Raw genomic sequence first — 54763 nt, forward strand, 5'->3', positions numbered from 1 at the left:
CCGAAGCCTCGATCTCGGCCAGCTTGCTCGGCATCGGCGCGAGCCCGTGCGGAAAGGCCGTCGAGACCGCCGCCACCGGGATCCCCGTCCCCTCGAGCGCCCGCACCGCCGTGCCCACGAAGCTGTGATAGACGCAGACCGCCCCCGGATGGAGCACGAGATCCTCCACCCCCAGCCCCGCCAGCACCTCGCGCCGCACCGGCTGGCGCGCCTTGGCGCAGAGCCGCTCCACCCGCCCCGGCGTATCGTCGGCATTGAGCGTCGTCAGGTCGATCAGACTGATCGCCTTCAAAAGCCACGCCAGCTGATGATCCTTCTTCACCCCCCGCCGCGAACCAATCGTCAAAGCCCGACGCTCAACCGCCGAACGGTTCACCAAAACCCCGCCAACCCAATCAAGATNGGCTGGCGCGCCTTGGCGCAGAGCCGCTCCACCCGCCCCGGCGTATCGTCGGCATTGAGCGTCGTCAGGTCGATCAGACTGATCGCCTTCAAAAGCCACGCCAGCTGATGATCCTTCTTCACCCCCCGCCGCGAACCAATCGTCAAAGCCCGACGCTCAACCGCCGAACGGTTCACCAAAACCCCGCCAACCCAATCAAGATCAAGCCCAAAACCAGGATTGCGGGGGGTACTCGGCGCTCTGTCGAGGGTTTCGTGCTTCATCATTGCCTCCCTGGCGTCTTGTGCGCCATGACGTGTCGCGCCGGGCCGGCGGCGCGTGATTGTCCCGGTGGGGACGGCGTTTCAGGCGACCCGGACCTAGCGTCCGAGAAACTCCGGGCCGAAAGAGTGCGGCAGGAGTTCGGCGAGGGTCGACCGGAGCGGCTCACCATCCACGCCGTGCGAGACGACCGGGGTTTCGGGATCGGCGAACTCGCGTATCCGCTGCCGACAGCCGCCACAGGGCGTGACCGGGGCGGTCCCCGGACCGGTGACGTAGATGCGCAGGATGCGCCGGCCGCCGCCCGCGATCATCGCCGAAATCGCCGAGGCCTCGGCGCAATTGCCCTGCGGGTAGGCGGCGTTCTCGACATTGCAGCCGGCATAGACCTGCCCGTCATCGGCGAGAATGGCGGCCCCGACCCCGAATCCCGAATAGGGCGCGTAAGCGCGGGCGCGCATGGCCTCGGCCGCGGCGAGGAGTTCGGCGTCGGTGACCGTCATCTCAGCGCTCCTTCACATAAGGCGTGCCCGCCGCCTTGGGCGCGACGGCCCGACCGATGAAGCCGGCCAGCAGGATGATGGTGAGCACGTAAGGCAGGGCCTGGATGGCCTGGGTCGGCACCTGTCCGATCCCCGGCAGCGCGACGCCCTGGAGGCGGAATTGCAACGCATCGAGGAAGCCGAAGAGCAGGCAGGTGGCCAGCGCGGGCCACGGACGCCATTTTGCGAAGATGAGCGCGGCGAGCGCGATATAGCCGCGGCCGGCCGACATGTTGTTGGTGAAGCCCGCCGACTGGGCGATCGAGAGATAGGCGCCGCCAATGCCGACGAGGATTCCGGTGATGGCCAGCGCCTGGTAGCGCAGCAGCGTCACCGAAATGCCGGCGGTATCGAGCGCCTTGGGATTCTCGCCCACTGCGCGCAGGCGCAGGCCGAACCGGGTGCGAAAGAGGACGAAAGCAGTGATCGGGACGATCAGGAACGCGATGTAAGAGAGGATCGAGTGCCCGGAGATCAGCTCATAATAGAAATAGCCGATATAGGGCACGTCCTGCACTTCATTGGCAAAGGGCAGGGTGATCGTTGGGATGCGGGCGCCCGAGGGCAGTTGCGGGGTATTGCCGCCGCGGCCGAACCAGCTCTGCCCGAGGAAGGTTGCGAGGCCGGCCGCCAGAAAATTGAGCGCGACGCCGGAGATGATCTGATTGCCGCGCAAATTGATCGAGGCGAAGCCGTGAATGGCCGACATGCAGAGCGATACGCCGACCCCGGCAAAGAGCCCCGCCCAGGCCGATCCGGTGATCGCGGCGACGACCGCCGCGCCGAACGCGGCGCCCAGGAGCTTGCCTTCGAGCCCGATGTCCACGATGCCCGCGCGCTCCGAATAGAGCCCGGCGAGGCAGGCGAAGATCAGCGGGGTTGCGAGCCGCACCGTTGAATCGAGGACGAGGATGAGATCGACATAGGTCATTCGGCGGGCCTCGCGACGGCGGGGGCGCGGCGCGCGAAGATGCGCTCGAGCGGCGGACGCAGCATTTCGCCCATGGCGCCGGTGAAGAGGATGACGAGGGCCTGGATGGTGACGATCATGTCGCGCGTGATGGCGGGCATGGAGAAGGCCAGTTCCTGCCCGCCCTGGTAGAGGGCGCCAAAGAGCAGCGCCGCCAGCGCCACGCCGATGGGGTGGGCGCGGCCCATGAAGGCGACGGCGATGCCCACGAACCCGGCCCCGGCCATGAAGTTGAGGATCAGCCGGCCCTGGACGCCTGCGACCTCATTGAGGGCGACGAGGCCGGCAAGTCCGCCCGAGAGCGCCATGGTGATCATGATCAGCCGCGCATTGGAGATGCCAGCGTAATGGGCGGCGGTGGGGTTGAAGCCCAGGGCCCGCACCGCGTAGCCGAACTTGGTGCGCCAGATGAGGAACCAGACCCCGAACAGCGCGGCAATGGCGAGGGGGAAGGTGAGATTGACCGGCGAATAGCCGAAGAAGGGAATGAACTCGCGCAATTGCGGGACGCGTGTCACCGCCTCGATGCGGGCGCTCTCGTCGGCGCTGACGCCGGCGGGTTTCAGCACCCGGCTGATCAGATAGCTCATCAGCGAGGTGGCGATGAAATTGAAGAGGATGGTCGTGATGACGACGTGGCTGCCGCGCTTGGCCTGCAGATAACCGGGGATGAAGGCCCAGAAGGCCCCGAACAGCGCGCCGGCGACCAGCATCAGCGGCATCATCAGCGCCCAATGGGTGCCGTTGAGCCAGAGCGCAACGAGGATGACACCGAGCCCGGCTATGTAGCCCTGCCCCTCCGCGCCGATATTGAAGAGCCCCGCGTGATAGGCGAGCGAAACCGCGAGGCCCGCGAAGATGAAATTGGTGGTGTAGTAGAGCGTGTAGCCGAACCCGTCGCCATAGCCGAAGGCGCCGTAGAGCATGATCTGGACGGCCTCGAGCGGGTTCTGCCCGACGAGCAGGACGACGATGCCGCCGATGAGGAAGGCAAGCGACACGTTGAGGACCGGCAGGAGGATCCTGTCGACCCAGGCCGGCAGGGGCACGCGCGCGCTCATTGGGCCGCTTCCTTGTTGTGGACGCCGGCCATCAGCAGGCCCAGTTCGCCCTCGTCCGCACTGGCCGGATCGGCCTCGCCGACGATCTCGCCATCGAAGATGACGAGGATGCGATCCGAGAGCGAGCGGATCTCGTCGAGCTCTACCGAGACGAGCAGGATGGCCTTGCCCGCATCGCGCATCTTGACGATCTGGTTGTGGATGAATTCGATGGCGCCGATGTCGACGCCGCGGGTCGGCTGGCCGACGATGAGGATGTCCGGGTCACGCTCCATTTCGCGTGCGAGGACGATCTTCTGCTGGTTGCCGCCCGAGAAATTGGCCGTCTTCAGACGCGGGTTGGCGGGACGGATGTCGTATTGGGCGATGCGGCCTTCGAACTCGCGGCGCGAGGCGCCGATGTCGAGCGCGAGCCCGCCGCCATAGCGCGGCTCGTCCTGATAGCCGAGAATGGAATTCTCCCAGGCCTCGAAATTCGTGACGAGGCCCATGCGCAGGCGGTCCTCGGGCACATGGGCGAGACCCTTCTGGCGCAGTTCGGCAGCGCCGGCCTCGCCATGGGTGGTGACCTCATGTCCATTGACGATGACGCGGCCTGCGACTGGCCGACGCATGCCGGCTATCGCCTCAAGAAGCTCGGACTGGCCATTGCCCGCAACGCCAGCAATACCGACGATCTCGCCCGCTCGCACCGAGAACGACACGCCCTTGACGCGAATGACGCCGGCGTCGTCGGCGACGGTCAGATTTTCGACCGCGAGCTTCACGTCGCCGGGGCGAGCCTCGTCCTTGTCGACGCGCAGCAGAACGCGCCGTCCGACCATCAACTCCGCGAGCGCTTCGGGCGAGGTTTCCGACGTCGGGACCGTCGCGACCATCCGCCCCTGCCGCATGACCGAGACCGCGTCGGTGATCGCCATGATCTCGCGCAGCTTGTGGGTGATGAGGATGATCGTCTTGCCCTCGTTGCGCAGGGTCGCGAGGACGCGGAAGAGGTGGTCGGCCTCGGCCGGTGTCAGAACACCGGTCGGCTCGTCGAGGATGAGGATGTCGGCGCCCCGGTAGAGCGCCTTGAGGATTTCGACGCGCTGCTGCTGGCCGACCGAAAGGTCCTCGATGAGCGTGTCGGGTGACACTTCGAGCCCGTAGTCCCGGGCGAGCCGCTGCAACTCCGAACGCGCCTTGGAGAGGCTGCGGCCCAGAAGGGCGCTGCCTTCGGCACCAAGCACGACATTCTCGAGCACGGTGAAATTGTCCACCAGCATGAAGTGCTGGTGGACCATGCCGATGCCGAGCGAGAGGGCATCGGAGGAGTTTGAAATCGAAACGGTCTTGCCGTTGACGAGAATGTCGCCGCTATCGGCAGTGTAGAAGCCGTAGAGGATCGACATGAGCGTCGACTTGCCGGCACCGTTCTCCCCGACAATGCCGTGAACCGTGCCCTTTTGGACGCTGAGGTCAATATCACGATTGGCGTGGACCGGGCCGAAGCTCTTGTTGATCGCCCGCAATTCGATGGCCGGAGCGGAAGCAGCGGCCCCTTGGGGCCGCTGCGCATCTGGATGGTTCACACGCTCCATCTGGACCGGAAACGGTCAGACGGGGCAGGAATTGTCGGTACGGAAATCGTGCACGACGATTTCGCCCGACGTGATCTTGGCGGTTGCTTCGTCCACGGCCGCACGCATCTCGTCGGTGATCAGCGCCTCGTTGTGCTCGTCGAACGCGGGACCGACGCCCTCTTCGGCGACGCCGAGGGTGATGATCTCATTGGTCCAGTTGCCGTCCTCGAAATCCTTGAAGGCGTTGTAGGTGGCAACGTCGACACGCTTCAGCATCGAGGTCAGCACATTGCCCGGATGGAGGTGGTTCTGGTTGGAATCGACACCGATCCCGAGCTTGTCGGCATCGGCCACCGCCTGCAGCACGCCCTGGCCCGCGCCACCGGCGACCTGGAAGATCACGTCCGCGCCACGATCCAGCTGGGACTGGGCGACTTCGGCGCCACCGCCGGGATTGTTGAAGGCATCAAAGCCCGAGCCGATATAGGTGTCGAGGATCTCGATGTCGGGATTGACGGACTTTGCGCCCTGCTTGTAGCCGCAGGCAAAAGCATTGAGGAGCGCGAAGTCGAAGGCGGGCACGACACCGATTGTGCCGGTCTCGCTGGCCATGGCCGCAAGGATACCGACGAGGTAGGAGCCTTCATGCTCCTTGAACACGATCGAGCGCACATTGGGCAGATCGACGACCGCATCGATGATCGCGAAATTGGTGTCGGGGAACTCAGCGGCGACGGTGCGGATCGTGGTTTCCCAGTTGAAGCCGGGCACCAGGATCGGATTGGCGCCGCGCTGGGCGAACTGACGCATGGCCTGCTCGCGCTGCGCGTCCGTCGTGATTTCGAACTCGCCGAAGCCGATGCCGGTCTCCTCGCTGAAACGCTGGGCGCCGTTGAAGGTGCTCTCGTTGAACGAGGCGTCGAACTTGCCGCCACCGTCATAGAGAACGGCGGGATCGGCGAGTGCGGTCCCGGCCATCAGCGCCGCCATGCCGGCCCCGGCGGCCAGCGCAATGGCAGAGCGTGTGAAGGTCTTAGTCATCGGAAGTCTCCCTGGTTCGCGCGGGCGGCGCAACACGCGCCTCACTGGCCCAAGCGTTGGCTCGAATACAATCGTGCAAAAGGGCTTACGGCAAGAGGGCATCACCAACTTTTTTCCGTTTGGTCAAAAATCCGGCGCGCTGCCCAATTGGTGCACCGGACCGCCGGCGGCCTCGGCATCGGCCCGGTCGTGGGTGACGAGAAGGACGGGAAGCCGCCGCGCCTTCGCATGGTGGAATACTGCTTCGCGCACGGATCTGCGAAGGGGTGCGTCGAGCCGCGAGAAGGGTTCATCGAGGAGCAGCGCCCGCGGCTCGGCCAGAAGCGTGCGCATCAGGGCGACGCGGGCGCGCTCGCCTCCCGAGAGAATGGTGGGATCGGCCCTCTCCCGCCCGGCAAGGCCTACACTTTCCAGCGCCTCGTCTATCCGCGCCCGACGTTCGGCGCGCGAGAGGCCGGCGGGCAGTGCGAGCCCGAGATTCTGCCCGACCGAAAAATGGGGAAAAAGTAGCGCGTCCTGAAAAAGGACGCCGATGCGCCGCATCTGGGGCGGATGCCCCGTCAGGTCCCTGCCCTCGAGAACGACCCGGCCGCCGACCTTCATCGCCTCGGGCGTTAGACCGGCGATGGCCGCGATGAGGCTCGACTTGCCCGCACCCGACGGCCCCATGACAGTAAGGATCTGGCCGGGGGCAATCACTGCATCCATGCGCAGCAATTGGCGCCCTTCGAGCACAAGCGACAGATCTTCGAGAACGAGACTCACCGCGCCACACCCTCCACAAGGCCACGGCGACGGGTTCGCGCAAGGGCCAGCAGCAGGAGCGGCGGCAGGAAGGCGAGGAAGGCAAGCAAGGTCTGGGCGAAGCCATAGGCGCCGATCAGCCGCCTGTCCCCGCCACTCGCCAGGCTGACGGCATCGGTCGTAATGGTCGTGATCCGGCCGGCCCCGATCATCTGGGTGGGCAGGTATTGGGCGACCGATACGGCAAAGCCGAGGCCGAAGGCGGTGAGGATCGGGAGCACGAGCATGGGCAATTTGACGAGGGTGAAGGCAGCCGCGGGCGAGCGCCCGAGAGTGAGCGCGAGATCGGTGTTGCGCCGGTCAAAGCGCGGCCAGTATCCCGCCAGCGTCAGATAGACATAAGGGAAGACGAAGACGAAGTGGATGGCGACGACGGAGGCGAGGGTGCCATCGAGCCCGGGCCCGATCAGGAGGAGTGAGAGCCCGGCGAGGAGCGTCACCTGCGGCACGAGGATCGGGAGGGTGAAAAGCCAGAGGAAGCCCGAGAATGGTTGTCGCCCGGCGCGGTCGCCGGCCTCGAGCACGGCAATGGCGAGCGCGCTCGAGGCCGTCGTGGCGAGGAGACCGATCATCGTCGCCGTTCCGAGCCCGGCGGCGATGGCGGGCCACTGGGCCTGCCAGACGCCGAGGCTGAGGGCCTGGGGAAATGCATCGGGGAAGCGCCATCCGGAGGCGATGGACCAGAGTAGCAAGACGACGATCCCGGCAAGCGAAAGAGCCGCGAGAAGGCCTACGCCGGCCAGTGCCGACCAGCGCAGCGCGATCTCGCCGAGGCCGCGCCGGCCGGAGCCGGCCGACGAAGCGAAGATACGCGCGCAAAGACCCTCCCCCAGCCGCCACAGGAGGAGGCTGCAGAGCGTGATGCCCAGTTGGAGGAGCGAGGCCGCCGCCGCAACGGGGCGCATGGCGAGATCGGGATCGTTGACGAGCGTCAGTATGCGCACGGCCAGCGTGGGGGGCGTGTTGGGCCCGAGGATCAGCGCCAGATCGACGACGGCACCCGAAAAGGCGATCACCGCATAGACCGGCAGCCGGATCGCGCCATAGAGCGCCGGGAAGACGGACAGGAAAAAGCCGCGCACACGCCCATAACCGAGGCTCGCCATCACGGCCATGCGCGCGGGCGCATCGGCCTGGGGCAGTGCAGCAAGCGCGACGAGAAAGAGGAACGGCACCTCCTTGAGGACGAGCCCGAACAGGAGCGACAGCCCCGCCGGATCGTTGAGGATCAGCCAGTCCGGCGGCCGCGACAGGCCGGTGAGTTCGGGTGAGACGAGGCGTAGCAGCAGGCCCGAGGGTGCGATCAGGAAAGCAAGGCCAAAGCCAGCCGCAGCATGGGGGATGGCGAGGATCGGCGCCATCAGCGCGGAGAGCCCCCGAAAAAAGCGCGTGCCGAGCCAACCGGCAAAAAAGAGAGCAACGAGGCCGAGCGAGAGGAAGGCAGCCGCCGGGCCGATCCACAGCGAGAGCATGGTCGAGTGCTGAAGGCCGGGCAGGGCCAGTGCGGCCTCGAACGCCTCGGTCGACACCAGGCCATCGCCGAGCTGGAGGCCAAAGGCGGAAGCCAGAATGCCGAGGAAGCCCAGGCCGATCGGAACGATCAGGAGCGCAAGGGCAAGAGGCGGGGCAAACCGCAGCATGGCCATGGATTGGGGGTCAGCCCCCGGCGCCGTAGCGGGCAAGCCAGCCGCGCTCGATGGCCTCGGTCCAGGCCGGATGGGGTTCGGGCAGAAGCGCGCCACGCGCTTCAGGGGCGAGGGTCGCTGGCCCAGTCTCGAGTGCGTCAAAGAGGGCCCGGCCGTCGGCGTCGAGACGGCCGATGTCGAGGACTGTGGGGTCGCCCCAGACCGTTTCATCGGCCTTGCGCGCCTGTGCCTCCGGAGACAGCAGAAAGTCGGCCACAACCATCGCTGCCTCGGGTGCGCTCGCATTGACGGGAATGGCGAGGAAATGCGCATTGCCGATGCTGCCATAATCGAGCACGAAACTGCGCACGGAGGCAGGCAGCAGGCCTTCGGCAATGGCCGAAGACGCCTCGCCGGGGTTAAAGGTCATGGCAATGTCGATCTCATCGTCTGCAAGGAGCGTCTTGATCTGGGTGACGCCCGACGCAAACACGCGGCCGGACCGCCAGAGATCGGGGTGCACACCATCGAGCCACGCCCACAGGGGAGCCAGAACGGCGTCGGCGTCGTCCGGCGGCGGCGCTGCGAAATCGGTTTCTGCGGGCAGGAGCCCGAGCGCGAGTTGCTTCAGAAACGTCGTGCCGATGAAATCGGGCGGCGCGGCATAGGTGAAACGCCCGGGGTTGTCGCCGATCCACGCCGCCAGATCCTCGAGGGTGCGCGGGGGTTCCGGCAGGATCGCCTCGTCGTGATAGAAGGTCAGTTGAGCTAGGCCCCAAGGGCTTTCCCTGCCCTCGACGGAGACGGTGAAATCCTCGGTCAGGACCCGATTGTCCGGATCGAGAAAGCGGGCATTGGGGAGCGACAGCGCCCAAGGTTCGCCGCGCAGCAGGCCCTCGCTGACCATGGCGGCAAAATTTTCGCCATTGATCCATATGAGATCGACCGCTCCGCCCGTCTCGCGACCCGCCGTCTTCTCGGCAAGCACGCGGCCGACGCTTTCGGCGATGTCCCCGACCCCGACGCGGACGAGGGTGATGTCGTGATCGCGGGCAAGACGTTCGGCGGCCCAGTCGATATAGGCGTTGATGCTCGGGGAACCGCCCCAGCCGTGGAAGTAGACCGTATCGCCCCGGGCCGCCGACGCGATCTCAGACCAGTCCGTGGGCTGGGCCTGCGCTGCGGCACCCCCCATGACGAGCAGGAACGTGGCGAAGGCGGCTCTGAGCATTGACGGTCTCCCCGATTGGCGCGGAAGAGAGACCGCCCGGCCTTGTCAGGTCAACACAATTTGGCGTCAGCGGCGCAGACCCGGTCGAGGAGGCTCTGGAAGATGCTCATAAGCCCGAGATCGGAACTCGTGACGATCATGGCGGCGAGCACGCCGGTGAGAACGAGAAGCACGGTGCTGATGCGCTGCGGTGGGGGCGTGTCGCCGGTATCTGTGGTCATGTCGATAAAATTGCGCTGGTTGGGTCAGCCCTTTGCTAACCCAGATCGGCGGGCGCGATTGTGACCCTTTGGCGGCACGCGGAGGCGTGGTTAGCGGGCAGTAAATGCCGTCAGGTCTCGGCTTCGTCGAGCGGCTGGGCCGTGGTGCCCATGGCGCGGGCGAAGCGGTCGAAGAACCCGTCGATCACCTTTTGAGCGCTGTTGCCGATCAGGGCCTTGCCCATCTTCATGATCTGGCCTGAGGCGCCGCCGGTAGCCGAAAAGGAGAGCTCCGTCCCCCCGGCAATGTCACGAAGGACGATGTCCGCCGATCCTTCGGCCAACCCCAGAAGTCCGCCCCTCCCCTTGCCCGAAAGCGTATAGCGCTCGGCGGGAGTAATGGCGGAAAGAAAGAGGTCTCCGGCAAAGACCGGCTTCATTACCCCCAGATTGACTGCGATCTCGAGTTCGAGCTGGTCCTCGGCGACCCACTCGATCTTCTTGCAGCCGGGGATGGCGGCCTTGAGGACGGCAGCATCGTTGAGCGCTGCCCATACGGCGAGGCGCTCGGCTCTCAGAAAATAACGTCCACCGAAATCCATGGTCCATCCCGTCGACTTTGGAGCAAAGCGTAGTCAAGCTTGCCACCCGGCGCAACGCCGCCGGGCAGCGGCATTTTCCGCAAGCCTCAGAGGAAATTGCGGCTTTTGCGCACCATTGGCTCGAAAATCCGCCCGGTGCGACCCCCTATCGATTGTCACGGCTCTGGCGGAGGGGAATCATGCTCCCCAGATAAAGCGCCGATCACCAAGGGAGCGACGCATGGCCAACGAAGTCATGGACAAGCCACTGCAATATCTCGACCGCGCGGTGGGCGCGATCCGCGAGATGGGACTTTGGCCCGAGACACAGGAAGATCAACCGATCACCGGGCTTCTCGAGCAGATCACCGCGCTCGACGAAACGCGCGTCGTGCTGATCGGCCGTACGCTGACCCAGGCGAGCGCCTTCAACGAAGTGGTGCGCAGCCAGGTGGCGGCCATGAATATCGGCCAGCGCTACGAATCGATCACCAATGACTTCAACTCGATCCGGGACGACGCCAAGGGCATGGTGGACCAGCTCGATGACGGGCGGCTCGACATCCTCGAACGCGCCTCGAACGTCTGGATGAAGGTCAGCCGAGGCGACATCGCGACGCGCTTCAACCGCATTCGCGACACCTATCTCGATGTCTCGCGCGACACCAAGGACCAGATCGATCGCGAACACCGCATTCTCGAAGCCTATCGGGACTTCCGGGGGGCGCTGAAGCAGTCCGAGGTGATGGCGCTCGAACTCCTCGAGCTGGCCCAGCAGCACCTCGATGATCGCAAGGCCGACCTTGAAGCCGCGTCGGCGGCCCTTTCGAGCTACAGCGAAGGCACGGCGGCCGACCGCGCGCGGCTCGAAATGGCGCGCGACGAGCGGCTACGTGACCTGCAGAACGAAGAGCGGCGCTACCAGATCGTCAAGGATCTCTCGGACAATCTGACCATCTCCTATTCGACATCCGAAGTGGTGATGGGACGGCTGATGCAGACGACCAATGCCAAGGAGCGCGTCTATCAGCAGTCGATCTCGTTCTTTTCGACCAACGAAACTGTGCTGACGGCGCTTTCGGCTTCGTTCACCGGCATGTTCGGGCTGCATGAATCCACCGAAACGCTGAACGCGATGAAGGAGGGGATGAGCAAGAGCCTCGAAACGCTTTCACAGATCGGCGACAGGGTCGGCGAGGAAGCGATCAAGGCCGGGTATGGCCCGACCATCCGCGCAGACGCGGTCAAAACGCTGGTCGACAGCGTCATCAACTTCCAGGAGCGCTCGCGCACCATCATCAACGAGATGCGTGACCTCTCGACCAAGAACTCGGCCGAAATCCGCGATGCGGTGGAAGATGGCAAGCGTCGCCTCGCCGCGCTGGCCGCCGAAGGGAATGCGCTCGCTCTGGAGCGCAAGCAGTAGGACGGATGGCACCAGCCGGCATGACAGGCGAGATGGCGTCCGCCCCCGCAGCCGGGGCCGGGAGTAACTCTGGAAGATGACCAGCGCCGCGCTTCCCCCCAAGGCGCCGCTCGATGACGTCATGCTGGCCATGGACGTGGTCGATACGCTGCGGCACCGGCAGGACCTCGTCACGCGCGAACTCGAAGGGGTCAATCGCGAAAGCCAGCTGATCGAGCGGCTGCGCGATCTCTATCACCAGCAGGGGATAGAGGTGCCCGACCACATCCTGAAGGAAGGCGTGGCGGCGCTCGCGGAAAGCCGGTTCACTTACGAACCGCCACGGCCGAGCCTGCAGCTGCGGCTGGCCCGGCTTTACGTCACCCGCGCCCGGTGGGGGCGGCCGGTGGCGGCGGGGCTCATCGCGCTCCTGCTCGGGGTCGGCGGCTATTTCCTCGCCTACAAGCCTTTCGTGGCCGCTCAGAGCGAGGCGGCGCGCGTCGAGCTTGCCGAAGGCCTGCCGCAGCGCATGGATGAGGTCTACGACGCCATCTACAACGAAACCAAGGTGCAGCAGGCGGTCACGCAGGCGGCCCAGCTGCGCGAGCGCGGCAAGACCGCCGCGGCCGCCGGCGAGCGGGCCTCTGCCGAACGGGCGCTGGCGGGAATGACCGACATCCTCGACACGCTGCGGCGCGAGTATTCGCTCAGGATCGTCAATCGCGAAGGCGTGCAGTCCGGGTTCTGGACCTTCCCCGAGATCAATACGGACGCGACGAACTATTACGTGGTGGTGGAGGCCATCGGCCCAGAAGGCGAGCCCCTCGCTCTGCCCATCCTCAACGAAGAGACGGGCGAGACCCAGACCGTGACCCTCTGGGGGGTGCGGGTGCCGGAGGCGGTCTATGCGTCGGTCGAAGCGGACAAGCGCGACGATGGCATCATCCAGCGCAACGTCGTGGGTCTCAAGCAGTACGGATTTCTCGAGGTGGATTATCTGATGCCGGTTTCGGGCGGCGCGGTGACCCAGTGGTAAGGCGCGCCAGGGCATGACGATCAGCGGACCCGAAGCCCTTCGCTCTCTCGAGGAGGCTCTTCGCGACATCAGGCGCGAAGAAGACGAGATTTCGCGTCGGCTCGCGCGCAGCACCGAGCTCGTGAGCAGGATCCGCGAGACCGAAGGCGACCTTTTCCGGCAATTGGCTTCCGTGCGGCTCGATCCGCAGGTGCGCGAGGAGCTGAGTGCAGCGCTTGGACGCGCCGAGCAGCGGGCGCGCGAGATGCTGAAAGGCCACGCGGCCGAACTCGCCGATGCCGAGGCGAGGGTGCAGGCCGCCGAGAGTGCGATCACGACGCTCAATGCCGAGCGTGGGCGCGCGACGGCGAGGCTTGCCGCCGAGACGGCGCGGCTCGATGCGCTGGGTACGGCCATCTCCGCGGACCTCGCGAGCGATCCCGACTATCGCGCGCGCCGGACGGACGCCGAAGAGCTCGCGCGCATCGCCGCGGAAAGCTTCCGCAAGACCGAGACGGCCGAGGCCGACCGGGAGGAAAAGGGGCGGCCCTACCGCGAGGATCCGCTCTTCATCTATCTCTGGGAGCGCGGCTACGGGACGAGCGCGTACAAGGCGGGCAATCTGACGCGCCTGCTCGATGGCTGGGTCGCCAGGCTCGTGCGGTTCGAGCGAGCGCGCCCCAATTACGCAATGCTCAACGAGATCCCGCTGCGCCTGCGTGAGCATGCCGAACGGCAGCAGCAGCGGGCCGAAGAGGCCCGGGAGGCCTGCGCAGCGCTCGAAGCTGCCGCCATCGACCGCGCGGGCGGGGCGCCGATCCGCAAGGCGATGGCCGAAGCGGGGGCGGAGATCACCCGCATCGACGCGGCCCTTATCGAACGGGAGGACGAGCGGGACGCTGCCGCCGAAACCCATGCCGAACTCGCCAAGGGCGAGGACGATGCCTTCACGCAGGCAGTGGAAGCGCTGTCCGAAGGATTGCGGCGCGAGGATTTGCGCACGTTGCTGGCCGAGGCGCGGCGCACCCAGACCCCGCAGGACGACACGATTGTCGCCCAGATCGACGACGTGCGTCTGAGGGCTGCCGATGAAGAACTCGAAATGCGCGAGCACAAGGAGCGGCTGAAAACGCTGACCCGGCGCCGCCGCGAACTCGAGGACATCCAGTTCGAGTTCAAGAAGAGCCGCTACGACGACCCCCGATCGAGCTTTGGCGAAGACAAGCTCGTGGGCGACATGCTCAACGAGTTCCTGCGCGGCGGCATGACGGCGGCCCGCTATTGGGATGCGTGGCGGAAAAGCCAGAACTGGAAGTCGGGAGGAGCCGGCGGCACGCCCTGGCCCAAGCAGGGCGGCGGCTTCCAATGGCCCGACAGCGCAATCGGTGGGGGCAGCGGCCGGTCGCGCGGCGGCTTCGGGGGCGCATGGGGCGCTCCGGGCGGCACGAGCCAGGGTGGCGGTGGTTTTTCCCGCCCCCGTACGGGCAGCAAAGGCAGCCGCAAGGGCGGCGGCTTCAAGACCGGCGGCGGCTTCTGACCGGGCCCGGGGCCCGGCCTTTCGGCTTCTGCCTCCGGCCCTAGCCGAAGACGCTCGCCCCGCTGCCTGCGGGGCTGACGAGATTGCGGAAGCCCGCAAAAAGCTCGCGCCCCATGCCGTAATGCTCGGCACTCAGATCTTCTGTCGCCGGGCTGCGCGAGAGGAATTCGCTCTCGTCGCCGACAAATTGAAGGATTCCCGCCTCGGCATCGAGACGGATGATGTCGCCGTCGCGAATCTTCGAGATCGCGCCGCCATCGGCGCCCTCGGGCGTCATGTGGATTGCCGCGGGCACCTTGCCCGAAGCACCCGACATCCGCCCGTCCGTCAGTAGCGCCACCTTGTGCCCGCGATCCTGCAGGACGCCGAGTGCGGGGGTGAGCTTGTGGAGCTCGGGCATGCCGACCGCGCGCGGCCCCTGGAAGCGGACGACGACCACGACGTCGCCGTCGAGTTCGCCCGCCTTGAACGCATCCTGAAGACCCTGCTGGGAATGGAAGACCCGCGCGGGCGCCTCGACCAGGCGGTGCTCGGGCTTGACCGCCGAGATCTTGATGACGGAGCTGCCCAGATTGCCGCGCAAGAGCTTGAGGCCACCGGACGCCTGAAACGGCTCGGTGACGGACGCAAGCACCTTGGGATTGCCCGAGACCGCCGGCGAGGGCTCGAACTCCAGCGCCTCCTCGATCAGCCTTGCTTCGACCGTGTAGCCGGAAAGCCCCGTTCCCCAGACGGTCTTGACGTCCTCGTGGAGATATCCGCCCTCGAGCAGCTGGGCGATGAGGAAGCCCATGCCGCCTGCGGCGTGGAAATGGTTCACGTCGGCCATGCCATTGGGATAGACGCGGGCGAGCAGCGGCACCGCATCGGAGAGGTCGGACATGTCCTCCCAGGTGATCGCAAGCCCGGCTGCCGCGGCAATCGCGACCAGATGCAGGGTATGATTGGTCGAACCGCCGGTGGCGTGCAGGCCCACCATGGCGTTGACGATCGCCTTCTCGTCAACGATGTGGCCGATCGGGGTATAGGCATTGCCGCCCGCGGTAAGCGACAAGGCACGCCGTGTCGCCTCGCGGGTGAGCGCGTCACGGAGCGGGGTGCCGGGGTTGACGAAGCTGGCGCCGGGCAGGTGCAGCCCCATGATCTCCATCAGCATCTGATTGGAGTTGGCGGTGCCGTAGAAGGTGCAGGTGCCCGGCGAGTGATAGGATTTCGCCTCGGCCTCGAGCAGTTCTGCGCGGCCAACCTTGCCTTCCATGTAGAGCTGGCGCACGCGCGCCTTCTCGTCATTGGGCAGGCCCGAGGGCATCGGACCTGCCGGCACGAAGACCCCGGGCAGATGCCCGAAGGTCAAGGCACCGATCAGGAGGCCCGGAACGATCTTGTCGCAGATGCCGAGATACACCGCCGCGTCGAACATGTTGTGGCTGAGCGCGATGGCTGTGGCCATGGCGATGACGTCGCGCGAAAAGAGCGAGAGGTCCATCCCCGGCTGGCCCTGGGTCACCCCGTCGCACATTGCGGGCACGCCTCCGGCCACCTGCGCAGTCGCGCCGATTTCGCGCGCCGCCGCCTTGATGAGGTCGGGATAGGTCGCATAGGGCTGGTGAGCCGAAAGCATGTCGTTGTACGAAGTGACGATGCCCAGATTGGGTGCCGTGGTGCCGGCGAGCTTGGCCTTGTCGGATGGTGCGCATGCGGCAAATCCATGGGCGAGGTTGCCGCAGGAGAGCGTTGCGCGACGCACACCGGAATCGCGGGCATTGTCGATGCGCTCGAGATAGGCGCGGCGGCTCTGTTCGCTGCGCGCCGCGATACGGTCGGTCACGTCCTGAATGGCCTTGCGGACTGACATTTCGGCTCCTTGAGGTCGGCGATACGCCCCGGTCAGGGGGCCCAGAAGAGAGAGAGCGGCAGGCGATCCTGCCGAAGGACTGCGCGGACCGGCATGTCCTCGAGGGCACCTTCGGCAAGGGCGCGCTCCAGGGTTTCAGCCTTCGCCTCCCCTTCGATATGGAGATAGAGGGCGCGGCTATCCAGTAGCCGTGGCAGGGTCAGGGTGACGCGCGGCTCCCCGGCGCCGGGAGCGCGGATCGCGATGGCCGGCCCCGGCTCGGTAAGCGCGGCAGCCAGCGTGTCGCCGCCCGGGAAGAACGAGGCGGTATGCCCGTCCTCTCCCATCCCGAGAACCACCGCATCGAAGGTTTCCTCCACCTCCTGCAGCGCCTTGTTGGTGCGCGCGATCGCTGCGGCATCGGGCGCCTCGCCGCCCGAATAGAGCGGCAGGAAGTGAGCGACCGCCGCCGGCCCCTGCAGCATCTTTTCGTTGACGAGGCCGGCATTGGAGCGCGGTTCGGTCTCGGCCACCCAGCGCTCGTCGACCAGGGTCACCGTGACCTTCGACCAGTCGACGGTCTTGGTCTTGCCGAGACGCGCAAAGAACTTGGCCGGTGTTGAGCCGCCCGAAACCGCAAGCACGGCACGGCCACGCGCCTCGATTCCGTCGCGCAGGTTTTCGGCAACCGCCTCTGCAAGGGCCTTGGCAAGCGCGTCGCGCGTGTCGAAGTCGATCCGATTGAGGGTCAATGTCCGTCCTCGTGCCAGGTGCGGCCGTCGCGTTCGATGAGCGCGATTGCGCCCGTGGGGCCCCAGGTGCCGACCGAATAGGGCTGCGGCGCGTCCGAAGCGCGGGTCCAGGCCTCGCGGATGGGGTCGACCCAGGACCACGCGGCCTCCAGTTCGTCGCGGCGCATGAAGAGCGTCTGGTTGCCGCGGATGACGTCGAGCAACAGCCGCTCATAGGCTTCAGGCGTGCGCTCCTCGAAAGTCTGGGCGAAAGAGAGGTTGAGCGGCACCTCGCGCAGGCGCATGCCGCCGGGGCCGGGATCCTTGATCATCATCAGAAGCTTAACGCCCTCGTCTGGCTGGAGCCGGATGATCAACCGATTAGGCCGGGGCGCCCCCTCGGCATGGTCGAAGATCGAATGGGGGATCGAGCGGAACTGGATTACGATCTCGGAGACGCGCGTCGCCATGCGCTTGCCGGTGCGCAGATAGAATGGAACGCCGGCCCAGCGCCAGTTCTCGATTTCCGCCTTGAGCGCGACAAAGGTTTCGGTGCGAGAACCGCGCTTGTCCTCGGGCAATTCGTCCTGATAGCCCTTGACCGACGTGGTCTCGGACGCGACGCCGCGGTACTGCCCGCGCACGGTGCAGCGGCCGACCGCCTCACCGATGATGGACTTGAGCGAGCGCAGCACCTTGAGCTTCTCGTCGCGAAGCGCATCGGCGTCGTCGCTGGCCGGCGGCTCCATGGCCACGAGGCAGAGCAGTTGCAGCATGTGGTTCTGGATCATGTCGCGCAGGGCGCCCGACTCATCGTAGTAGCCGCGCGTTCCGGCGCCCACCGACTCGGCGACCGTCAGCTGGATATGATCGATATGGGTCGTGTTCCAGACTGGCTCGAAGAGGATGTTGGCGAACCGCAGCGCGAGCAGGTTCTGGACCGTTTCCTTTCCGAGGTAATGGTCGATGCGGTAGACCTGATCTTCCTTGAAGATGCGGGCGACGGTGTCGTTGATCTCCTGGCTCGAGCGCAGATCGTGCCCAAGCGGCTTCTCGATCACGACGCGCGCATCGCGGCGGTAGAATTTCTTCTTGGAAAGATAATCGCAGATCGGGCCGATGAGATCGGGCCCTACGGCGAGGTAGAAGGCCCGCACGATCTTGGGATCGTCGCGAAGCGCCTTGCGCAGATCGCCCCAATTGGCTTCGTCGGCCACGTCATTGGCGACATAGGAGAAGATCGACGCAAAGCGGTCGATCACCGCCTTGTCCTGATAGGCCGGCTCGACGAATTCGGCGACGCTGTCGCGCGCGAGGGTCTGGAACTCGGCGTCAGAAAGCTTCGAGCGCGAAACACCGATGATGCGCGAGCTCTCATCGAACTGGCCGTCCTTGAACCGGTGGTAGAGCGCCGGGATCAACTTGCGCTTGGTCAGGTCGCCGGTGGCGCCGAACACCACATAGTCGAAGGGCTGGACCGGAATGATGCGGCTGGACAAATAAGCCTCCTGGCTGGAATACGAGGGTCAGGCGCGCCCGAAGATCTGCCTGGCCATGATCAGCGCGCCGTGCAGCGGCTCGTGAGCCGGCGGGACGATGAACTCCCCGTAGCGCGCGATGAGTTGCGGGTATAGGCGCGTGCCGAGCCCCCCGACCGCGGCGAGGCGGGTGGCCCCGCGCGCCTGAAACCACTTCACATAAAGATCGATGTAGGACATCTCGAGCGCCATCAGTTCGGACGCAATCGGATCGTCCAGCTCGAAATGGTCGAACAGCAAAGGCATCAGCGCGCCGTAATCGGCGGGTCGGCGATCCTGGAAGGACCAGTCCATCACCGCATCGAGGCTACCGCCGAGCCGGTCGATCACGGCGCGGGTGAGCCCCGAGCCCGGGACGAGGCCATCCTCGGCTTCGACGGCACGCCGCACGAGTTCGCGCCCGAGTATGGCGCCCGACATCTGATCCCCGATATGGAAGCCCCAGCCCCCGACTTGATGGCGCACCCCATCGATGATCGCCATGCCGGCCGACCCGGTGCCCACGATGATCACCGCGCCGTCCTCTCCGCCATGCGCGCCAGCGCGAGCGATGTCGATGTCGTCGAACACCTCGAGCGCAGCGAAAGGCCAGTCACGCTCCGCAAACGCCTCCCGTGCAGAAGGCAGGCGACCACCGGCCATTCCGAAGACGCAGGCCGTCTCCGCCATGGCGCTAGCGGGCAGCCCTGCCTGCGCGAAGGCTGCCTCCGCCCCCTCGAGGATCGAGCGGTAAGCCGGCTCGCCGGCCTCGATCTGCAGATTGGAGCGACCGCCCGTCGCCTCGCCGAGCGTCACCAGCGCCTCGTCAGCGAGCCGAACGCGACAATTGGTGCCGCCGCCATCCACACCGAGATAATATCTGGGCACGCGGGCCTCTCCGTCAAACCGATACGCCGCGAGGGCAATCGCGGCGGACCATAATGGGAAAGCAGGCTAGACGAAAGTCCAATAAGCCCCATCGGACGACCTCGTCTGAGGTGGAGCAAGAGCCAATTCGGCATGGCACGCATGCGCGGCAGGGCGATCACCTTGGCGCAAGAGCACTCCACAGAACGCCTGCCTATCGATAAGGGGGCGGAAGGGGCAGCACGCCTCGGGATTCGGCACGTATGAAGACGACGATCACCATCTGCAGCACCTGCCGCTTCGGGCCGGATCTCCCGACCAATGGCGAGGGGAAGACGGGAGGCGAGATTCTGGCGGGACTGGTCGGCGCCGGGCTCGATGGAACCGAACCAATTGCTGTCCGCGCGCATGAATGCTTGTGGGCCTGCCGGCAAAGATGCACGGTGCTCTTCAGCAGTGTGGGCGGGCCCTCCTATCTCGCCGGGCGCTTCGAGCCCGAGGGAAGCGCGGCAGAGGCCATCATCGCCTGGGCCCGTGCGTATGCGGCGTCGGGCACCGGGGTCGTGGCGTTCCGCGACTGGCCCGAAGGCATCAAGGGCCATTTCATCGCCCGGCTGCCCGTGCTGGAGGAGAACGAGGATGAGCGATAGCGGTCACATATTGGTGCTGGGCGGAGCGCGCTCCGGCAAGACCGGCTTTGCCGAGGCGCTGGCGCTCAGGGCCCGGCGCCCCGCCTATCTTGCAACGGCAGAGGCACTCGACGCCGAAATGCGCGAGCGGGTCGACACGCACCGGCGCGCGCGGGCGGGACGGTTCGCCACGATCGAGGAGCCGCTGGCACTGTCCGATGCGCTGATTGCGGCGGCACGCGAGCATGACGTCATTCTCGTCGACTGCCTGACGCTCTGGATCACCAATCTGCTTGTCGCCGAAGAAAACGTCGCCGCGGCGGTCGAAGAGCTTGGCAACACGCTGCGCCAGATTGACGGGGCGCGCGTCATCCTCGTGTCCAACGAGGTCGGGCTCGGCATCGTGCCCGACAATCCCATGGCACGCAGCTTCCGCGATCTGGCAGGCAGCGCGCACCAGCGGCTCGCCGAGATCTGCACGGATGTCTATTTCGTCGTTGCGGGCCTGCCCATCGCGATGAAGGGCACCCTGCCCTCCGCCTCATAGCCTGATGAGCGCGAGCAGGACGGTTGCGGCGAGGATGACGTTGAGCAGCATCTTGTAGAGCGTCAGCGCGCGCTCAATGTCATCGGGTCCAAGCGCATCGCGCCCGTCCCCGAAGCGGGGCAGATCGATGATCTCTCCGGCATAGGCGCGGGGGCCTCCGAGGGCGAAGCCGAGCGCTCCGGCCATCGCGGCTTCGGGCCAGCCGGCATTGGGGGACGCATGGCGTCGCGCGTCACGCAATGCGGTTTTCCAGGCAGCCTCAGGATCGGCGCCCGACACGAGCATCGCGGCGGCGGCGATGGCGATTGCGGTGAGGCGCGCCGGGACGAGGTTGACGAGATCGTCAAGCCTCGCCGCCGCCCGGCCGAAATCGATGTAACGTTCGTTGCGATGGCCGATCATGGAATCGGCGGTGTTGATCGCCTTGTAGAGCGCGATGCCGGGCAGGCCCAGCAGGACGAGCCAGAAGAGCGGCGCAACGACGCCGTCCGACGCGCTTTCGGCGAGGCTTTCGATGGCGGCGCGCGAGACGCCCGCCTCGTCGAGCGGCTCGGGATCGCGCCCAACGATATGGGAGACCGCTTCGCGCCCCTCGGCGAGCGAACGACGCAGTCCCGTCGCCACCGCCGCGACGGCCCGCCCGAGCTCCTTTTGCGCCAAAATGCTCGTGGCAATGATTGCTTCAAGGATCCAACCCCCGGGCAGGCGGCGGCAGAGATCGGAAACGAGGAGCGTCACGACGAGGGTCGCACCGAGGAGCAGGACGAGAGCGAGAAGACCGGCGCGGCGCCGCCGGGCCGGTGTCGCGTCGGCCGCGTTGAGGCGCAGCTCGAGCGAGGAGAGGAACCGGCCCATCCAGATGACCGGATGCCCGATCGCCGAAACGAGGCGTTGCGGATACCCCAGGAGCCGTTCGAGAACGAGCGCGAGGGGGGCAAGAAGCGCCTCCATCAGCGGGCGAGTCCCAGCAGCAGGTCGAGGTCGAGATGGGCCTCGAGATGATCGGCGAGGGCATCGAGCGCCTCTTCGACACCTGCCTCGTAGCGGGTCAGCGCACGGATCTCCGCGCCGAGCCGCCCGAGAAAGCCACGCCGAAAACCGTCCTCTGCAAAGAGCCCGTGCAGATAGGTGCCGAAGACGCGCCCATCCGCGCTCACGGCACCCTCGGGCTCGCCAGCCACAAGGGCGAAGGGGCGGTGCCGATCCGCGCCATCGGTGCGCCCCAGATGCATGTGGTAGCCCGAAAGCGCCTCGCCCTCGGCCGAGACGGCTCGCTCGAGCCGCAACTGCTTGGCCGGCTCCATCACCGTCTCGACGCCGAGGAAGCCGAGGCCGACGCTCGTACCGGGATCCCCTTCGAGCCCCTCGGGGTCGGCGAGACTTTGCCCCAGCATCTGATAGCCGCCACAAATGCCCAGGATAGCGCCGCCGCGCCGATGATGGGCACGCAGATCAATGTCCCAGCCCTCCGCGCGGAGGGCCGCAAGATCGGCGCGGGTTGCCTTGGAGCCCGGCAGAATGACGAGATCGGCCGGGGGCAGGGCCGTCCCGGGCGGGACGAGCACGAGATCGACGTCGGGCTCGGCGGCCAGAGGATCGAGATCGTCGAAATTTGCGATGCGCGGCAGGCGCGGCACGGCGATGACGAACCCGCCATCCCGCCTCTCGCGCGGCCCTTCCAGCGCGAGCACGTCCTCGGCGGGCAGGCGCGCGGCGTCCCTGAACCAGGGGATCGGACCGAGGCATGGCCGGCCGGTGCGCTCTGCGATGAAGGATCGGCCCGCCGAAAAGAGGGCCGGATCGCCCTGGAACTTGTTGACCATGCTCGAAACGATGTGTGCGGCATCCTCCGGGTCGACGACGCCGAAGGTTCCGACGATTGCGGCGATCACGCCGCCGCGCTGGATGTCTCCCACCAACACTACCGGCAGGTCTGCGGCGCGCGCAAAGCCGAAATTGGCGATGTCGCCGGCGCGCAGATTGACCTCCGAAGCGCTGCCCGCGCCCTCGACGAGGACGAGATCGGCGTCGGCGGCGAGTTCGGCAAAGGCGCCAAGCACTTCGGGGAGCAGTTCTCCACGCCGCGCCCAGTACTGGCGGGTGGGATAGGACCCGCGTCGCTTGCCACGCACGACGAGCTGCGCGCCTGATTCATGCTCGGGCTTGAGGAGCACCGGGTTCATCGCGGTAATTGGCGGCCGGCCGGCGGCGCGCGCCTGCAGGGCCTGAGCCCGTCCGATCTCCCCGCCATCGGTGGTGACTGCGGCATTGTTGGACATGTTTTGCGGCTTGAAGGGCGCAACGCGCAATCCGCGCCGCGCATAGGCCCGGCAGAGCCCCGCGACCAGCAGCGATTTGCCGACATCCGAGCCGGTGCCCATGAACATCAATGCCTTTGCGGCCATGCGCGTCCCTCTGCCCCTTATGCCCGCTTGTCACATGTCGGAGGGGTCGGGGGAAGCGGCATCGATCACATGGGCGTAGGACCCCATCACCCGCCCTTCCCTCGCCCCCATCGGGGGCTGCTCCTCGCCCAGGGCATCCGTTGCCGCAAAGAGCGGCGTTGCGGCACGGCTCCGGCGTGCAGAGGAATAGTGAAATTCGTGCCCCATGAGCCGCGCAGGCCAAGGCAGCGGGCTCATGTGGGCGAGGCGGCGATAGCCGAGCAGGCGTCGGGGACGGTCGATGCGGGTCTCGATGGGGAGAAGGCCGGTCATCGGATGGCTCCGTCCGGTCGCATCGACGAGCCGTTCGCCCAGCACCATGAAGCCCCCGCATTCGCCATAAACGAGCGCACCCCGGTCGCGGGCGGCGCGTAGACCAGCTGCAAACCGTGTGGCCGACGCGAGCGCGGGACCATGGAGTTCAGGATAGCCGCCGGGCAGGAAGACCGCATCGGCGTCCGCGGCGGGGCCTTCGTCCGCGAGGGGGGAAAAGAAACTGAGGCTCGCACCGGCCCGCTGCCAATCGTCCAGAAAATGGGGGTAGAGAAAGCCGAAGGCCGCATCCCGCGCAATCGCGATCCGCTGACCAAGGGGCGGGAGGCCTGGATGCTCCTTATCGTCCGAAAGGGGACGGGTGAGCGACAGCAGGGATGGCAGATCGACATAGTCGGCAATCGCGCCTGCCGCCGCACGCAGCGTTTCCTCGATGCCGTCGAGTTCGCCCGGGAGGACCAGCCCCAATTGCCGGGAGGGTATCGACAATTTGTCGCGACGCGGCAGCACGCCGAGGACGGGTATCTGCGTCGCCTCCAGCGCCCGGCGCACCATGGCCTCGTGCCGGGTGCTGGCAGAGCGATTGACGATGATCCCGGCGACCCGAACCCCGGTGCGCCACTGGGCGAACCCCGCGACCAGCGGGGCGATCGACTGGCTCTGCCGATCCGCATCGACAACCAGAATCACGGGCAGATCGAGCGCTTGGGCGAGATCGCCGGTCGAGCCAGTGCCGTCGGCTGCACCGTCGAAGAGCCCCATCACTCCTTCGAGCAGCAGGATGTCCGCGCCCTCGGCGTGGCGGCGCGCGAGGCTGCGCAGACGCATGGGCGACATCGCCCAGGGGTCGAGATTGACGGCCTCTCGACCCGCCGCCCGGGCGAGGAACTGGCCGTCGATATAGTCGGGGCCGGTCTTGGCTGGCGCAACCACCAGGCCAGCCATCCGCAGGGCGCCCGCGAGCCCGAGCGTGACGAGCGTCTTGCCAGACCCCGAGCGTGGCGCGGCGATGATGACGCCCCGAGGATCAGCCAATGGGATTTCCCCGCTCGCTTGGTCCGTACCAGTCCAGCACCTCCCGATAGGCGCTGACCGGGCCGAGGACGATGATCGCCGGGGTGGGGAGATTTTCGAGCCCGGAGGCCTCGTCGAGCCGGCATTCGGTCACCGACTGATCGGGCCGTGCGGCATTCGAGACGATGGCGATACGGTCCGCGGGATCCCGTCCCGCCACGAGCAGCTTGTCGGCGATGTTGCCCAGATGCTTGACGGCCATGAACATGACGATGACGGGCGCAGCGTTCGCGACCGCGCTCCAGTCGACCGATTGCGGAACGGTGCCGCTTTCGTCATGCCCGGTGAGGAAGAGGACCGCGTGATTGGTGTCGCGATGGGTGACGGGGATGCCGGCATAGGCGAGACCGCCGATCCCGGAGGATATGCCCGGCACGATCCTGAAGCCGATGCGGGCCCGCGCAAGGGCTCCTGCCTCTTCGCCGCCCCGCCCGAACATGAAGGGATCGCCGCCCTTGAGGCGGAGCACCCGTTTGCCCGCGCGCGCCAGGGCGATCAGGCGGAGGCTGATATCGGCCTGCGCGGGCGAAGGACGGCCGCCACGCTTGCCGGCGTGGATCTTTTCGGTTTCCGCGGGCGCCAGTGCGAGGAGTTCGGGGGAAACCAGGGCATCATAGACGATGACGTCGGCCAGCCCCAGCGCATGATAGCCCAAGAGGGTGAGCAGTCCCGGCCCTCCCGGGCCCGCACCCACGAGCCAGACCGTGCCCGGCGCGAAATCGGGAAAGCGTTCGGCATCAAGCCGTGCGAAAGGCCCGGGCCGCGCCCGCCATCGTCTCAGCCACCCCAGCATAGCCGGCCCCTGTTCGCGTGACCCGGGGCGCGATATAGCTCGCGGCGATGGAAAGCGCGCCACATGACGAGCCCCCTGCCCGGCCTCTTCGCAGAGGCTGGACGACAGGCGCCTGCGCGACCGCCGCCACGAAGGCCGCACTCGGGGCGCTTCTGGGGGACGGGTTTGCGGACCCCGTCACCATCACCCTTCCGGGCGGACAGCAGCCGGCCTTCGCCCTGGCCATGCAGGCGCTCGGGGACGGGTGTGCAGAGGCCGGCATCATCAAGGATGCGGGCGATGATCCCGACGTCACCCATGGCGCGCTGGTCATTGCGCGCGTCGCGCCGGCGTACGAGGGCGCAGGCGTGGTCTTTCGTGCCGGGGACGGCGTCGGCACCGTGACGCGCCCCGGCCTGCCGATCGGGGTCGGCGAGCCGGCGATCAATCCCGTCCCCCGGCAGATGATGCGTGCTGAGATCGAAGCGCTCGCGCGTGCCCATGACGTGGCGCCGGATTTCGTCGTCACCATTTCGGTCGAAAACGGTGCGCGGCTTGCCGAAAAGACCTGGAACCCGCGCCTCGGCATCATGGGCGGGCTCTCGATCCTCGGGACGACGGGCATCGTCATCCCCTATTCCTGCTCGGCATGGATCCATTCGATCCATCGCGGCATCGACGTGGCGCGCGCGATCGGGCTCGATCATGTCGTGGGATCGACGGGCGACCTCTCCGAAAAGGCCGCTATGGCGCGCCTCGGCCTGGCTGAAGAGGCCTATATCGACATGGGCGACTTCGTCGGCGGCATGCTCAAATATCTGCGGACGCATCCCGTGCGGCGGGTGACAGTTTCGGGAGGCTTTGCCAAGATCAGCAAGCTCGCCCAGGGCGCCATGGACCTGCATTCGGGCCGCGGCAGCGTCGACCGGGATGCCCTGGCCGATATGATGGCGAGCCTCGGGGCGCCATCGGAACCGGTTGAGCAGGCCCGCGTTGCCGATTCCGCCAGCCAGATCCTCGCCCTCGCCAACGGGCTGGGGCTGAAGCTGGCCGACGCGGTGGCCCGCCGCGCCGCCCTGGAGGCGAAGCGCATGGCAGGGCCCGAAATCGAGGTGGACGTGCTGATCGTGGACCGGGCCGGCGTGATCGTCGGGGAAAGCGGCTAGGCGATGAAAATCCTCATCCTGGGCGGGACAGGCGACGCGCGCGAGCTCGCCGACCGGCTGGTCGAGATGGGCCACGACGTCACCACGTCGCTGGCGGGCCGGACCGAGAACCCCGTCCTGCCCAAGGGGGCGATCCGCATCGGGGGCTTTGGGGGCGCCGATTTCCTCGCCGCCTTCCTTCGCGCCGAGGGCTTCGAGCGACTGGTGGACGCCACCCACCCCTATGCCGCGCGCATTTCGCGCAACGCCGTGACCGCGGCCGATGCCGCGGGCATCCCTCTCGTGCGGGTCGTGCGGCCGGGATGGGCGGAGCCCAAATACGCCTTCTGGCATCATCAGCCCGATTTCGAGACCGCCGCCGCCCGCCTGCCACGAGGGGCGCGCGCGCTCCTGACCATCGGGCATGCAGGCCTCGACCCGTTTCTTGCGCGGACCGACTGCACGTTTCTCGTTCGCTCGATCGAAGCGCCGGCGGAGTTGCTGCCGGCCAACGCCTGGTCGATCCTGTCGCGGCCGCCGCACTTCCTGCCCGAGGAAATCGCGCTGATGAAGGCCGAGAAGATCAGCCATCTCGTCACCAAGAATTCCGGGGGCGCGGCGACCGAGGCCAAGCTCAAGGCGGCGGAACATCTGCGCGTCGCGGTCTTCATGATCGCCCGGCCTGCGCTGCCCGAGGCGATCGAGGTTCAGAGCCTCGGCCGGGCGATCGCAGCGCTTCACCTGACCTCTCCCTGAGCCTTGGCTTTCTTGCCCCTGTTGCGCAGCACATGCGCGAACTCCGAATCGTAGAGCCGCGATTCCCGGAACGCGGTTTCCCCGAAGACATGCCCCACGAAGATGAGCGCCGTTCGCGTCAGCTTTTCGGCACGGACGCGGGCGCGCATTCCGGCGAGATCGGTGATGATCACCTGCTCGTCCGGCCACGTCGCCCGGTAGACGATGACGACCGGGCAGTCCGCCCCGTAATGGGGGGTCAGCGCCTCCTCGACATAGGCAAGGTTGCGGATCGAGAGATGGATGGCGAGGGTCGCCTTGCTCGCGCCCAGGACTTCGAGCCGCTCGCTCTCGGGCATGGAGGAGGCCTTGCCAGCGGTGCGGGTCAGGATCACCGTCTGGGCGATCTCGGGCAGAGTGAGCTCGGTTGCGAGCCGTGCCGCGGCGCCCGCGAAGGCTGGAACCCCCGGCACCACTTCATATCGGATCCCGAGCGCGTCAAGCCGGCGCATCTGTTCGGCAATCGCGCCATAAAGCGAGGGGTCGCCCGAATGCACCCGCGCAACGTCCTCGCCCCGTCCCTCGGCCGCTTCCATTTCGGCGACGATCTCGTCGAGATGCATGGGCGCCGTATCCCGGACGAGAGCCCCCTCGGGCGCCGATGCGACGATTTCGGCCGGAACGAGCGATCCGGCATAGAGGCAGACCGGGCACCGCTCGATCAGGCGTTGACCACGCAGGGTGATGAGATCGGGCGCGCCCGGCCCGGCGCCGATGAAGTAAACGGTCATGAGAGGAGTCCGGCCTTACGCGCATAGCCGCGCGGCGTGAACGCCACGGTGCGGCCATCGCCACGGGTGAAGGCCCGGGAGCTCGAAGCGCCGATGAGAACGATGGTCAGCATGTCTATGCTTTCAGGATCGAACCGGGAGAGCGTCGTCACCGTCACCATTTCGTCCGGCCGACCGAGACTGGAGGCGACGATCACCGGGGTTTCGGGCGGGCGATGGGCCATAAAGATAGACTTCGCCGCAATGATGAGATCGGTGCGTCTCTGCGACCGCGGGTTGTAGAAGGCGGTGACGAAATCGCTTGCTGCCGCGCCCTCGAGCCGTTTGAGGATGTCTTCCCGGGGGGTCAGCAGGTCCGATAGCGAGATCGCGCAGAAATCATGGCCAAGCAGCGCTCCAGCGGCTGCCGAAGCGGCCTGCAATGCGGAAATTCCCGGATGGCTTTCCACCGCCACGCGCCGCGCATCTTCGCTCAGCGCTCTTTCCCCTTGGGCCGAGAGCAACTCGAAGACGAGCGCCGCCATGGCATAGATCTGCGCGTCGCCCGAGCAGACGAGCGCGACGGTACGGCCCGTGGCGGCCAGTTCGATCGCATGACGCACGCGGACTTCCTCGTCGCCGAGCGGAAACCGATGTTCCTGCTGACCGGTCGCAAGGTCGGCGATGAGATCGAGATAGAGCCCATAGCCCACCCAGTCGCCCGACGCCTCGAGGGCCGCGACAGCCGCGGCGGTTCGGGTCTCGGGGGCGCCCGGACCGATGCCGACGATGTGCAGATACCCCGGCGCACGGCCGAGCGAGGCGGGATCGAGCGGTGCTTCGCTCAGCCCGATGGCACAGGTGGCGCGCGCTGATTTCCGCTTGGGCATGATGAGGCGACCAGCCTTCAGCGCCGCGGCCTCGGCGACGCCCGGCGTGCCGGTCTCCGCTTCGACGATTGCCGAGGGGTTCTCCAGCCGCTCGCGCTCGGCGGCGAGTTCGGCAGACGTGAAGAGCCTGAGCGGCACGCCGAAATGGCGCGCGGCAGCATGAAGCGCCGGTTCGTCGGCTTTCAAGGCAATGGTGCCGATCGCTGCAAGGCTCTTTGGGGACAGGCCGGCCTCGGCGAGCGTTGCTTCAAGAAGCGCGATCACTTCGTCTGCCCCGGCCCCGCGTTCGCAGCCCATGCCCGCAAGGAGCGTCGCGGGATGATAGACGAGCCCCTCGGCGTCCAGCCGTTCGGTGACGCTGACGGCCACCGCCCCATCGGGCGCGATCGGATAGCCGGCCTGGGCAAGCCAGGGCGCGTCGCCGGTGAGCGCGATCGTCTCGCCACCCAGAAGCGCGGCCATGGCCGGCTTGGCCGCAACGGGGTCGGCAATCCTGTATCCGGCCGGCGGTTCGTCGAGCCCGCGGGAAAACCGGCTGTCTGAGGCCGTGGTGAGGGCCGCACTGCCGCCGATCGTAGCCGCAATCTCCCGCGCCAGCCGGTTCGCGCCATGATGCCCGCCCAGGAGCGGCACGACATGGCCGCCGTCCTGGCTCACCGCAAGCACGGGCGGCTCGACCGTCTTGTCGGACAGGAGCGGCGCCAGGATGCGGATAAGGATGCCCGCGGCACAGACGCCGACGATCGGGCGCCCCGCCCCGAAAAGCCGGCGGATCTGGCCCGCCTCGCCCGCCAATACCTCGCCGCCAATCAGTTCGGCGATCCGCGCAGCGGTGTCGCGCCCGCTGCCTGCAAAGGTCAGGACGGCCGGCTTCATCGTCCCCATGCCTCGGCCCCGCGATAGGTCAGGATGGTCGAAAAATACGGGCGATCGGTGTGGGCGAAGGCGGCAAGCGGGGTGATCCGTTCCTTCCCCGTCGTCGCGTGCTCGACGATCATCGCGCCGCCCAGATGCCCGGTTTCCTCGAGAAGGGCGCGGATGCGGTCGAAATGCCGCCCGATCTTGATGAGCGCCGCCGCGTCGGTGGAGAGGAGTTCGGACCGGAGCACGGCATCGGGCAACGGCGCCGGCAGAACCTTCAGCATCTCGTTCCGTGCGGCAAGCGGCCGCCCGATCGCGGCGGCGCTCGCGGTCAGCGAGGTGACCCCCGGCACGATGCAGATTTCGGCCTCCCGGCCCACGCGATCGATCAGATACATCGCCGAGCCATAAAAGAGCGGATCACCTTCGCAGAGATAGGCGACATCGCGCCCGGCCCGCAAATGGAGAAGGATCGCCTGCGCGCCCTCGTTATAGGCGGTGCGGCCGATGGCGCGGTCTATGCTCATCGGCAGGGGGATCGGCACCCGCGCAGCGTCGGGGTTGAGATGGGGCGATGCGATTTCGAGAGCCAGCGCGGAATCCTCGCGCGGAGCGGGAAAGGCGATGACTTCGACGGCGCCGAGAATGCGTGCGGCCTTCAGCGTCAGAAGCTCGGGGTCGCCGGGGCCGACGCCCACGAGGTACAGGGTCCCGTTCATGGCTTTCTCGTTGAAAACTGGGTGACGGCCATGCGCGGACGCATGACGCGATGGGGACCGACCCGATCGAGAACCGAGACGTCGATGCGCACGAGGTCGCCGCCCAGTTCGGCCTGCCGCCGGCTGAGCTCGAGCTCCCCCTCGAGCGTCACGGCATTGGCAACGAGGCGCCCGCCTGGTCTCAAGGCATCCCACGCGCGTTCGAAGAGCGTCGGGTTGCCGACACCGCCCCCCACGAACACCGCATCGGGGCGATCTTGCCCCGCGAGCGTCTCGGGCAGATCGCCCGGGACGATCGTGAGGGCGGGCACGCCGAGAGCTGCAGCGTTACGGGCGATCATCGAAAGCCTTTCGGTCTCACGCTCGAAGGCAATGGCGCGGGTACCGGGCGCCGCCCGCATCCACTCGATGCCGATCGATCCGCATCCGGCGCCAAGATCCCAGAGGAGCGCGCCGGGATAGGGCGCAAGCCGGGCGAGCGTCGCCGCACGGACCTCGCGCTTGGTGAGTTGCCCATCCGAAATGAATGCACCGTCCGGCAGGCCGGGGATGGGCGGGAGAAGCGGCGCATCAGCGTCGGCGACGCAGTCGATGGCAAGGACGTAGAAATCGCCAATCTCGGCCTTGTCCCATTCCGTCGCACGCATGGCCTCGCGGCGCTCTCCCGGCCCACCGATTGCCTCGAGCGCAATCATCAGGCTTTGTCCATAGCCGCGGGCCAGGAGGAGGCAGGCGACAGCGCCCGCCGTAGCCGCATCGGCGGTGAGCGCCAGAATGCGATTGCCGGGAAGCACGTGCGGATGGAGCGCTTCCACCGGCCGGCCATGCAGCGAAAGCGTCGTCACGTTCTGCAGCGGCCAAACGAGCCGGGAGGCTGCCAATTGGTAGGCCGAGGGCGCAGGGAGGGTTTCGAACTCCTCGCTGCCATAGCGCGCGGAAAGGCTTGCTCCGATGCCGAACCAGAAAGGGTCGCCGGTAGCGAGCAGCACGGTGGGCATCCCGCGCCGGGCGTCGAGCACGCCGAGCATTTGCCCATAGGGACCGCTCCACGCGATCCGCTCCTGCCCCTCCGGCTGTGGAAGAGCGGACAGGAACCGCCGGCTTCCGATCAGGACCGGCGCCGCATCGATCCGGCGACGCGTTGCCTCGGGCAGGGTGTCGGATCCCCCCTCGCCCATGCCGATGATGGTGAGCCAGGCCGTCATCGCGCCATGCCCTTGGCAATGGCGTTGAGCGCCGCCGCCGCGATCGCCGAACCACCGCGCCTGCCCCGCACGGTAAGAAAAGGGATGGCCAATGCGTTCCGGGCAAGCAGCACCTTGCTTTCGGCGGCTCCGACGAAGCCGACCGGCGCCGCGATGATGGCAGCCGGATGCGGAGCCCCGGCTTCAAGCATTTCGAAAAGGTGGAAGAGCGCCGTCGGCGCATTGCCGATGAGGATGACGGCGCCCGCGAGCCGGTCGCGCCAGAGTTCGACCGCCGCGGCCGAACGGGTGGTGCCGAGTGCACGGGCAAGCTCGGGCACGCCATGGGCGTTGAGGGTCACGATCAGTTCGGCATCGCGCGGGAAGAGGCTGCGGATCAGCGCCGCACGCACCATCTCGCAATCGCAAAGCACCGGCGCGCCGGCCGCGAGCGCTGCCTGGGCGGCCCCGACGACGTCGGCCGTACCGAGGATGTCGGCGGCAAGATCGACCATGCCGCAGGCGTGGATCATGCGCACCGCAACAGGACGCAGCGCCTCGGGGAGATGGTCGAGCTCGGCCTCCTCCTCGATGGTCGCAAAGCTGCGCGCGTAGATTTCGGCGGCGTCCCGCAGATAGTCGATCATCGCTTGCGTTCGGCCCGGGCCAGCCGCCCGGGCACCTTCGGCAGGGTCACCGGCCCGAGCGGATGATCGGCGTGAGGATAGGGGTGGTGGTGATGATCGTGGACCACGCCCGGCGCGGCCTTACGATAAAGGAGCGCGTGATCGTCGTGATGGTGGTGATGGCCGTGGTGGTGATGGCCATGCGCATGGTCGTGCCCGTGATCGTGCGTATGGTGATGGCCATGCGGCTCATGGGCGTGGAGCGGGGACCAGGGCAGGCCATGGGCGATGCAGAAGGCCTCGTCGCGGCACGAGGCGTCGCAATCGCCCTTGCAGGGGCAGTTCTCGAGCCCGCCGCCCACGCCCTCGACGTGGTGGTGGTGGCTTTCCTGGGCGAGGCCGATCTCGGCCTCGAACCCCAGGACCTGTTCGCGATATTTGCACATCGCGCAGTTCATCAGGTTCTGCCCCTCGAGGATCTCGCGGGCCCGATCGATGAAGGTTTCGACAACGAGGGGGTGGTCGTTGAGATAGGGCGCCTTGAGGATCTCGATGTCCGGATAGCGCAGCTGTGCCTCGTCTGCAGCGTCGTAGATGCGGTTGACGAGAACCCCGGTGAACATGAAATAGGGGAAGACGACGATGCGCCGATACCCAAGCCGCACCGCATGATCGAGCGCGGGGGCGACGAGCGGAAAGGTGACACCCGAATAGGCGACCTCACCCCAGCCAAAGCCCATGCCCTCCCAGAGCATGCGCATGACCTTGGCGACGTTGGAGTTGGCGTCCGGATCCGACGCGCCGCGCCCCACCACCATCAGCAAGGTCTCGTGGCGCGGGACGTCCCCGGAAGCCCCGGCAATCGCTTCCTCGATGCGCTCGCCGGCCGCCCGGATCATCTTGAGGTCTACCCCGAGCTCGCGCCCATAGGTGATCTCGAAACCCGGATGGGTGGCCGCATAGGTGTTGAGGACCGAAGGGATGTCGTTCTTGGCGTGCCCTGCGGCAAAGAGCATGCCCGGCAGCGCCAGCACATGCCTCACCCCTGCCGCACGCAGCCGATCGAGGCCCTGATGGATGACGGGATTGGCAAATTCGAGATAGCCATATTCCACCGGCACACCGGGGAAGCGCGCGCGCAGCTGGTCGGCCAGCACGGCGAATTCACCGACGGCCCGCTGGTTGCGGCTGCCATGGCCGCACAGCATGATGCCGGTGCCCTCAGGCAGCGCCAAAGCGGGTTTCAGATCTGGGGTCATGGGGTCTCGCCTCTTTCTTTCGTAGAGGCAGAGTTCGCATCAAAGCCTGTCTGCAGCCCCGGATCTGGTCCCCGATTTGGGTCGACCGCACCGGATCCTGTTTCAGTCCCTTTTGTGGAACGCTGCGCTTGCTCAAGCTTCTAGGGGGTCGCGCAGGGAGGGTCAATGCGTTGACGCGCCGACCCTCGCCCAGATGCCAATGCTTTTGAAAATGAGTTGCAAATACAGCGACTTGCTTCGACGGGCGTTCCACGCTATGGCCTTCGGATGCGAACGGGCGGCGCAGTGCCGGCCCGAACCGAGCCCCTCCGATGAAAGCCGAGATCCCCCTAACCACCCGCATCGCGGTGGGCAGCCTATTGATCGGCGTGCTCGTGCTGGCGCTCAAGGGGCTTGCCGCCTGGTGGACCGGCTCGATCGCGCTCTACTCGGATGCGCTCGAAAGCGTCGTCAACATCGCCACCGCGCTCGCCGCCCTCGTCGCCGTCAGGCTCGCCGCGCGGCCGGCTGACGCCACCCTGCCCTATGGCTACCACAAGGCCGAGTATTTCTCGGCCGTCATCATCGGGGTCTTCATCGGCGTTGCGGCGCTCCTCATCTTCCGCGAGGCCTATCTTGGCTACTTCCATCCGCGGCCGATCGAACTTACGCCCGCCGCCATTGCGGTCAGCATCTTCGCCACGGTGATCAACGCGGTCTGGGCCGGCTATCTCGTGCGCGCGGGCCGCAAGGCCCGGTCCCCCGCCCTCGTCGCGGACGGGCGGCACCTCTTTACCGACGTCTTCTCGACCGGCGCAGTTCTTCTGGGCGTGCTTCTGGTGGCGGTTACGGGTTGGGCGCGGCTCGATGCGGTGCTGGCCGCGCTCGTGGGCTGCACCATCCTCTGGTCGGGCTGGCTGCTCGTCAGGCAGAGTGTCATCGGGCTCATGGATGTCGCCGTCGATCCGGGGCAGCTGGCCCGGATCCGCGAGCTCATCGCCGCCAATGCCGAGGGCGCGATCGAAGCCCACGACATCCGCACACGCCAGGCGGGCAAGGCGACCTTCATCGATTTTCACCTCGTCGTGCCCGGCACGATGAGCGTCGCTGAAGCCCATGTCATCTGCGACGGCATCGAGCACAAGCTCCGTGAAGCAGTGCCCGACAGCCAGATCACCATTCACGTTGAGCCCGAGAACAAGGCCAAGCATTCGGGCATCGTCGTGCTCTAGCCTGCCCGGCCTAGTGCTCGGCCCGGCACTCCTCATGGTCCGACAGCACCTGGAGGATGCGGCAGTCAGCGACCGTGCCATGCGCGCAGCTTTCGAGCATGGACGCCAGTTCGGTCCGCAAGGCGATCAGCTTGGCAAGGCGCTCGTCAACTTCCTTGAGACGCGCTTCGACCAGCGCATCGAGATCCTCGCAGGGCGCATCGCGATGATTGGCGATACGCAGCATCGATTTCAACGATTCCATCGAAAATCCCATCGCCCGCGCGTGGGCGATGAAGCGCAGCCGGTCGAGCGCATCGCTGTCGTAGCGCCGCTGGTTGCCGGCGGTGCGCCCAGTCGGCGCGATCAGTTCGATCTCCTCGTAATAGCGGATCGTGGGCACCTTTACCCCCGATCGTGTGGCGAGGTCGCCGATCGAATAATTGGTCATTTTGCCCCTTGAACCTCTAGTGGCTAGAGGAATTATCTGTGGTGCCCGGGACGGAATCGCAAGGGCAAGACGATGAGCGCAGGGTGCGGACACGAGCACAGCTTCGATGGCATGGACGATGCGTACAAGCGCCGGCTGGTCATCGTCACAATCCTCAACCTCCTGGGCTTTGCCATCGAGATGAGCGCCGGCGCTCTGTCGGGCAGTCAGGCGCTGAAGGCCGATGCGCTCGATTTCCTCGCCGATGGCGCGACCTATGCGCTCTCGCTCTGGGCCATCGGCAGGCCGCTGCAGGTGCGGGCCGGCGCCGCCTTCGCCAAGGGCCTCAGCCTCGTTGCCATCGGGCTCTGGATCGCGGGTTCGACGCTCTATCAGGTGTTCTACATGGGCATGCCGGAACCTCATGTGATGAGCATTGTGGGGCTGATCGCGCTCGGCATCAATTTCGTCTCGGTCTGGCTGCTGATGGCCTACAAGGATGGCGACGCCAATGTGCGCTCGGTCTGGCTCTGCTCGCGCAACGACATGATCGGCAATATCGCTGTGGTCGGGGCGGCGGGCGCCGTGGCGGTGCTCGGAAATGGCGCGCCCGACCTCATCGTCGCCTTCATCATGTCGGCGCTGTTCCTCAGTTCCGCGGGCCAGATCCTCCGGCAGTCGGCGACGGAATGGCAACGGGCGCGTTCGGGCGAGGCCGTGACCCACGATCACGAGCACGACCACGGGCATTCGCACTGAGCCTCTTGCGGGCCGCCCTCGATCGGCTCAGACTCCAACTATGCCGATGCTGCTCATCCTGATTGCCAGTCTCCTCACCGCCCTGCCCGCCCTGGCGCAGGAACGCTATGACAATGCCCGCTTCGGCTATGGGGTCAGCGTGCCCTCCGGCTTTGCCATGGTCTCGGAAGGCCAGAACGGCGACGGGCGCGTCTATCGCTCGCAGGATGGCCGGATCGAACTCATCGTCTGGGGCAATCGGCTGCTCGCGGATTTCGAAACCGAGCTCGCCGAGCGCATCGGGGCCGACAGTGCGGAAGGCGTCGTCTTCGACAGCCGCATCGAAACCCCGGGCTGGGCCATGTGGTCGGGCACGCGGGCCGGCCATGTCATCGTCCAGCGCACCATTCTCGCCTGCGGCGGCGAGGCCGCGGCCCATCTGCGCCTACAATATGGCGTCGCCGACCGAGCGCGTTTGGACAGTCTTGCCGAGACGACGGCCCGGTCGCTCGTCGCCCCGGGCCCATGCCTCTAAGGCTGAACTTCTAAAACTCGATGCCCTTCTGCGCCTTCACGCCGGCGCGGAAGGGGTGCTTGATCTCGGTCATTTCGGTGACGAGATCGGCCAATTCGATCAATTCGTCCTTGGCGTTGCGGCCGGTGACGATCACATGGGTGTCGCGCGGCTTGTTGCGCAGCATCTCCAGCACTTCCTCGAGCGGAAGGTAATCATAGCGCAGGCAGATGTTGAGCTCGTCCAGCAGCACCATGCCGAAGCTCTCGTCGGCGATCATCGCCTTGGCCTGGTCCCAGGCGGCTCGCGCGGCGGCGAGGTCGCGCTGCCGGTCCTGGGTGTCCCAGGTGAACCCCTCGCCCATGGCGCGGATGGTCACCTGGTCGCCGAATTTTTCGAGCACGTCGCGCTCGCCCGTGCCCCAGGCGCCCTTGACGAACTGCACGACCCCCACCTTCATCCCATGCCCGATGGCGCGGAACACCATGCCGAAGGCCGCGGTCGACTTGCCCTTGCCCTTGCCGGTATGGACGATCACGAGCCCTCGCTCCTCGGTCTTGGTGGCGAGGATGCGGTTGCGGGCTTCCTTCTTCTTGCGCATCTTTTCGGCGTGGTAGGCGTCGCGCTCGGCCTCGGTCATCAGATCGGTCTTTTTGGGCGCGCGTTCGGTCATTGCGGGGTCTCCTCCAAGAGAGCGTAGGCGGAATTGGCGCGCGGGGTCCAGAAGCCGCGCACGATCGCCTCGCGGAATTTGGCCAGCATCTCGTCATGACCGAACCGGTTGTGGTCGGCGATGAAGGCGCGCGTCTCGGCATCTAGGACGAACGCCTCGAAAGCCAGATCGAAATGATGGGTTTTCACTGCGCCGGTCGTCGCGGCAAAGGCGAACATGTAGTCGAGCGTCGCGATGATCTCGAAGGCGCCCTTATAGCCATGGCGTTTGACGCCGGCGATCCATTTGGGATTGACCACCCGCGAGCGCATGACGCGCGAGATCTCCTCCTCGAGCGTGCGCGTCAGCGGCCGTTCGGGGCGGGAATGATCGTTGTGATAGGCAGAGGGGCGGGTGCCCGACAGCGTCTCGGCGGTTGCCACGAGCCCGCCCTCGAACTGGTAGTAATCGTCTGAATCGAGCAGGTCGTGCTCGCGATTGTCCTGGTTGTGGACCACGGCCTCGATGGCCCCGAGCCGCGCGGCGAACCGTTCGCGCGCTGGAACGCCCGTGGCCTGCGCGCCATAGGCGTATTGCCCCCAGTTGAGGAAGGCTTCTGCGAGGTCGGATTTCTCCGCCCATTTGCCGGTGTCGATCAATCCCTGCAGCCCCGCGCCATAAGCGCCGGGCTTGGAGCCGAAGATGCGGTGGCCGGCCGACAACGCGGCTTCGGCCTCGCTCGCGCCGGCCTTCATCAGCCCCAGCGCGTCGATGCGCATACGGGCGGCGATGGGGTTCTGGTCCTCGGGCTCGTCCAGTGCGCCGATGGCGCGAATCGCCCGGTCGAAGAGCGCGATCTGGGCCGGGAAGGCATCGCGGAAAAAGCCCGATATCCTGAGCGTCACGTCGACCCGCGGCCGGCCGAGCCGGGCGAGCGGGATGATCTCGTAGCCCGATACCCGCAGCGAGGCCCCGTCCCAGACCGGCCTTGCACCGATCAGCGCGAGCGCCTGGGCGATGTCGTCCCCGCCCGTCCGCATATTGGCTGTGCCCCAGACCGAGAGCGCCAGCGCCGAAAGCGAGGTCCCGTGCTCCTGGAAATGGCGGACAAGGAGGTTCTCGGCCGATTTCCGCCCCAGCTCCCAGGCCGTCGGGGTTGGCACGGCGCGATTATCGATTGAATAGAAATTGCGGCCCGTCGGCAGCACGTCGAGCCGCCCACGGCTCGGCGCGCCCGAAGGTCCGGGGCGCACAAATTTGCCGTCGAGCCCGTCGAGCAGCGCCGCGATTTCCGCGGGGCCGGAAGCGGCAAGGCGCGGGCGGATGGTTTTCTCGACCGTTTCCATCACCGCCGAAGTTGCGGTCCAGGCCGGATCGAGGGGGGCGCCCTCGACCAGCTTTGCAGCGAGCGCTTCGAGCGCTTCGACCACGTCGCCCACCGTGCGCCACGGAGTCTCGCCCGCCTGCGGCCCGGTCCAGGGATCGCCGAGACGGGCGGCCAGCGGGTCGAAACCGAGCTTCATATCGTCCGCGAGCGCCCTTATCAGCGAGGCATCGCCCGGCTGGTCCGAACCGCGCGGCACCCGGGCGAGTGCGACGACGAGGTCGCGTTCGAGCGCGCCGGCCGGCGACTGCCCGAAAACGTGAAGACCATCGCGGATCTGGGCTTCCTTCAACTCGCAGAGGAAATTGTCGAGGGCGACCAGCGCCGCGTCCCCGTCGGCACCCAATGCGACGTCACGATCGAGCTGCGCATCGCGCGCGAAATCGAGGATCCGCCGGCGCAGATCCTCGAGCCGGCGCCGGTCCATGCCCGAAGCCGCATAATATTCGTCGAGCAGGGCTTCGAGGTCCTTGAGTGGCCCATAGGTTTCTGCCCGGGTCAGCGGGGGCACGAGGTGATCGATGATCACCGCGCCGGTCCGCCGCTTGGCCTGGCTGCCCTCACCAGGATCGTTGACGATGAAGGGATAGAGATGGGGCAAATGCCCCCAGAGCGCATCGGGGAAATCGCCCTCCGCCAGCGCCGTCGCCTTCCCCGGCAGCCATTCGAGATTGCCGTGCTTGCCGTTATGAATGAGCGCATGGGCGCCGAATTCGTGGCGCAGCCAGAGATAGGCCGCGCAATAGGCGTGCGGCGGCACGAGATCGGGATCGTGGTAATTGGCCGCATCGTCGCGCTCATAACCCCGCGCGGGCTGGAGGAGGATGGCGATATTGCCCAGCAGCAGCACCGGCAGGTGAAAGACGCCATCGCGCATGAAGGGATCGGCTTCGGGGCTCCCCCAGTGCGCGGTGATCCGCTCCCGGGCGCTCGCCGGCAGGGTCGCAAAAAGCGCCTGATATCGAGACAGGGACAGCCGCGCGGGGCTCTCGCCGCGATCGGGCCTTGCGTTGGTCGGGCCGGCCTGTAGCGCTTCCACCAGCGCATTGCCCGAGGCCGGGCACCCTTCGACCGCGTAGCCGGCCGCCTCCAACGCTCTAAGAATCTCGATGGTCGATTGCGGCGCGTCATAGCCGACGCCATTGGCGATGCGCCCGTCACGGATGGGATAGTTGGCGAGCACCACCCCGATTCGACGCTCGTCCCGCGGCGTCTCGCGCAGCCCCATCCAGTTGGCGGCGAGCGTGGCGGCCCGCTCGATGCCGGAGGGATCGGGGGCATAGGTGCTGAGCGGGCATTGGGTGCGCGCGTGCCATACGCTCTCGGCCTTGTGCCCGACGATCACCATGCCGATCCGCCCGTCCATCTCGGGCAGCACCAGCTGCATGGCGAGGTCCTTGGGCGAGAGGCCCTGGGGGTCGGCGGACCACGCTTTTTCGGGGCGGCCGGACTGGAGGAGCTGGATGACGGGGGCGTCGATGCCGGCGAAGGGGTTGCGGGCGTCGGGGAGGCCATCGAGCCCGAGCGCGAAGCCGGTGAGGTTGAGGATGACGGAGGGCGGTTCGGCCGTGAAATGGGCTTTGAGGAAGCCGACGCAGTCGGGCTCCTTGAGGGACGAGACCATAATCGGCAATGGTTTCAAACCCTTGGCGGAGAGAGCGGCGACCAGCGCCTCGATGGTTGCGGTGCCGGCGCCTTCGAGCGCGGCGCGGTAAAAGAGGATCGGGACGGCCGGGCCGGGGGCGCTTCGGGGCGCTCCGAGCCCGGTTTCGGGGTGCCAGTGACCGACGCGGGGGAAGGGTCTCGGCGCAAAATCCACCCCCGAAAGTGACGTATCCGAGCCTGCAAATTTGCTCAGAATTAGAAGAATTGCATCGAAATTATCAGGCCCGCCGGCAACGAAGAGGGCGTGGAGCCGATCCCAATCCTCGGCGGGGATGGTGGAGCGGTCGCGCAGCACCGGATCGGGGGTCGCATCGCCGGGCAGGAGGACAAGATCGATGGTGCCTGAAAGCGCGAGCGCGGTCAGCTCGTCGACCCCGTACTGGAAGTAGGACGGGCCACCCAGAAGCCGGAGGACGACGAGGCGCGCGTGCCGGACGGTCTTTTCGATCCAGAGATCGACCGAGAGATTGTGCGCGAGCCGCAGGGTGCTTGCGAGCCGCAGTTCGGTTTCGCCGGCGCGGTCGGCGGCGGCGGCGAGCATGGAGAGTTCGCTGTCGGCGGCCGAGGCAAAGAGGATCCTGCCGGGGGTCTGATCGAGATCGACCGCCTCGCCCTCCTGCTGGATCGCGCCGGCCTGGGCCGAGAGCAGGTGCATCAGCGCCTCGCCGCGAAGCGTTCGCCGAGCGCCGCGCAGATGAGGGCGGCGAGCGCGCTGACCGAGAGGATCACCGCCTGCAGCCCGCGCAGGTTGGCGACCCCGATGCTGGTGAGGTCGATCCCCGCGATCAGGACCGAAACCAGAAGCGCGGCGCCGGCGCCGAAGGCCGGGGCCAGCACGAGCCGGAGGGGCACGCTTGCGACCAGCCGGCGGGCGAAAAGGCTGAGCCCGCCCGCGATCGCGGCCGGCAACAGGCCGAGCAGATAGCAAAAGAAGAGGAAGATCGGCCCCACGGCGATCGCGGCCACAACCATCTCCTCGATGGGAATGAAATTGCCCGCCAGCATGTCGAGGAACCCATACCAGCCAAGGACGAGCACGCCCCCGAGCACCGGCCCGAGGACGAGGAAGATCAGCATGGACAAAAGATCATTGCGCGTCATGGCTGGCCTTTGCGTGAAAGGACGGCGGGCACCGAAGGCTCGGCCGCCCACCGGTCGGTTCAGGCCGCCGCTTGCTCGAGGCAGCGGGTGATCGCGATCCTGTCGAGCGGGCTCTGCCCGATGACGACGAGCGCCGTCTCGCGCGCCTCGTCCGCTTCCCACGGCCGATCGAACCAGGCGGTGACGCGCGGGCCGACGGCCTGGATGGCGAGGCGGCTCGGGGAACCCGGCAGCGCCGCAAAGCCCTTGAGGCGGAGGATATCGTGCGTGCCGATCGCCGTGCCGATCGCCTCGAGCAGCGCGTCCCTGCCCTTTATCGAGGGCAAATGCAGCGAGAAGCTGTCGAAATCGTCATGCTCGTGGGTCTCCCCGCCGTGCTCGGCCTCGTGATGGCTCTGCCGGCCCTCGAGATCGCTCTCCGAGCCGATGCCGAGCCCGAGCAGCGCCTTGACATCGACCTGACCATTGGCGGCCCGCACGAGCCCGGTGCCCTGGCGCATTTCCTCGCGGATGCGGGCTTCGACGCCGGCGAGCGCTTCGGGAGAAACGAGATCTGTCTTGTTGAGGATGATGAGGTCGGCGGCGATGAGCTGGTCCTCGAAGAGTTCGCCCAGCGGGGTTTCGTGGTCGAGCATCTCATCGGCGGCGCGCTGCTCTGCGAGCGCCGCTTCGTTGGAGGCGAACCGCCCTTCGGAAAGAGCTGCCGCATCGACCATGGTGACGACGCCATCGACCGTCATTTCGGCCTTGATCTCGGGCCAGTTGAAGGCGCGGATCAGGGGCTGGGGCAGCGCGAGGCCCGAGGTTTCGACCACGATGTGGTCGGGGCGGTCGGTGCGCGCGAGCAGCGCCTTCATGGTGGGGATGAAATCATCGGCCACGGTGCAGCAGATGCAGCCATTGGCCAGTTCGATCATGTCCTCTTCCCGGCAGGTCTCGTCCCCGCAGCCGGCGAGGATGGACTTGTCCACCCCGATGTCGCCGAACTCGTTGATGATGAGCGCAATGCGCTTGCCGCCGGCATTGGCGAGCAGGTGACGCACGAGCGTCGTCTTGCCCGCGCCGAGAAAGCCGGTGATGACGGTGACTGGGATCTTGGTGTTCTGGGCGATCATGGGCGCGGCCCGACCGCCAAGGCGAAAGCCTCGGTCTTCATGTGCGCAAACCCTCCGTAAGCGCCGATGGGAATGGGCGCGATGCGCCCGGCTCAGTCTTGCCGGCAGGTCTCCTGGCTCGCGGCGTTCTGTTCGCCCGCGCCGCCTTCCCGGCCGGAAGCCAGTGGCATGAGGCGCGAACTCGCCGCTTACAGTTGCGGGGGCAGCCACGGATTTGGTCCCTGATGGGTACGCCGCACCGTGTTCCCTTTTGATCCCCCGGAGCCTTCGCGCACGGGGAAACCGACCTCCGTGGTCTTGCACGGGCGGGCCGGGGCGTCAATGCGTGCCCCTCTTGCGACTAGTGTCGGCGGCGCGCCTCGGCGACCGCGATGGCCAGAGCCATGGCAAAGGCGAGGCTTCCCGAAAGCGAGCGGAAGCCGCCGAAATCGCCCTCGGCGATTTCGAACCAATGCGCCGAGAGCGGCACGAGGGGCGAGAAGGCACTGTCGGTGATCGAAACGATGGGGAGGCCGCGCTCCGAAAGGAGGCGCGCCTGGGCGATCGTGGCAGGGGCATAGGGTGAGAACGACACCGCGATCACCCGGTCGGCGGGGGTCGCAAAGCCGAGCTCCTCGGCCTCGATGCCGAAAGGAGAGGTCGCCGCGCGGGCACGGACGCCGAGCTGCGCGAAGGCATAGGCGAGATAGGCGGTGACCGGGAACGCCCGCCGCTGGGCGACGAGATGGATGGTCTCGGCTTCGGCCAGCGTCGCGACCGCGGCCTCGAGCGCTGCGGGATCGATCCGCGCGAGCGCGTCGAGCGAATGCCGGGCGGCGGTGGCCGATTCGGAGAGGAGCGCGGCGCCGCGCGAGAGCCCATCCCCCTCCCCGATCGCGGCAAGGCGCGTCTCGTAGCTCGGCGGCCGGCCGCGCAGATTATCGCGGAACACCGCCTGCAGATCAGAAAAGCCCTGATAGCCGAGCGACTGGGCGAAGCGGACGAGCGCCGAGGGCTGGGTTTCGGCGCGCGCGGCGATGGTCGCGGCGGTGCCGAGCGCAAAATCCTCAGGGTGGTCGAGCGCGAAGATCGCGATCTGCGCGAGGCGCTTGGGAAAGCGGTCGCGCCGCGCGAGGATAAGCGCGCGCAGCCCCGCGAGGTCGCGCGGGGGACTGACATCCGGGGCATTGGAAATTTCGGCATCCATCGCGCCAATCTAGCGCCCGCACCCCGGCCCCGCCAGCGCCTCTCGCCGCGACATCGATGCAAAGCCCCCAAAAAGGCTGGCCAGCCCCGCCGAACCGGTTAGGATCGCGCCGCTATCTTTGTCTTTTGGAATATCGATCCATGCCGGGCATCGTCCCCATCATCCTTGCCGGTGGGCAGGGTACGCGGCTCTGGCCGCTGTCGCGGGCGGCCCGCCCCAAGCAGTTCCTGCCGCTGGTGGGGCCGACGAGCCCCTATCGGCAGACGCTCGAGCGGGTGAGCGGCCCCGCCTATACCGCCCCCGTCATCGTGACCAATACCGAATACCGCTTCATCGCCGCCGAGCAGGCCGAGGAGGCGGGCGTGACCCCCGCGACGATCCTGCTCGAGCCAGTCATGCGCAACACGACCGCCGCCATCGCCGCGGCGGCGCTGTTCGCGCGGGAGCGGTTCGGGGCGGAGGCCGTGCTGCACGTCCTGCCCTCGGACCATGCGGTCGAGACCGATGAAGGCTATTGGGACGCGGTGGACCGGGCGGCGCGCGCCGCGGCATCGGGACGGCTCGTCACCTTCGGGATCACCCCCACCGCGCCCGAAACGGGCTATGGCTATATTTCGCTCGGCCCAGAAGGCACCGAGGGCGTGCACGGGGTCGCGCGGTTCGTCGAAAAGCCGGATGTGGTGCGGGCAGAGGAGATGCTCGCTGAGGGCGGCTTTCTCTGGAATTCGGGCATGTTCATGCTGGGAGCCGGGCATTTCCTCGCCGAATGCGCGGCGCTTGCCCCCGAGATCCTTGCCGGGGCGGAAAAGGCGGTGGCCGAAGCGCGTGCCGATCTCGATTTCCTGCGGCTCGCCGAGGCGCCGTTCGCGTCCGTGCCATCGGTCTCGGTCGACTACGCCATCTTCGAGAAGACCGAAAAGGCAGCCGTGATCCCCGTCGGCTTCTTCTGGTCGGATCTTGGGAGCTGGGACGCGGTCTGGAAGGTGAGCGACAAGGATGCGGCGGGTAATGTGACCCATGGGCCCGCGACGCTTTCGGGCACGCAGCGCTCGCTCGTCGTTTCGGAAAAGGCGCATGTGGCGATCGACGGGCTCGAGGATCTGACGGTGATCGCCAGCGAGGACGCGATCTATATCGGGCGCATGCAGGACGCCCAGAAGGTCGGCCAGATGGTGAAGACGCTGCGCGGACACGCGATGACCGCGGGGCTGACCGAAATCCACCGGACCGAATACCGCCCCTGGGGCGGATATTCCTCGGTGCTGTCGGGGTCGCGCTTCCAGGTGAAGCGGCTCTTCGTAAAGCCGGGCAAGCGCCTCAGCCTGCAGCTTCACCACCACCGGGCCGAACACTGGATCGTCGTTTCGGGCACCGCCGAGGTGACGCTCGACGGGACGGTGACGATGCTGACGGAAAACGAGAGCATCTATCTGCCATTGGGATGCAGCCACCGGCTGGCCAATCCGGGCAAGATCCTGCTCGAATTGATCGAGGTGCAGACCGGCTCCTATCTCGGCGAGGACGACATCATCCGCATAGAAGACGAATTCGGGCGCGAGTGACGCGCCTCCCCGGTTGCGCGCGCGCCGGCAAGGCTTAGTGTGCGCCCGAGCGAACAAAAAGGGAATCGCCTCATGTCCGAATATGTCGTTGCGCCCCTGCCGCCAGTGGTGCTGCCGATCGCGGGGATCGGGGCCTTTCCGGTACGTCGGGTGTTCTGCGTGGGGCGCAATTATGCCGAGCACGCCCGCGAGATGGGGCACGATCCCGACCGGGAGCCGCCCTTCTTCTTTTCCAAGCCCGCCGATGCGCTGGTCGCGGGGGATGCGGACGTGCCCTATCCGCCCCGCACGCAGGACCTGCATTTCGAGGTCGAGCTCGTCGCGGCGATCTGGAAGGAGGGCAGCGACATCGACCCCGAGACGGCGCTCACCCATGTGTGGGGCTATGGGGTGGGGATCGATCTCACCCGGCGCGACCTGCAGGCGGAGGCCAAGAAGGCCGGCCGGCCCTGGGACATGGCCAAGGGGTTCGACGCCTCGGCGCCCATCGGCAAGCTGATGCCCGTCGACCAGATCGGCCACAGGAAGACCGGCGCGATCACGCTCAAGGTCAATGGCGAAATCCGCCAAAGCGCGGACATTTCGGACATGATCTGGAGCCCGGCGGAGACCATCGCCCATCTCTCGGGGCTCGTGCGGCTGATGCCGGGGGATCTCGTCTTCACCGGCACCCCGGCCGGGGTCGGCGCCTGCCGGCGCGGGGATCTGCTCGAGGGCGAGGTCGAGGGGATCGGCACCGTGACCGCACGCATCGTCTGATGGTCGTCTGGTCGCCCCAGCAGGACGAGGCCCTGACCCGCGTCGCCGCATGGCTCAAGGACAAGGACGGCCCGCAGGTGTTCCGGCTTTTCGGCTGGGCGGGGACCGGCAAGTCTATGCTCGCCCGGCATCTGGCGCAGGGGGTGAAATCGGTCAAATACGCCGCGTTCACCGGCAAGGCGGCGCTCGTCATGCGCAAGCACGGGTGCCGGGGCGCATCGACCATCCACAGCCTCATCTATTCGCTGGTGTCCGAAAAGGAGGGCGAGCCCAAATTCGCGCTCGACCCGGAATCGGAGGCGGCGAGCGCCGATCTCATCGTCATCGACGAGGTCTCGATGGTGGACGAGCAGCTGGGGCGGGATCTCTTGAGCTTCGGCACCAAGGTGCTGGTGCTGGGCGATCCGTTCCAGCTGCCGCCGGTGCAGGGGGCGGGGTTCTTCACCAGCGTCGAGCCCGATCTGATGCTGACCGAGATCCACCGGCAGGCGCGGGACAATCCGATCATCGCGATGTCGGTGGAGATCCGCGAGGGGGGGCGGCTCGAGCGGGGGCGGTTCGGGGATTCCGTCGTCATCGGGCGGGGCGAGGTCGACCGGGATGCGGTGCTCGAGGCCGACCAGGTGCTGGTGGGGCGCAACAAGACGCGGCTGCACTACAACGACCGGCTGCGGGAATTGAGGGGCCTGCCCTTTCACGAGCCGGTGGTGGGGGACCGGCTCGTCTGCCTGCGCAACAATCCGCAGAAGAAGCTGCTCAACGGGCAGATCTGGACGGTGGGGGAGGTCAAGCGCAAGAATTCGGGGCGCTACCAGCTGCAGCTCGACCCCGACGAGACGGCGGGCACCAAGGCGCAGGCCAAGGTGCTGGTGCACCGGGCGTTCTTTGCGGGCGAGGAGGATCTGCTGCCCTGGCCCGAGCGCCGGCAGTTCGACGAGTTCACCTTCGGCTATTGCCTGACCGTTCACAAGGCGCAGGGCAGCCAGTGGGACAATGTCTATCTCTTCAACGAGAGCGGGGTGTTTCGCGAGGAGGCGCGGCGCTGGCTCTATACCGGGGTCACCCGCGCGGCGGAGCGGATCACCGTCGTATCCTGAGCAGCCTTGACGCCGCCCCCTGCCCCGCTAACGTGCGCCCCAACAAAAAAGGGAGGCTGCATTGGGACGGCTGGACGGCAAGACGGCATTCGTGACGGCGGGCGGCGCGGGGATCGGGGGCGCGGTGGCGCTGGCCTTTGCGCGCGAGGGGGCGCGGGTGATCGCGACGGACCGCGACGCGGGCACGCTCGAGAAAGTCGCCGAGCAATTGCGCGGCATCGGGGGCGATCACGAGACCCATGTGCTCGACGTGACCGATCACGAGGGGCTCCGCGAGGCGGCTGCCCGGCACGCGGATGTGGACACACTCTTCAATTGCGCGGGATGGGTGCATGAGGGGATGCTCGAGACGACGAGCCTTGCGGACTGGGACCGGTCCTTCGCCATCAACGTCACGGGCATGTTCGTCTTGACCCAGGCGTTCCTGCCGCATTTCCTCGGGCGCGGGAAAGGCAATGTCATCAACGTCGCCTCGGTCGCCTCTTCGCTCAAGGGCGTACCGAACCGGCTCGCCTACATGACCACCAAGGCGGCCGTGATCGGCTTCACCAAGTCGATCGCGTTCGACTACATGTCGCGCGGCATCCGCGCCAATGCGATCTGCCCGGGGAGCGTCGACAGCCCGTCGCTGCACGATCGGGCCAATCGCACGGGCGATCACGACAAGGCCTGGGCGGGGTTCATTGCCCGGCAGCCCATGGGGCGCATGGCCCAGCCGGACGAAATGGCGCATATCGCGGTCTATCTCGCCAGCGACGAATCGGCCTATGCCACGGGCGCGAATTTCGTCGTCGATGGCGGCATCACACTCTGAGGGACAACATCATGACCATTACCCGTTTCCACTCCGGCCCCCGCATGAGCCAGGCCGTGCGCCATGGCAACACGCTCTATCTCGCCGGCCAGGTGGCTGACGATGCGACCGCATCGGTCGAGAGCCAGACCGAGCAGGTGCTCGCCAAGGTCGACGCGCTGCTCGCCGAGGGCGGCAGCAGCAAGTCCAAGCTGCTGTCGGTGCAGGTGATCCTCGCCAACATCGCCGATTTCGCCGCGATGAACAGCGTCTACGACAAGTGGATCGACCCGGCCAATCCGGCGGCCCGCGCCTGCATCGAAGCGCGGCTGGCCAATCCCTCGCTGCGCGTCGAGATCCTCGCGATCGCCGCGGTCGACTGAGCGTTCGGCACGGACGAACAAAGGCCTCTCCTCCTGCCGGGGGAGAGGCCTTTTCCGTCTGGCCGGGTCAGCTGAGAAGCACGCGCAGCCGGTTTCCCGAAGGATCGCGCGTCTCGATGCCGCCCTCGATTTCGGTCGTTGAAACCTTCATCGCGGCAAGGCGCGAGCGGACGCCCGCCAGCGCCGCGGCATCGGGCAGGTTGATGGCGAAAAAGCGCAGGCCCGCGCTGTCGGGCGCCGGCAGGCGCGCATCGGGGCCCGCCCAGACATTGAAGGCGATGGCGTGGGGCGTGTAGTGGAGCCCGACATCGCCCATGCCGAAGGCGCGGATGATGAAGAGCCCGCCAAAGCCCAGCCCGTCACGGTAAAAACGCATGGCCTCGTCGAGATCCCTGACGTGCACATGGACGTGCCCGATGCGCGTGCCCGCGGGCATAAGGGGGCTCAGCACGGGGTCGGGCCCCAGCTCGCCGAGCAGATCCTCAAGATCGATCGGCTCGCGCCCCGAATGCGGGCGGCCATCGGCCGTGACGGCATAGGCACCCGCTTCCGGATCCCCCAGCGTACCCCGCCAGGGCGTCTCGAAGGTGATCTCGATGCCGTTGCCGTCATGATCCCAGAGATAGATGGCCTCGGAGACCAGATGGTCGGTGGGGGCGATGCGGACATTGGCGCGGAGCGCGCGGACGACCAGCTGGGCCATTTCGGCGCGGGTCGGGACGTGGATGGCGACGTGATAGAGCCCGAGCGTGCGCGGGGTCACCCTGGTGCGGGCCCCGGTTTCAAGGACGATCAGGGGCTTGCCCCCGACGCCGAGGGAGAGGACGCCATCGGTTTCGGAGAGGAGCTCGAGCCCGACGACATCGCCCCAGATGGCGAGCGCCTCAGCGCGGTCGGTGACGGCGATGTGGACGGGGCCGAGCGTGGTCGAGAGCGGCAGGAGCGGCGCGCTGCGCACGCTGGACTGCGATTCAACGGGGAACATGGGCGTGCCTTTCGGATGTGCTGACCCCGAAGATAGGCGCCAGAGGGGACGGGGCGTACCCCGTCCCTGCCGAAGGGTTCGTTCGGTAAATCTGCCCGGTCAGTCGATCACGCGCCGCCGGTATTCGCTGGCGAGGTAGAGCACGATGCCGGCAAAGAGGATGCCCGTCGCCATGCCCACCCAATCGATGTTGGAAATGAGATTGCCGATCAGGACGGAGGCTTCGAGCGGGGTTTCGGAGAGGATCTGCGCCTGCCAGATCTCGCGGTCGACCGCGAACTGGCTGCGGGCGTTGAGGAAGGAGAAGACGTAGCCGCCATCGGGCCCGTCCCCGAAGAAGAGCAGGTTCTCGAAAAGCCCGAGGAGCGCCGGGATCAGGAAGGCGAGCGGAATGCTCCAGCGCCCGAAGACGGTCGAGAGCCCGCCCACCCAGACATAAAAGGGCGCGTACCAGACGAGCGCGAAGATGAGGAAGGCGAGCGCGACCGCGCTGACCTGGAAGAAGCTCGAAAAGAGGCCGACGGGATCGGGCGCGGCCATCTGGTCGATGCGCAGCGCCATGGCGGCCGAAACGCCCATCAGGACGACGCCCGTCGCCAGCATGGCAAGGAAGACGAGCGCGGGAAAGGCCACGAGGCCCGCGAAGGTCTTGGTGCCGAGGATCTTCAGATCCGATTGCGGCATCGACTTCCAAAAGAGCATGGCATTGTTGCGCCGATCGGCACTGAAGGCGTCGGCGAAGTAGAAGAACAGCACCGGCAAGAGGTAGATCCACCAGAAGCCCGCCATGCCCATGAAGCCGATCTCGAAGAATTTGCCGGCGCCGGGCATGCCGAAATCCCATTCGACGCGGAGCCGCCCGAGCAGCACCGCCGAGAAGATGGCGACGGTGAAGATGAGGAGGATCGCGGCGGGCGCGTAAACGAAGGCGGCGCGATGTTCGATGTGCTCGCGTTTGACGAGTGCAAGAAAGGCTTTCATCGGGCAGCCTCCGTGGTCCCGGCATCGCGCTGCATAAGGGCAACGAAAAGATCGCTGAGGGTCGGGGTGGAGACCTGACCGAGCGGAGCTAGGGTTTCGGCGGGAACGCCTTCATAAACGAGGACGGTCTGGCCGAACCGGGTTTCGGTGAAGACCGGCTTCAGCGCCTCTGCCTCGGCAAGCCGGGCAGGCTCGGCGATCAGCTGGGCGTAGCGCTGCCCGACGCTCTCCATGGGTGTATGCAGGATCAGCGCGCCATCGCGGATGAACATGACGTCCGAGAGCATGAACTCGATCTCGTCGACCTGGTGGGTGGTGATGAGCAGGGTTCGGTCCTCGGTCATGTAGTCCTCGAGGAGCCTGCGGTAGAAGCGCTTCCTGTAGGTGATGTCGAGCCCGAGGGTCGGCTCGTCGAGGACGAGCAGGCGCGCATCGATGGCCATGACGATCGCGAGGTGCAACTGGGCGATCATGCCCTTGGAGAGGTGCTTGACCCGGTGATGGGCCTTGACGTCCGTGCCTTCGAGAAAGCCTTCGGCGCGGGCCCGCGAAAAGCGCGGATGGATCGCCGTCAGCATCGAAAAGAGATCGGAGACCTTCAAAAAGCGCGGCAGGCTCGCGACGTCGGAGATGAAGGCGACATCCTCCATCATCCGCGCGCGCTCGGCAAAGGGATCCCGGCCGAGCACGCGGATTTCCCCCTCGCAGGAGGTGAGCCCGAGAAGGGCATTGAGCGTCGTCGTCTTGCCGGCGCCATTGTGGCCGATCAGCCCGTAGATCCGTCCGGCGGGAATGTCGAAATCGAGCCCGTGCAGGATCTCGTTGCGCCCGAAGCGCTTGCGCAGACCGCGGGCGGAGACGATGGGTTGAGGGTCGCTCATGAGGGTTTCCTTGCGAGCAGGTCTTGGATGTCGAGGCCAAGTGCCTCGATGCGGGCGGAAAGGCGGGGCCATTCCTCGGAGAGGAATTTCTCCCGCTCGTGGACGAGCAGGCGTTCCCGTGCGCCGGGGGACACGAACATGCCGAGCCCTCTGCGGCTTTCGACGACGCCCAGATCGGTGAGCGACTGATAGGCGCGCGTGACCGTAAGGGGATTGACCGCAAGGTCCGTCGCGATCTGGCGCACCGAGGGCAGGGCCGCGTCCTCCTGGGCCTCGCCCGAGAGAATCATGGCTATGAGGCGCTGCCGGATCTGGAGGAAGATCGGCTCTCTGTCGTTCCACTGGCTCATTGCATTGCCTAACTGGTGTAGTAGTTACCTAACACAGCATGTGCGCATGTCAAGCCGGTCCCGGCGCGAAATCCTCGGGCCGGGCCGGAACCGGAGGGAGCGATCGGGGTTTAGGCGCATCGGCTCTGCGCGGCGGAGCGACTGGAGGGTCAAGAGACCATGAAATTCTCGCTCGGCTGCCATCTCGGCTATGAAGTGACGACGCCGACCACGATGATCCTCAACATCGAGGCGATGCGCCTCGACCGGCAGCAGGTGCAGAGCGAATCGCTGATCATCTCGCCCTTCGTCGAGGCCGAGCCGCATTGGGCGATCGAAAGCGGCAATCTCTACAGGCGGCTGGTGCTCGAACCGGGCGAATACACCATCGACTATCGGGCCGAGATTGATCTGGTGGCGAGCCGCGAGGATCCGGCGGGGATTGCCGAGATGCCGGTGTCGCGCATTCCGCTCGAGGTGCTGCCCTATCTCTATCCCAGCCGCTATTGCCAGTCCGATCTCCTCGCCCGTTTCGCGTGGCGCGAATTCGGCGAGATCGGCACCGGGCATGACCGGATGACGGCGATCTGCAACTGGATCTACCAGCATGTCGATTATCTGAGCGGTTCGAGCGACAGCGCGACATCGGCCTATGACACGTTTTCGCAGCGGGCCGGCGTCTGCCGAGACTTCGCGCATCTGGGCATCACCTTCGCCCGGGCGCTCGGCATTCCGGCGCGGTTCATCTCGTCCTATGCCTGGCAATTGGTGCCGCAGGACTTCCATGCGGTGTTCGAGGCGTATCTGGGCGGGCGGTGGTATCTGTTCGACGCGACGCGCCTCGCCCCGCTCGACAGCATCGTGCGGATCGGGATGGGCCGGGACGCGGCGGACACCGCGTTCGCGACCTTTTACGGCAGCGTCGTGCCGCAGCCCAAATCGGTCTGGATCGAGCCGGTCGACGGCGCGGCGGACCCGGCGCGCGAATGGACGACCGAAGCGGTGAGCGTGGTGGGCGGCTGAGCGTTCAGAAGCGGCCTTCGTCGCTCGCGATATAGCTCAGTTCCTCGGCCGAGGACGGCCGGCCCAGCGCATCATTGCGCCGCGGATAGCGCCCGAAGCGCTTGAGGACGGCGATGTGGGCGTGCTCGAACTCGAGCGCCTCGGAATTGCCGAGCGCCTCGTAGAGCCGCAGCGCCTCCTCGTGGATGACGAGGGATTCCGAATGCATGTAGGGCAGGTAGAAGAACATGCGCTCGCGCGGGGCCACGCGCTGATCGTGTCCGCCGGCCACCGCCTCCTGGGCGAGGGCGAGCGCCATCGCATCCTGGGCGAAGGCTTTGGGCTTGCCGCGGTGGATCTGGCGCGAGAACTGATCGAGCACGATGATCTCGGCGAGGCGCCCCTCCGAGGTCTCGCGCCAGCGCCACGCCTCGCCGCGCGCGACATGCTCGTGCAGCGAACCGAAGCGGGCATGTAGCAGCGTATCGAAATCGGGGCCGCCGCCGAACCAGTCCTTCTCGCCATGTTCGGTGAACCAGAAGGTGATGATTTCGTCGGCAGACTGCATAGGAACCTCAGAGCGTGATGATGGCCTTGATGAGGCCCTGACGTTGCGCGGCCCAGGCCGGCAGGTCAATGGGCACGCGCTCGAGGCTCGTTGCATGGGTGGCGAGTCGGTCCGTCGGGACGAGGCCCTCGCGGATCGAGGCCATCACATGCTCGAAATCGGCGCGCAGGGCGTTGCGCGAGGCGCGGATGGTGAGCTCGCGCTTGTGGACGTCCGGATCGGGCCAGACGAGGTCGCCCTTTATGACCCCGACGAGCGTGTAATCGCCGCCATGCCGGACGTGGTAGAGGCTCTGGTTCATCGCCCCGATATGGCCGGTGGCATCGAACACCGCGTCGAACCCGCTGCGCCGGACCGCGCCGAAGGCCTCGCCCTCGATCTCGTCGAGCCCGAAGGCGCCGAAGCCGAACCCGAGGGCCGCGTCGCGCTTGTCGGCGGCCGCATCGAGGATTGTGACCTCGGCCCCGGCGATCCTTGCAAAGAAGGCGACGCCGAGCCCGATCGGTCCGCCGCCGACGACGAGGACGCGGGCGCCCGATTTCACCTGCGTGCGCGCGACCGCATGGGCGCCGATGGCGAGGAACTCGACCATGGCCGCATCGCGCAGGCTGAGCCCGTCGGCGCGATAGAGGTTTTCGGCGGGCATGACGATTTCCTCGCACATGCCGCCATCCGAATGCACGCCGAGGACGCTGAGGGTCTCGCAGCAATTGGGCTTGCCATCCGCGCAGGCCGCGCAATGGCCGCAGGGCAGATAGGGGTTGATGACCACCGCATCCCCCTCGGCGAAGCCTTCGACCCCGTTGGGATCGAGCACGACGCCCGAAAGCTCGTGGCCCATGATGCGGGGATATTGAAGGAAGGGGTGCTTGCCTTCGAAGATGTGGTAGTCGGTGCCGCAGATGCCGATATGGCGAATGCCGACCCGGACCTTGCCTGCGCCGAGGGCCGGGCGCTCGACATCGATCGCCTCGAGCGTGCCGGGGCTGGTGCAGGAAATGGCCTTCATCGGAACCTCCACATTCTCGTCCTGTGCTGGGCGCGGACCATAGCGGCGGCGCAGGCGGCAGGCGACAGGAAAAGCGCGTTTCCTATGCATAAAAGACTGATTGCAACTTTGGTATAATATACGTAACACTTCCTTCCAGCGCTGCCGGACGGTTGGAGGACCGCCCGGCGCACAAGGCGCCTAACGGGAGAGAAATCATGAAGTCTTTTGGGTCTATCGGCCGTCGCTCGCTCATCGGGCTGTCCGCCCTCGCGCTTGCTGCGGGGCTCGTCGCCGCCGCACCTGCCACCGCGCAGGACCAGCCGACCATTCCGATCATCGTCAAGGACACCACGTCCTTCTACTGGCAGATCGTGCTCGCCGGCGCACGCAAGGCCGGGCAGGATCTGGGCGTCAACGTGCCTGAACTGGGCGCACAGTCCGAAGCCGACATCAACGGCCAGATCACTATTCTCGAAAACGCCGTCGCCGGCAATCCGGCCGCCATCGTCATCTCGCCGACCGAACGCGCGGCACTCGGGGCCCCGATCACCGAGGCGGCACAGTCCACCATCATCATCGGCATCGACTCGGCGGCCGACAGCGATGCGTTCACCTCGTTCCTGACCACCGACAACGTCGAGGGCGGACGCGTCGCCGCCGACGGCCTCGCCGCGGCGATCGAGGCCAAGCACGGCGCGATCGAGGGCGATGTCGCGCTCATCACCGCACTGCCGGGCGTGGGCTCGCTCGACCAGCGCGCCGAAGGCTTCAAGGAGCGGCTCGCCGAAGCCTATCCGGGGCTCAACCTCGTCGCCGACCGCGTCGCGGACGGGCAGGCGACCACCGGGCTCAACATCACCACCGACCTCATCACCGCCAATCCGAACCTGCGCGGCATCTTCGCATCCAACCTGATCATGGCGCAGGGCGCAGGCCAGGCCGTCGCCGAGAACGGCGTGCAGGACCAGATCGCGCTCGTGGGCTTCGACAGCGACGAACGCCTCGTGCAGTTCCTGTCCGAAGGCGTGATCGCGGCCCTCGTGGTGCAGGACCCCTATCGCATGGGCTATGACGGCATCGCCACCGCGCTTGCCGCGGCCAATGGCGAAGAGGTCGAGGCCAATGTCGATACCGGCGCCAACCTCATCACCACCGAGAACATGAACGAGCCGCGTTCGCAGGAACTGCTGAACCCCGCCGTCGACTGATCTCGCTCCGGCGCGGGGGACTTTCCCCGCGCCGGCCCCTATCCCGGTGTTTGGGAGGACGCCGTGACCGATCCCTATGACGCCGGTGCGCCGGCACCCCAGACGCACGCCCAGCCCCATAAGCAAGCCGCCGA

General features: G+C 66.8%; 53 protein-coding genes, 1 pseudogene and 1 riboswitch. Of the genes and pseudogenes, 17 read left to right on the forward strand and 37 right to left on the reverse strand.

What is annotated here, in order from left to right; translation table 11 throughout:
* From EMQ25_RS15305 to EMQ25_RS15350, 11 genes and pseudogenes are all read right to left on the reverse strand, one after another.
* Positions 1-424, reverse strand: a pseudogene (locus tag EMQ25_RS15305) (deoxyribose-phosphate aldolase); the annotation flags it as partial.
* Between the two features lie 338 nt (positions 425-762).
* Positions 763-1167, reverse strand: a complete 405-nt coding sequence (locus EMQ25_RS15310) for a cytidine deaminase (protein WP_127189482.1) — start codon at positions 1165-1167, stop codon at positions 763-765.
* 1 nt (position 1168) lies between these two features.
* Entirely contained in the window at positions 1169-2137 is a 969-nt protein-coding gene (locus tag EMQ25_RS15315; RefSeq protein ID WP_127189483.1) for an ABC transporter permease, read from the reverse strand.
* A complete protein-coding gene (locus EMQ25_RS15320; RefSeq protein ID WP_127189484.1) occupies positions 2134-3237 on the reverse strand; it encodes an ABC transporter permease in 1104 nt (367 codons plus the stop codon). Before EMQ25_RS15320 ends, EMQ25_RS15315 begins: the two co-directional genes overlap by 4 nt.
* The gene (locus EMQ25_RS15325; protein WP_244606614.1) at positions 3234-4808 is read right to left on the reverse strand and encodes an ABC transporter ATP-binding protein; all 1575 of its coding nucleotides are present in this window, start codon (positions 4806-4808) and stop codon (positions 3234-3236) included. The genes EMQ25_RS15320 and EMQ25_RS15325 overlap by 4 nt, the downstream gene beginning before the upstream one ends.
* A gap of 24 nt (positions 4809-4832) precedes the next feature.
* Positions 4833-5840: a BMP family lipoprotein gene (locus tag EMQ25_RS15330; protein ID WP_127189486.1), complete on the reverse strand. Its 1008-nt coding sequence runs from the start codon at positions 5838-5840 to the stop codon at positions 4833-4835.
* Between the two features lie 123 nt (positions 5841-5963).
* Positions 5964-6548, reverse strand: coding sequence for an ATP-binding cassette domain-containing protein (locus EMQ25_RS15335; protein ID WP_127189622.1), 585 nt, complete (start codon positions 6546-6548; stop codon positions 5964-5966).
* Between the two features lie 53 nt (positions 6549-6601).
* On the reverse strand, positions 6602-8290 hold the full coding sequence (locus tag EMQ25_RS15340) for an ABC transporter permease (RefSeq protein ID WP_127189487.1): 1689 nt from the start codon (positions 8288-8290) through the stop codon (positions 6602-6604).
* Between the two features lie 10 nt (positions 8291-8300).
* On the reverse strand, positions 8301-9500 hold the full coding sequence (locus EMQ25_RS15345) for an ABC transporter substrate-binding protein (RefSeq protein ID WP_127189488.1): 1200 nt from the start codon (positions 9498-9500) through the stop codon (positions 8301-8303).
* A gap of 50 nt (positions 9501-9550) precedes the next feature.
* Positions 9551-9721 (reverse strand): hypothetical protein, encoded by a 171-nt coding sequence (locus EMQ25_RS18115; protein ID WP_158626107.1) that lies wholly within the window; start codon positions 9719-9721, stop codon positions 9551-9553.
* A 110-nt stretch (positions 9722-9831) separates the two neighbouring features.
* Positions 9832-10302: an SRPBCC family protein gene (locus tag EMQ25_RS15350; RefSeq protein ID WP_127189489.1), complete on the reverse strand. Its 471-nt coding sequence runs from the start codon at positions 10300-10302 to the stop codon at positions 9832-9834.
* 220 nt (positions 10303-10522) lie between these two features.
* Between EMQ25_RS15350 and EMQ25_RS15355 the strand changes: the two genes are divergently transcribed.
* The 3 genes from EMQ25_RS15355 to EMQ25_RS15365 all read left to right on the forward strand — a co-directional run bounded on the left by EMQ25_RS15355 (position 10523) and on the right by EMQ25_RS15365 (position 14238).
* Positions 10523-11707, forward strand: a complete 1185-nt coding sequence (locus tag EMQ25_RS15355; RefSeq protein WP_127189490.1) for a cell surface protein — start codon at positions 10523-10525, stop codon at positions 11705-11707.
* A 76-nt stretch (positions 11708-11783) separates the two neighbouring features.
* Positions 11784-12722: a DUF6384 family protein gene (locus tag EMQ25_RS15360; RefSeq protein WP_127189491.1), complete on the forward strand. Its 939-nt coding sequence runs from the start codon at positions 11784-11786 to the stop codon at positions 12720-12722.
* 13 nt (positions 12723-12735) lie between these two features.
* Positions 12736-14238 carry a coiled-coil domain-containing protein gene (locus tag EMQ25_RS15365; RefSeq protein WP_127189492.1) on the forward strand — a complete coding sequence of 501 codons (1503 nt, stop codon included), beginning with the start codon at positions 12736-12738 and terminating at the stop codon, positions 14236-14238.
* A 40-nt stretch (positions 14239-14278) separates the two neighbouring features.
* Here EMQ25_RS15365 and edd read toward each other — a convergent pair whose 3' ends face one another.
* The 4 genes from edd to EMQ25_RS15385 are packed head-to-tail and all read right to left on the reverse strand — an operon-like array spanning position 14279 to position 19208.
* On the reverse strand, positions 14279-16093 hold the full coding sequence (gene edd / locus EMQ25_RS15370; RefSeq protein WP_127189493.1) for a phosphogluconate dehydratase: 1815 nt from the start codon (positions 16091-16093) through the stop codon (positions 14279-14281).
* 32 nt (positions 16094-16125) lie between these two features.
* Positions 16126-16824 carry a 6-phosphogluconolactonase gene (pgl, locus tag EMQ25_RS15375; protein WP_127189494.1) on the reverse strand — a complete coding sequence of 233 codons (699 nt, stop codon included), beginning with the start codon at positions 16822-16824 and terminating at the stop codon, positions 16126-16128.
* Positions 16821-18302: a glucose-6-phosphate dehydrogenase gene (gene zwf, locus EMQ25_RS15380; protein WP_127189495.1), complete on the reverse strand. Its 1482-nt coding sequence runs from the start codon at positions 18300-18302 to the stop codon at positions 16821-16823. The genes pgl and zwf overlap by 4 nt, the downstream gene beginning before the upstream one ends.
* A 27-nt stretch (positions 18303-18329) precedes the next feature.
* Positions 18330-19208 (reverse strand): glucosamine kinase nucleotide-binding domain-containing protein, encoded by an 879-nt coding sequence (locus EMQ25_RS15385; RefSeq protein WP_158626108.1) that lies wholly within the window; start codon positions 19206-19208, stop codon positions 18330-18332.
* 242 nt (positions 19209-19450) lie between these two features.
* On the opposite strand from EMQ25_RS15385, the gene EMQ25_RS15390 reads away from it, so the two are divergent.
* Together EMQ25_RS15390 and cobU are read left to right on the forward strand one after the other, a co-directional pair.
* Positions 19451-19837, forward strand: coding sequence for a DUF1636 family protein (locus EMQ25_RS15390; RefSeq protein WP_127189497.1), 387 nt, complete (start codon positions 19451-19453; stop codon positions 19835-19837).
* Positions 19827-20363, forward strand: a complete 537-nt coding sequence (gene cobU / locus EMQ25_RS15395) for a bifunctional adenosylcobinamide kinase/adenosylcobinamide-phosphate guanylyltransferase (RefSeq protein WP_127189498.1) — start codon at positions 19827-19829, stop codon at positions 20361-20363. The genes EMQ25_RS15390 and cobU overlap by 11 nt, the downstream gene beginning before the upstream one ends.
* Here cobU and cbiB read toward each other — a convergent pair.
* From cbiB to cobA, 4 genes are read right to left on the reverse strand one after another with little or no spacing between them, the layout of a single operon-like run.
* Complete coding sequence (gene cbiB, locus EMQ25_RS15400; protein WP_127189499.1) at positions 20358-21314, reverse strand: adenosylcobinamide-phosphate synthase CbiB; 957 nt, start codon at positions 21312-21314, stop codon at positions 20358-20360. The genes cobU and cbiB overlap by 6 nt on opposite strands.
* The gene (locus EMQ25_RS15405; RefSeq protein ID WP_244606615.1) at positions 21314-22768 is read right to left on the reverse strand and encodes a cobyric acid synthase; all 1455 of its coding nucleotides are present in this window, start codon (positions 22766-22768) and stop codon (positions 21314-21316) included. The genes cbiB and EMQ25_RS15405 overlap by 1 nt, the downstream gene beginning before the upstream one ends.
* A 30-nt stretch (positions 22769-22798) precedes the next feature.
* A complete protein-coding gene (locus EMQ25_RS15410; protein ID WP_127189500.1) occupies positions 22799-24115 on the reverse strand; it encodes a cobyrinic acid a,c-diamide synthase CobB in 1317 nt (438 codons plus the stop codon).
* Entirely contained in the window at positions 24108-24947 is an 840-nt protein-coding gene (cobA, locus tag EMQ25_RS15415; protein ID WP_127189501.1) for a uroporphyrinogen-III C-methyltransferase, read from the reverse strand. The genes EMQ25_RS15410 and cobA overlap by 8 nt, the downstream gene beginning before the upstream one ends.
* 47 nt (positions 24948-24994) lie before the next feature.
* Here cobA and EMQ25_RS15420 point away from each other — a divergent pair, with 47 nt between their 5' ends.
* Positions 24995-26092 carry a cobalt-precorrin-5B (C(1))-methyltransferase gene (locus EMQ25_RS15420; RefSeq protein WP_127189502.1) on the forward strand — a complete coding sequence of 366 codons (1098 nt, stop codon included), beginning with the start codon at positions 24995-24997 and terminating at the stop codon, positions 26090-26092.
* Positions 26093-26095: 3 nt separating this feature from the next.
* A complete protein-coding gene (locus tag EMQ25_RS15425) occupies positions 26096-26827 on the forward strand; it encodes a cobalt-precorrin-6A reductase (protein WP_127189503.1) in 732 nt (243 codons plus the stop codon).
* Here the strand turns inward: EMQ25_RS15425 and cobM are convergent.
* Genes cobM through EMQ25_RS15455 form a run of 6 tightly spaced genes read right to left on the reverse strand, consistent with a single transcriptional unit; the run spans position 26809 to position 33115 of the window.
* A complete protein-coding gene (gene cobM / locus EMQ25_RS15430) occupies positions 26809-27597 on the reverse strand; it encodes a precorrin-4 C(11)-methyltransferase (RefSeq protein ID WP_127189504.1) in 789 nt (262 codons plus the stop codon). The genes EMQ25_RS15425 and cobM overlap by 19 nt on opposite strands.
* A complete protein-coding gene (gene cobJ / locus EMQ25_RS15435) occupies positions 27594-29351 on the reverse strand; it encodes a precorrin-3B C(17)-methyltransferase (protein WP_204570053.1) in 1758 nt (585 codons plus the stop codon). Before cobJ ends, cobM begins: the two co-directional genes overlap by 4 nt.
* Entirely contained in the window at positions 29339-30046 is a 708-nt protein-coding gene (gene cobI, locus EMQ25_RS15440) for a precorrin-2 C(20)-methyltransferase (protein ID WP_127189505.1), read from the reverse strand. Before cobI ends, cobJ begins: the two co-directional genes overlap by 13 nt.
* Positions 30043-31251 (reverse strand): precorrin-6y C5,15-methyltransferase (decarboxylating) subunit CbiE, encoded by a 1209-nt coding sequence (gene cbiE, locus EMQ25_RS15445; RefSeq protein WP_127189506.1) that lies wholly within the window; start codon positions 31249-31251, stop codon positions 30043-30045. The genes cobI and cbiE overlap by 4 nt, the downstream gene beginning before the upstream one ends.
* A complete protein-coding gene (locus EMQ25_RS15450) occupies positions 31248-31877 on the reverse strand; it encodes a precorrin-8X methylmutase (RefSeq protein ID WP_127189507.1) in 630 nt (209 codons plus the stop codon). The genes cbiE and EMQ25_RS15450 overlap by 4 nt, the downstream gene beginning before the upstream one ends.
* Complete coding sequence (locus tag EMQ25_RS15455; RefSeq protein WP_192895681.1) at positions 31874-33115, reverse strand: sirohydrochlorin chelatase; 1242 nt, start codon at positions 33113-33115, stop codon at positions 31874-31876. Before EMQ25_RS15455 ends, EMQ25_RS15450 begins: the two co-directional genes overlap by 4 nt.
* 311 nt (positions 33116-33426) lie before the next feature.
* On the opposite strand from EMQ25_RS15455, the gene EMQ25_RS15460 reads away from it, so the two are divergent.
* Entirely contained in the window at positions 33427-34326 is a 900-nt protein-coding gene (locus tag EMQ25_RS15460) for a cation diffusion facilitator family transporter (protein ID WP_127189508.1), read from the forward strand.
* Between the two features lie 10 nt (positions 34327-34336).
* Here the strand turns inward: EMQ25_RS15460 and EMQ25_RS15465 are convergent, their stop codons facing one another.
* A complete protein-coding gene (locus EMQ25_RS15465; RefSeq protein ID WP_127189509.1) occupies positions 34337-34756 on the reverse strand; it encodes a MerR family transcriptional regulator in 420 nt (139 codons plus the stop codon).
* Between the two features lie 72 nt (positions 34757-34828).
* On the opposite strand from EMQ25_RS15465, the gene EMQ25_RS15470 reads away from it, so the two are divergent.
* Complete coding sequence (locus tag EMQ25_RS15470) at positions 34829-35494, forward strand: cation efflux transmembrane domain-containing protein (protein WP_127189510.1); 666 nt, start codon at positions 34829-34831, stop codon at positions 35492-35494.
* Between the two features lie 40 nt (positions 35495-35534).
* Positions 35535-36008, forward strand: coding sequence for a hypothetical protein (locus EMQ25_RS15475; protein ID WP_127189511.1), 474 nt, complete (start codon positions 35535-35537; stop codon positions 36006-36008).
* A gap of 10 nt (positions 36009-36018) precedes the next feature.
* On the opposite strand, the gene cobO is transcribed toward EMQ25_RS15475, so the two are convergent.
* From cobO to EMQ25_RS15500, 5 genes are all read right to left on the reverse strand, one after another.
* The gene (gene cobO / locus EMQ25_RS15480; RefSeq protein WP_127189512.1) at positions 36019-36660 is read right to left on the reverse strand and encodes a cob(I)yrinic acid a,c-diamide adenosyltransferase; all 642 of its coding nucleotides are present in this window, start codon (positions 36658-36660) and stop codon (positions 36019-36021) included.
* A complete protein-coding gene (gene cobN, locus EMQ25_RS15485; protein ID WP_127189513.1) occupies positions 36657-40343 on the reverse strand; it encodes a cobaltochelatase subunit CobN in 3687 nt (1228 codons plus the stop codon). Before cobN ends, cobO begins: the two co-directional genes overlap by 4 nt.
* Positions 40343-40789 carry a hypothetical protein gene (locus EMQ25_RS15490; protein ID WP_127189514.1) on the reverse strand — a complete coding sequence of 149 codons (447 nt, stop codon included), beginning with the start codon at positions 40787-40789 and terminating at the stop codon, positions 40343-40345. Before EMQ25_RS15490 ends, cobN begins: the two co-directional genes overlap by 1 nt.
* Positions 40790-40848: 59 nt before the next feature.
* The gene (gene cobW, locus EMQ25_RS15495) at positions 40849-41904 is read right to left on the reverse strand and encodes a cobalamin biosynthesis protein CobW (protein ID WP_127189515.1); all 1056 of its coding nucleotides are present in this window, start codon (positions 41902-41904) and stop codon (positions 40849-40851) included.
* A gap of 86 nt (positions 41905-41990) precedes the next feature.
* Positions 41991-42206: riboswitch (cobalamin riboswitch) on the reverse strand.
* 38 nt (positions 42207-42244) lie between these two features.
* The gene (locus EMQ25_RS15500; RefSeq protein ID WP_127189516.1) at positions 42245-43090 is read right to left on the reverse strand and encodes a MurR/RpiR family transcriptional regulator; all 846 of its coding nucleotides are present in this window, start codon (positions 43088-43090) and stop codon (positions 42245-42247) included.
* Between the two features lie 140 nt (positions 43091-43230).
* Between EMQ25_RS15500 and EMQ25_RS15505 the strand changes: the two genes are divergently transcribed.
* The 5 genes from EMQ25_RS15505 to EMQ25_RS15525 all read left to right on the forward strand — a co-directional run bounded on the left by EMQ25_RS15505 (position 43231) and on the right by EMQ25_RS15525 (position 47684).
* Positions 43231-44652: a mannose-1-phosphate guanylyltransferase/mannose-6-phosphate isomerase gene (locus tag EMQ25_RS15505; protein ID WP_127189517.1), complete on the forward strand. Its 1422-nt coding sequence runs from the start codon at positions 43231-43233 to the stop codon at positions 44650-44652.
* A gap of 72 nt (positions 44653-44724) precedes the next feature.
* The gene (locus EMQ25_RS15510; RefSeq protein WP_127189518.1) at positions 44725-45411 is read left to right on the forward strand and encodes a fumarylacetoacetate hydrolase family protein; all 687 of its coding nucleotides are present in this window, start codon (positions 44725-44727) and stop codon (positions 45409-45411) included.
* Entirely contained in the window at positions 45411-46508 is a 1098-nt protein-coding gene (locus EMQ25_RS18280) for an ATP-dependent DNA helicase (RefSeq protein ID WP_127189519.1), read from the forward strand. The genes EMQ25_RS15510 and EMQ25_RS18280 overlap by 1 nt, the downstream gene beginning before the upstream one ends.
* Before the next feature lie 61 nt (positions 46509-46569).
* A complete protein-coding gene (locus tag EMQ25_RS18285; protein ID WP_127189520.1) occupies positions 46570-47322 on the forward strand; it encodes an SDR family oxidoreductase in 753 nt (250 codons plus the stop codon).
* A gap of 11 nt (positions 47323-47333) precedes the next feature.
* Positions 47334-47684 carry a RidA family protein gene (locus tag EMQ25_RS15525; RefSeq protein ID WP_127189521.1) on the forward strand — a complete coding sequence of 117 codons (351 nt, stop codon included), beginning with the start codon at positions 47334-47336 and terminating at the stop codon, positions 47682-47684.
* A gap of 67 nt (positions 47685-47751) precedes the next feature.
* Here the strand turns inward: EMQ25_RS15525 and EMQ25_RS15530 are convergent, their stop codons facing one another.
* The 4 genes from EMQ25_RS15530 to EMQ25_RS15545 form a co-directional block, all read right to left on the reverse strand.
* On the reverse strand, positions 47752-48669 hold the full coding sequence (locus tag EMQ25_RS15530; protein WP_127189522.1) for a VOC family protein: 918 nt from the start codon (positions 48667-48669) through the stop codon (positions 47752-47754).
* 99 nt (positions 48670-48768) lie between these two features.
* Positions 48769-49650, reverse strand: a complete 882-nt coding sequence (locus EMQ25_RS15535; protein ID WP_127189523.1) for a hypothetical protein — start codon at positions 49648-49650, stop codon at positions 48769-48771.
* On the reverse strand, positions 49647-50531 hold the full coding sequence (locus EMQ25_RS15540) for an ABC transporter ATP-binding protein (RefSeq protein WP_127189524.1): 885 nt from the start codon (positions 50529-50531) through the stop codon (positions 49647-49649). Before EMQ25_RS15540 ends, EMQ25_RS15535 begins: the two co-directional genes overlap by 4 nt.
* Positions 50528-50881: a GntR family transcriptional regulator gene (locus tag EMQ25_RS15545; protein ID WP_127189525.1), complete on the reverse strand. Its 354-nt coding sequence runs from the start codon at positions 50879-50881 to the stop codon at positions 50528-50530. The genes EMQ25_RS15540 and EMQ25_RS15545 overlap by 4 nt, the downstream gene beginning before the upstream one ends.
* A gap of 159 nt (positions 50882-51040) precedes the next feature.
* On the opposite strand from EMQ25_RS15545, the gene EMQ25_RS15550 reads away from it, so the two are divergent.
* Positions 51041-51883 (forward strand): transglutaminase-like domain-containing protein, encoded by an 843-nt coding sequence (locus tag EMQ25_RS15550; protein WP_127189526.1) that lies wholly within the window; start codon positions 51041-51043, stop codon positions 51881-51883.
* Positions 51884-51887: 4 nt separating this feature from the next.
* On the opposite strand, the gene EMQ25_RS15555 is transcribed toward EMQ25_RS15550, so the two are convergent.
* Positions 51888-52430 (reverse strand): DUF924 family protein, encoded by a 543-nt coding sequence (locus tag EMQ25_RS15555; protein WP_127189527.1) that lies wholly within the window; start codon positions 52428-52430, stop codon positions 51888-51890.
* A 7-nt stretch (positions 52431-52437) separates the two neighbouring features.
* Positions 52438-53439, reverse strand: coding sequence for a zinc-binding alcohol dehydrogenase family protein (locus EMQ25_RS15560; RefSeq protein ID WP_127189528.1), 1002 nt, complete (start codon positions 53437-53439; stop codon positions 52438-52440).
* Positions 53440-53636: 197 nt separating this feature from the next.
* On the opposite strand from EMQ25_RS15560, the gene EMQ25_RS15565 reads away from it, so the two are divergent.
* Positions 53637-54629 carry an ABC transporter substrate-binding protein gene (locus EMQ25_RS15565; RefSeq protein ID WP_127189529.1) on the forward strand — a complete coding sequence of 331 codons (993 nt, stop codon included), beginning with the start codon at positions 53637-53639 and terminating at the stop codon, positions 54627-54629.
* Positions 54630-54763: the final 134 nt, after the last annotated feature.

It is taken from the genome of Arsenicitalea aurantiaca, from assembly GCF_003994485.1.
GTDB lineage: Bacteria > Pseudomonadota > Alphaproteobacteria > Rhizobiales > Devosiaceae > Arsenicitalea > Arsenicitalea aurantiaca.

What these genes read in the sequence shown, in the direction of transcription:
- EMQ25_RS15310 (WP_127189482.1), bottom strand. Translation starts at nt 1,167, where the DNA reads ATGACGGTCACCGACGCCGAACTCCTCGCCGCGGCCGAGGCCATGCGC.
- EMQ25_RS15315 (WP_127189483.1), bottom strand. Translation starts at nt 2,137, where the DNA reads ATGACCTATGTCGATCTCATCCTCGTCCTCGATTCAACGGTGCGGCTC.
- EMQ25_RS15320 (WP_127189484.1), bottom strand. Translation starts at nt 3,237, where the DNA reads ATGAGCGCGCGCGTGCCCCTGCCGGCCTGGGTCGACAGGATCCTCCTG.
- EMQ25_RS15330 (WP_127189486.1), bottom strand. Translation starts at nt 5,840, where the DNA reads ATGACTAAGACCTTCACACGCTCTGCCATTGCGCTGGCCGCCGGGGCC.
- EMQ25_RS15335 (WP_127189622.1), bottom strand. Translation starts at nt 6,548, where the DNA reads ATGGATGCAGTGATTGCCCCCGGCCAGATCCTTACTGTCATGGGGCCG.
- EMQ25_RS15340 (WP_127189487.1), bottom strand. Translation starts at nt 8,290, where the DNA reads ATGGCCATGCTGCGGTTTGCCCCGCCTCTTGCCCTTGCGCTCCTGATC.
- EMQ25_RS15345 (WP_127189488.1), bottom strand. Translation starts at nt 9,500, where the DNA reads ATGCTCAGAGCCGCCTTCGCCACGTTCCTGCTCGTCATGGGGGGTGCC.
- EMQ25_RS18115 (WP_158626107.1), bottom strand. Translation starts at nt 9,721, where the DNA reads ATGACCACAGATACCGGCGACACGCCCCCACCGCAGCGCATCAGCACC.
- EMQ25_RS15350 (WP_127189489.1), bottom strand. Translation starts at nt 10,302, where the DNA reads ATGGATTTCGGTGGACGTTATTTTCTGAGAGCCGAGCGCCTCGCCGTA.
- EMQ25_RS15355 (WP_127189490.1), top strand. Translation starts at nt 10,523, where the DNA reads ATGGCCAACGAAGTCATGGACAAGCCACTGCAATATCTCGACCGCGCG.
- EMQ25_RS15360 (WP_127189491.1), top strand. Translation starts at nt 11,784, where the DNA reads ATGACCAGCGCCGCGCTTCCCCCCAAGGCGCCGCTCGATGACGTCATG.
- EMQ25_RS15365 (WP_127189492.1), top strand. Translation starts at nt 12,736, where the DNA reads ATGACGATCAGCGGACCCGAAGCCCTTCGCTCTCTCGAGGAGGCTCTT.
- edd (WP_127189493.1), bottom strand. Translation starts at nt 16,093, where the DNA reads ATGTCAGTCCGCAAGGCCATTCAGGACGTGACCGACCGTATCGCGGCG.
- EMQ25_RS15390 (WP_127189497.1), top strand. Translation starts at nt 19,451, where the DNA reads ATGAAGACGACGATCACCATCTGCAGCACCTGCCGCTTCGGGCCGGAT.
- cobU (WP_127189498.1), top strand. Translation starts at nt 19,827, where the DNA reads ATGAGCGATAGCGGTCACATATTGGTGCTGGGCGGAGCGCGCTCCGGC.
- cbiB (WP_127189499.1), bottom strand. Translation starts at nt 21,314, where the DNA reads ATGGAGGCGCTTCTTGCCCCCCTCGCGCTCGTTCTCGAACGGCTCCTG.
- EMQ25_RS15405 (WP_244606615.1), bottom strand. Translation starts at nt 22,768, where the DNA reads ATGGCCGCAAAGGCATTGATGTTCATGGGCACCGGCTCGGATGTCGGC.
- cobA (WP_127189501.1), bottom strand. Translation starts at nt 24,947, where the DNA reads ATGCTGGGGTGGCTGAGACGATGGCGGGCGCGGCCCGGGCCTTTCGCA.
- EMQ25_RS15420 (WP_127189502.1), top strand. Translation starts at nt 24,995, where the DNA reads ATGGAAAGCGCGCCACATGACGAGCCCCCTGCCCGGCCTCTTCGCAGA.
- EMQ25_RS15425 (WP_127189503.1), top strand. Translation starts at nt 26,096, where the DNA reads ATGAAAATCCTCATCCTGGGCGGGACAGGCGACGCGCGCGAGCTCGCC.
- cobM (WP_127189504.1), bottom strand. Translation starts at nt 27,597, where the DNA reads ATGACCGTTTACTTCATCGGCGCCGGGCCGGGCGCGCCCGATCTCATC.
- cobJ (WP_204570053.1), bottom strand. Translation starts at nt 29,351, where the DNA reads ATGGGGACGATGAAGCCGGCCGTCCTGACCTTTGCAGGCAGCGGGCGC.
- cobI (WP_127189505.1), bottom strand. Translation starts at nt 30,046, where the DNA reads ATGAACGGGACCCTGTACCTCGTGGGCGTCGGCCCCGGCGACCCCGAG.
- cbiE (WP_127189506.1), bottom strand. Translation starts at nt 31,251, where the DNA reads ATGACGGCCTGGCTCACCATCATCGGCATGGGCGAGGGGGGATCCGAC.
- EMQ25_RS15450 (WP_127189507.1), bottom strand. Translation starts at nt 31,877, where the DNA reads ATGATCGACTATCTGCGGGACGCCGCCGAAATCTACGCGCGCAGCTTT.
- EMQ25_RS15455 (WP_192895681.1), bottom strand. Translation starts at nt 33,115, where the DNA reads ATGACCCCAGATCTGAAACCCGCTTTGGCGCTGCCTGAGGGCACCGGC.
- EMQ25_RS15460 (WP_127189508.1), top strand. Translation starts at nt 33,427, where the DNA reads ATGAAAGCCGAGATCCCCCTAACCACCCGCATCGCGGTGGGCAGCCTA.
- EMQ25_RS15465 (WP_127189509.1), bottom strand. Translation starts at nt 34,756, where the DNA reads ATGACCAATTATTCGATCGGCGACCTCGCCACACGATCGGGGGTAAAG.
- EMQ25_RS15470 (WP_127189510.1), top strand. Translation starts at nt 34,829, where the DNA reads ATGAGCGCAGGGTGCGGACACGAGCACAGCTTCGATGGCATGGACGAT.
- EMQ25_RS15475 (WP_127189511.1), top strand. Translation starts at nt 35,535, where the DNA reads ATGCCGATGCTGCTCATCCTGATTGCCAGTCTCCTCACCGCCCTGCCC.
- cobO (WP_127189512.1), bottom strand. Translation starts at nt 36,660, where the DNA reads ATGACCGAACGCGCGCCCAAAAAGACCGATCTGATGACCGAGGCCGAG.
- cobN (WP_127189513.1), bottom strand. Translation starts at nt 40,343, where the DNA reads ATGCACCTGCTCTCGGCCCAGGCCGGCGCGATCCAGCAGGAGGGCGAG.
- EMQ25_RS15490 (WP_127189514.1), bottom strand. Translation starts at nt 40,789, where the DNA reads ATGACGCGCAATGATCTTTTGTCCATGCTGATCTTCCTCGTCCTCGGG.
- cobW (WP_127189515.1), bottom strand. Translation starts at nt 41,904, where the DNA reads ATGATCGCCCAGAACACCAAGATCCCAGTCACCGTCATCACCGGCTTT.
- EMQ25_RS15500 (WP_127189516.1), bottom strand. Translation starts at nt 43,090, where the DNA reads ATGGATGCCGAAATTTCCAATGCCCCGGATGTCAGTCCCCCGCGCGAC.
- EMQ25_RS15505 (WP_127189517.1), top strand. Translation starts at nt 43,231, where the DNA reads ATGCCGGGCATCGTCCCCATCATCCTTGCCGGTGGGCAGGGTACGCGG.
- EMQ25_RS15510 (WP_127189518.1), top strand. Translation starts at nt 44,725, where the DNA reads ATGTCCGAATATGTCGTTGCGCCCCTGCCGCCAGTGGTGCTGCCGATC.
- EMQ25_RS18280 (WP_127189519.1), top strand. Translation starts at nt 45,411, where the DNA reads ATGGTCGTCTGGTCGCCCCAGCAGGACGAGGCCCTGACCCGCGTCGCC.
- EMQ25_RS15525 (WP_127189521.1), top strand. Translation starts at nt 47,334, where the DNA reads ATGACCATTACCCGTTTCCACTCCGGCCCCCGCATGAGCCAGGCCGTG.
- EMQ25_RS15530 (WP_127189522.1), bottom strand. Translation starts at nt 48,669, where the DNA reads ATGTTCCCCGTTGAATCGCAGTCCAGCGTGCGCAGCGCGCCGCTCCTG.
- EMQ25_RS15535 (WP_127189523.1), bottom strand. Translation starts at nt 49,650, where the DNA reads ATGAAAGCCTTTCTTGCACTCGTCAAACGCGAGCACATCGAACATCGC.
- EMQ25_RS15540 (WP_127189524.1), bottom strand. Translation starts at nt 50,531, where the DNA reads ATGAGCGACCCTCAACCCATCGTCTCCGCCCGCGGTCTGCGCAAGCGC.
- EMQ25_RS15545 (WP_127189525.1), bottom strand. Translation starts at nt 50,881, where the DNA reads ATGAGCCAGTGGAACGACAGAGAGCCGATCTTCCTCCAGATCCGGCAG.
- EMQ25_RS15550 (WP_127189526.1), top strand. Translation starts at nt 51,041, where the DNA reads ATGAAATTCTCGCTCGGCTGCCATCTCGGCTATGAAGTGACGACGCCG.
- EMQ25_RS15555 (WP_127189527.1), bottom strand. Translation starts at nt 52,430, where the DNA reads ATGCAGTCTGCCGACGAAATCATCACCTTCTGGTTCACCGAACATGGC.
- EMQ25_RS15560 (WP_127189528.1), bottom strand. Translation starts at nt 53,439, where the DNA reads ATGAAGGCCATTTCCTGCACCAGCCCCGGCACGCTCGAGGCGATCGAT.
- EMQ25_RS15565 (WP_127189529.1), top strand. Translation starts at nt 53,637, where the DNA reads ATGAAGTCTTTTGGGTCTATCGGCCGTCGCTCGCTCATCGGGCTGTCC.